This window comes from Methylocella sp., from assembly GCF_044226135.1.
Classification (GTDB): Bacteria; Pseudomonadota; Alphaproteobacteria; order Rhizobiales; family Beijerinckiaceae; genus Methylocapsa.
Map to the genome: position 1 here is coordinate 1 of NZ_JBGAHM010000004.1, position 55774 is coordinate 55774.

Below are 55774 nucleotides of genomic sequence, written 5' to 3' on the forward strand. Positions count from 1 at the left end.
CGACGGGCGTGCGTCACGAAGGCGTCGTCTACCGGGAGGTCTTGCACGACGACGGTCCGACCCAAGTCAAATTCATGGCCTGTTGGCGAGAGGCGAACAGCAATCCCGCGCTGGGATCGTTCCTGGCGATGTTGCGCGAACACTACCCCGATTTCTCGGCCGAACCGCCAGCGGCCTGAGCGGCCCGATCGCGACGCGCTTTGGCGAAGGCGCGATCGGTCGCCATGAATCGCTCGATCATCGGCACGATGAGCTTCGACGGATCGGGCGCCGTTTGGCCGGTCGTCCGGCCGAGCACCTGAGCACAGGCGACGAGATCGCGATGCACGGCGGCCGGTAGTTCGACGCTGATCCTGACTGGCTTGTCGTCGGTCATAGGCGGTGCTCTTCAACTCGTCGTCGAGGCCTCGATCGACCAGCCGGCCGATGACGGGCACGTCGAGACTCTCGCCGGCGAGCACATAGCTCCCGGCCGCGCGCTCGATACCGTGCTCTCGCAAGCCCCGATGAATCCGCTTGATGATGTCTCGCCGGTGCGTTTCCAGCCCGCGCCGATTTCCGGGCCGTCGGCATCGCCAAGGTGGACGCGAAAGTCGGGCGCATTCTCGGCATCGGAAGATTCGGCCGGAACGAGGGAGAGGTCGTGGGTGAAGAAGAGCGTCTGAATGCGTCCGGTGAAGCCGGATTTGTCGCGGGTGAAGTGACCGATCTGCGCCATGGGAACCTCCTGGGTTGGCGGGTTGGGAAGCGGGTCAATCGGTGGCGGCGCGCCAGACGAAGCGGCCGTGGCCGGCTTCGTCGGTCCACAACGGGACCGCACGCGCGACGATCGAAGCGACGGGGAGCGGGCCGAAATAGCGGCCATCCAGGCTGTCCGGGACGGTCGGGTTCATGAGGAAGACCTCGCCCGACTGAAGCACCCGACAGCCGCTCCAGCGCGGCAGTGGACGGCCCAGGTGATCGCGGTCATGAGCGGTGCCGACCTCGACCTGATCGACGGTGACGAGGTCGCCGGCCCGACACACGATCTGTCCGGGTAGCGCCATGACGTGTTTGAGCAGCGGGACGCCCTTGGGCAGAAAGCCGGCGTCGGCGAGGTAGCTCGCAATCGGCTCGGGTGGACGGCCGAGACATAGACCACGCGCGCGTCCGGCAGCGCATGCTGCAAGCGCAAGCCCGCGCGGCCCTGCTGGGAGGGCGCGACATCGCCGCGTTCGCCCTTGCCGCCACCGGCGTTCTGCATGGCATGGCTCTCGTCGAAAATGATCACTCCGTCGAAGTCGGAGCCCAACCATTCAACGATCTGGCGGACGCGCGAAAGCTTCTCGCCGCGGTCGTCGGACCGCAGCGTAGCGTAGGTTAAAAATAGGATGCCTTCGGCGAGCCGGATCGGTTTGCCCTGGGGGAAGCGTGAGAGCGGCGTGATGAGCAGGCGCTCCATGCCGAGGGCCGACCAGTCGCGTTGCGCGTCCTCGAGCAGCTTGTCGGATTTGGATATCCAGACCGCCTTGCGCCGGCCCTTCAGCCAGTTGTCCAGGATGATGCCGGCCGACTGGCGGCCTTTGCCGGCGCCAGTGCCGTCACCCAGCATGAAACCCCGGCGAAAACGGACGGCGTTCGGCGCGTCATCGCGGGCGGCGGTGACAAGATCGAAGGTTTCGTCCACCGTCCAGGCGCCGGCGAGATAGTCGCCATGCGCTTCACCAGCATAGATCACGGTCTCGAGCTGGGCGTCAGACAGGACGGCCTCGCTGACGAGACTGATCGGCAGGCGCGGCCGGTAGCTGGGCTTCGGCGGTGCGACCGAGGACATGGCGGCGGATTGCACCAGCTTGGTGGGATGGGCGTGGGCGCCGCGAATCCGGATCGATTGGAGCCGGTATTCCTCATAGATCGCATCGCTGAGACGCGCGCCCTCGGGCGGCGTCCAGTCGATGGTCTCGTAGGCGAGATCGACCGCCTCCGGATCGGCGACCGAAGGCTTTCGATGGCTGCGCCCGGCATGGTGACGGCATCGTCGCCGGCCTGAGCTTCCACATTCTCGATCTGGCCGGAGTCGCCATAGCCGTCGAAGCTGACGACGACGCGGGTGACGCCGGCGAGCGCCAGTGCATTGAGCAGCGCTGCCTTGTTGAGGGTGAAAAGCTCGGCCTCGAGTTTGGCTTGGGCAGCCGCCTTGATCTCCCAATCGGAAAGCTGCGGAGCGGACTCGGACGTGGTGTCGGATGTGCTGGCCATGGTGGTCTCCTGAAACAAAAGCGCCCGGCGCGGTGGCCGGGCTGTCGGATTGGTTGAGGGGAAAGGATGCGCGGGACGGCCAAAACCCCCCCGCGCGATCGGGTTACTCAGCCGCGATCGTCTGCGGCTCGTCTTCTGCTTGCTCGGAAGGCTCGTCCTCGTCTCCGGCGAGGAATTCCGGCAGCGCCTCGCCCTCGCCTTCGTCGCCGACCTGATCGGCCGACGGCGCGTCGTCATCGACGGTGCGCAGCGGCTCAGGCAGCCAGAAGCTGTCGGCGAGAAGCCGCTCGGCTTCTTTGGCCATGTCGCCCTTTTTCAGATGGTCGATGAGCTGGGCGGCGCGCTCGCCTGCGCCTTCGCGAACCGCTTCGAGGATGCGGCGCTTCGGCACGCGGCCGAGATAGTTCTCGACGGTCGGACGCCATCCGGCCTCCACCATGTCGAGACCGACGGCCCGGGCGATGCGGTTGTCCTCGGCCAGCTCCTCTATTGAGACGCCGGCCTTCACGCGCCGGACGTTGGACTGGCTCAGCACCAGCTTGTTGAAGGGGATGTCGCGCGAGGACGACAGGGTGATCTTCTGAACGGCAGTAGCCATGGGAGTAGTCTCCGCGGCGGGCGGCCGAGAGACTCTCTCTCGACCTTCAACCCGCCACGAAGACCGGCGCAGCCCTCTTCCTCTCGGGTCGCTCGGCCGCCGCCATCGCGGTGGCGGCTGTGCTACGATCCGGCTAAAGGGGGACAGACGTCAGAGCATGCGCGGTAACGAGACACGCAATCAGCACTTCGTGCCGCAGTCATCGACCAGGCATGACAGGGCATCACGCAGCGTCCGCGGCTCCAATTCCGCAAGGCGGCTCATGTCTAGCCAACCTTCGTCGACCATCCGGCGCATCGCCGGGCGATCGCCGGGGTCGAGGCCCGGCGTCTCCGTCACGGCGATCTCGTAGCGCGGAATGATCTCCGTGCGGACCCGCCAAGCCTTCCCGGAATCTTCCAGCATCGTGTCCGCGTGAACCGACACGCCGTGGCCGACGGCGAACTCCAGCCGATTGCGATAGATCAGCGCTAGGCGATCGCGTTCCGGATCGTCGACGACGATTTCATTGGATGGGCGTCGCCTGAAGATCGCCTTGTCCACAGCGCCTTCGAGCGCGGCCACGGAAATCTCCGGCTGGAAAAGCCAGGCGCGGTCCTTGTTGTCATCGGGCTCCAACTGGCCGTTCACCAGGAACAGGGTGATGAGGCGCTCGCCCTGGTCGTTCGTCCGGACGGTGCCTTGTAGCCTGACGTCAGGCTGGTCTCGGTCCGGCGTCGAGGGCCTGATCGGTCCGTCGCTCAGTGTCAGGGGAACGACCCCACCGCACGGGATGCGCCGCCACACCTTGACCTTTGTCTCTTCCTCCCTGCCGGTCGCCCGGTTCTTCCGGGTCTTGACGACTTCGTGCTCGTCGCTCGGGACACGCTCGTAGCGTCCCCAGCGAACATCGACGGCAAGCGACTCGACGCCCGGCGCGGCGCAGAAGGTGAACCCCATGCTGGACGGCACGAGCGATTGATTGTTCGTCGTGTCGATCTCGTCGAGAGCGTCATCCTCGGGCTCCACGCGGCCGGAAGCACTCGCGAATTCGGCGCCGGGCTCGTGGATGGGCGCCGCTCGCTCATCCTCGATGTCGCCGACCTCGTCAGCGGCCGCCGCTGGCTCGACCGGCGTCGTCTCGCCGTCGCCTAGTCGGCGTGGCGCGAGCTTCCCGACCAGATAGCGGTCGCGGACGCTCATGTCCTTGATCAGCTCGTGTGGGCCACCAGCAGGACCGAGGAGATCGTCGCGGACCGCCAATTCGAGCAGATCGCGCACGTAGGCGACGTCTTGGGTGAACTGCACGTCAGCCGCTGAAATACCGTCAAAGGCGAAGACGGCGGCCAGGTCCTCCGGGCGGAGCCGCTCGATGGGACCAGGAGGCAACGTCAGCCCGACGTCGGACACTGAGCCCGATACGCCGAAGGTGTGCATGCGGTCGAAATAGATCGTCGTGCTCGCGAGATCGGAGCGCAGCCGCAGAATCCGACCAATACATTTCAGCACTCCTCCGGCACCCGCGGCGGCAACCCAGTGCCCTTCATCGACCGCTGCGATCTTCGAACGCTCCCCTTCAAGCCGTGCGACGTAGGGGCCGAGCCATGTCAGCTCTCTTGCGAGCCATCCTTGTGCTTCTGAATCTACAGTCGTGTTCATGCGTCCCCCTGAGTCTCTACAGTTCGACGCGAGAGAAGTGCGGGTATATGCGGTAGAACTTCTTGAAGACCGTGATGGGGTCTTCGCCCATATCGGACTTGGGAAGGCGAAGGCCACACGTTCGAATCGTGTCGGGTGCGCCATTTTGTTCAAGAACAACATCTTTGGGTTCCGGGCCCTGTCCTTGTCATAAGCGCAAGGGTTTAAGGCGTGCGCCGTCCGTTCGCCGGCCTGCTTGCCTGGGGCCGCCGCATCCTCATTTCGTTGCGTCCTTTGTTGGGGAAGGCTTCCTACCAGCGGAACGTGATCGGCGTCCCTTGGATCATCGGCGTGTTAAGCGGCCGGTTCGCCGGCAGGGGCGCGATCGCCTTCCACTCGCAATCCGTCAGGTCGAAGCGCCCCAGCGCAACCTCTGCGCGCCCAGGTCGAACCGCGCCGACGCCAACCCGGGACTCTCGTGACGGATTTATGGGCTGGACCTGGGTCAATATGTCGATTAGTCTCGATATATGGAATCAAGCGCCGCCATTCTTGCTTTCGCCGCGCTCGCGCAACCAACCCGGCTCGACGTGTTCCGTCTTCTGATGGAGCACGAGCCGGACGGATTGCCGGCGGGCGAGATCGCCCGCCGGCTGGATGTCCCGCACAACACCATGTCCACGCATCTGGCGACGCTGACGCGCGCCGGTCTGATCGACGCCGAGCGTCAAAGCCGGTCGATCGTCTATCGGTCGAGGCTTGAGGCCGTGCGCGCGCTCATGAGCTTCCTCGTCAAGGATTGCTGCGGCGGCCGCCCCGAAATCTGCGCGCCGCTGATCGCCGATCTTTCCCCCTGCTGCCCGCCGCAAATCCTCGTCGCCAGGGAAGCCGCCCGTGACTGACCGCATCTACAATGTCCTGTTTCTCTGCACGGGAAATTCAGCTCGCTCGATCCTCGCCGAGAGCATCCTGACCAAGGACGGCGCCGGCCGCTTCCGCGCCTTCTCGGCCGGGAGCCAGCCGAAGGGCGCGATCAACCCGTTCGCCCTGAAGGCGCTCGGGAGCTTCGAATATCCGACCGACGGATTCCGTTCGAAGAGCTGGGAAGAGTTCGCCCTGCCCGGCGCACCCGTCATGGATTTCGTCTTCACCGTCTGCGACAACGCCGCCGGCGAAGCCTGCCCGGTCTGGCTAGGCCAACCGATGACGGCGCATTGGGGCATCGAAGACCCCGCCTCGGTCGAGGGGCCGGATATCGAAAAGGAAAAGGCGTTCATCGCCGCCTTCCGTTATCTGCGAAACCGGATTTCCGTCTTTGCGGCCCTGCCGATGGCAAGCCTCGACAAGGCCGCCTTCGGCGCCAAGCTGCGTGAGATCGGCCGCAGCGAAGGCGCCACGTCGCCACGTCCTGACGTCGCGTGAGGCCGGTCATGGACGTCGTCATCTATCACAACCCCGATTGCGGCACGTCGCGCAACACCCTGGGCCTTATCCGCAACGCCGGCGTCGAGCCGCACGTCATCGAATATCTCAAGACGCCGCCGAGCCGGACGATGCTTGAACAGCTCATTACGAGGATGGGTATCTCCGTTCGCGCGCTGCTGCGCGAGAAGGGAACGCCCTATGCCGAGCTTGGCCTGGACGATCCGACGCTGAGCGACGAGCAGCTTCTCGACGCCATGCTGGCGCATCCGATCCTTATCAACCGGCCGATCGTCGTAAGCCCCAAGGGCATGAGGCTCTGTCGCCCCTCCGAAGACGTGCTCGACCTGCTGCCGCCGCAGCGCGGAGCCTTCGTCAAGGAAGACGGCGAACGGGTGATCGACGACCAGGGCCGCCGCGTCGCGACGGCCTGAGGAGCATCCATGTCCATCTTCGAACGCTACCTCACGCTCTGGGTCGCCCTGTGCATCGTCGCGGGCGTCGCGCTGGGCCACCTCATGCCCGGCGTCTTCCACGCCATCGGCAACGCCGAGATCGCCAAAGTCAATCTGCCGGTCGCGGCGCTGATCTGGCTGATGATCGTGCCCATGCTGGTCAAGATCGACTTCGCCGCCCTCGGCCAGGTCAAGGAGCATTGGCGCGGCATCGGCGTCACCCTCTTCGTCAACTGGGCGGTCAAGCCTTTCTCGATGGCGGCGCTCGGCTGGCTGTTCATCGGCTATCTATTCCGGCCCTATCTGCCGGCCGGCCAGATCGACTCCTATATCGCCGGCCTCATCATCCTCGCCGCCGCGCCTTGCACCGCCATGGTCTTCGTCTGGTCGAATCTCACCAAGGGCGAGCCGCATTTCACGCTGAGCCAGGTCGCGCTCAACGACACGATCATGGTGTTCGCCTTCGCGCCCGTCGTCGGCTTGCTGCTGGGCCTGTCGGCCATCACCGTGCCGTGGGACACGCTGGTCCTGTCCGTCGCGCTCTACATCGTCGTGCCGGTGATCGCCGCGCAGATGCTGCGCCGCCGGATACTCGCCAATGGCGGCGAACCGGCGCTGAAGCGCGTCCTCGACCGGCTTCAGCCATCGTCGCTGGTCGCGTTACTCGCCACGCTCGTCCTGCTCTTCGGCTTCCAGGGCGAACAGATCCTCGCCCAGCCTCTGGTGATCGCGCTGCTCGCCGTGCCGATCCTGATCCAGGTCTATTTCAACTCGGGGCTCGCCTATCTCCTCAACCGCCTGGCCGGCGAACAGCATTGCGTCGCCGGGCCTTCGGCGCTGATCGGGGCTTCGAACTTCTTCGAACTGGCCGTCGCCGCCGCCATCAGCCTGTTCGGCTTTCAGTCGGGCGCGGCGCTCGCCACCGTGGTCGGCGTGCTGATCGAGGTTCCCGTGATGCTCTCCGTCGTCTGGATCGTGAACCGCTCGAAAGGCTGGTATGAGCGTGGCGAGAAGCCCCAGGTCGTGGCCGAGGCGAAGCGCTGATGCCGCATGATCTTCCCAATGTCGAGGGCGCATGCCTGGACGCGCCGACAATCGACCGGCTTCGGGCGCCGCCTTCGACCCATCCGCCGCGCATCCTGCTGCTTTACGGTTCGTTGCGCGAGCGTTCCTACAGCCGTTTCCTCACGCAGGAAGCCGAACGCCTGCTCAATCACTTCGGCGCGGAAACGCGCGTCTTCGATCCGCATGGCCTGCCTTTGCCGGACGGCGCCGAGGCCAGCCATCCGAAAGTGCAGGAACTGCGCGAGCTCTCGCTCTGGTCGGAAGGTCAGGTCTGGACCAGCCCGGAGCGGCACGGCGCGATGAGCGGAGTGATGAAGGCGCAGATCGACTGGATTCCGCTTTCGGTCGGCGCGGTTCGGCCGACGCAGGGCCGCACGCTCGCCGTCATGCAGGTGTCGGGCGGCTCGCAGAGCTTCAACGCCGTCAACCAGATGCGCATCCTTGGCCGCTGGATGCGCATGGTGACGATCCCCAACCAGTCCTCCGTGGCCAAAGCCTTTCAGGAGTTCGACGAGGCGGGCCGGATGAGGCCGTCCGCCTTTTACGACCGGGTGGTCGACGTGATGGAGGAGCTGGTGAAGTTCACGCTGCTGACGCGCGACGTCTCTTCCTACCTGACTGACCGCTATTCCGAACGCAGGGAGAGCGGCGAGGCCCTGACGCGGCGGGTCAATCTGACGGCGGCGACCTGAATGTTCTGAACCGCGCCGATCATGCCGCGCCGCCGCCGATCCCGAAGGTTCGCGGGAAAAGCGGAACGGCTGGGAGAAGACAGGCCTTGCGCGCGTGTGGCCGGCGCGATCCTGCACGGCCTCGACGCCGAAGCGGACCGGCGCTGATCGCCGGCGCCGCCGTGACCGTCAAGCCCGCGCCAAAGACCCGCCGCGCACGTCGACGCTCGGCGAACTGGCTGCGGACATCTTCCCGCGCGGCGTCGTTCAGGCGCCGGTCGACCGGAATGGCCCCGGATCCTTTCCGACGAGCCGCGCGGACGTCGCGCATGTGAACGCCTTACATGCGAAAGGCCAGGGAGGCGAAGACGGAGTCGCCGCGCACGCGGTTTTGCGTGGCGAATTCGTGGAACCAGCGCGCGCTCAGGTTGAGCTCCTGCGCGCCGGCCTTGATCGTCCAGGCGAGCTGCGGACCGACGGCGGCGACGCGGCCCTCGAAGCCGCCGAGGTTCAGGTCGCCGCCGCTGTCCGGCGTGACCTGCTGGTAGAAATAACCGCCGACGCCGACGGCGAGGCCAAACGGCAGGTGCTGGTTGAGCGCCGCCTCGACGTGAAGCTCCTCGCCGGTCTGGTAGCCGGTCGCGGCGTTGACCGTGTTGAAGGTCATGCCGACGGCCGCCGAGGCCTCGATTCCGGTCGTCATGCTGAGATAGGTATAGGCCCCCTTGAGGTCGACGCCCGGCCGGTTGAGGCCCGTGAAGGCCAGCGCGTCCGCGTTGTAATAGCCGGTCGGCGCGAAGCCGGTGAGCGTCGCGGACCAGTGGTGGTCGCCCTCCTCCCAGCCGACGAAGACGGCGTAGGCGGTGTCGCCAAGGGCCGTCGCCTGCGCCGACACATTGGGGTCACGCGCCACGCCGAGCGGCCCCACGAAGTTGGCCCCGACGGCGTTGCGGTCGGAGCCGAAGGGCACGACAGCGGCGAATCCGATCGAGCCGCCGAGCGCCTTGAGGTCGGTGACCCAGGAGATCTGCGTGATGTTCATGGCGAACTGCTCGCGCAGGCCGACCGCCGCGGCGTTGCCGAACGGCAGCCGGAGGTTCTTTCCCGCGCTGCCGTCGTAGAGATAGAAGGTGTTCTGAAAATAGAAGCCCGGCGGCGGCGTGAAGCCGGTCAGCGAAACCTGGTAGCCGAGAAGATAATTGCCAAGGCCATATTCGGCGGCGTTCGCAGAGCCTGCGAGCGCCATGGCTCCGATGACGGCGCAACCTAGCCTTTTGCCCAAAACCACCGTGCTTCTCCTGTGTGCCGTTCGCGGCTTCCGGCGCTCCCGCGCCGACCGGCGAGCCTTTGGCCGTCTTCAGATCTTCGCGCCGAAAGCTCTCAAGAAAGGCCGGCGGCTGGGCGGTTCCTTGTCGTAAGGTCCGAGGGCCGGCCGTGACGATCTTGAGGCGAGTCGCCGTCTCGCGCGATAAAGCCGGCGTCAAGACATGAAAAGGAAAGAAAAGGCCCTCGGAAACCGTCAAGGCCCGGATGATAGGTCGGGCGACGCCGTGCGCAAGCCTGTCAGGGGGCCGCGCGCGGCGAAACGGCGGGCTTTCGCGCCGGCGAGGCGGAGATGTGGCGTTTGAGCCACAGGCGGGCGCCCGGTCCGGCGGCGCGGGGGCGGCGCCCGAACCGGCCCCGCGCGTCGCGCCCGGCTGGCGGGCCTTTCAAGCGCCGCCGCGGCGGGCGCCTCAAGATCGGATGCGCCGGCCATGCCTCGAAGCGCCGTCGCCGTCGCGGCATGGCGGGGCTGGCGGCGGCGGAGAGGTCAGGCGCTGAAGGCGGGCGAAGATTTTCGCGGGGGCATGGCCCCGCGGCCGTGCGCGGCCCGACGGCGGCGCGCGCGGGGGAAAGTTCGCATGCGCGTCAAGGGCCGCGCGGGCGCTTCAGACAGCTTCGTTCGATCACGGCGATCAAATTGCGAATGCGCCGGCTCGACGGGCCGCGCGCCGGATTGCGCTACTGCGGCGAACGTCAATCGACAATCTGGCGCAGGACGCGTTCAAGGGCGGCGTCGAGGCCGCGTGCGACGCCCGTGACCTCCGCGTCGCCGAATTGCCCGAAGAGCGAGGACGGCTTGTCGTACTCGAAGACCGCGCGGCCCTGCGCGTCCTCGTAGAGCGCCACCCGGAACGGGGCGTAGAGGGCGGCGGGCAGCTGACGCGTCGTCATCTTTGACGCCGTGAGCGGATTGCCGACCTCATACTGGAGCGCCTTTCGCGTGAGGCCGGCCATCTGCGACACGTCGCCAAAATTCCGGCTCAGCAGGATCGAGAGTTCGGCGCCGCCTTCGAGCAGCTCCCGCGCGCGATCCGCCTCGCCGTCGTTCAACAGTCCGAGAGCCTCCATGTTCAGCCGCGGCAGGAGGGACTCGAAGGCGTCGCGCGCGCTTTCGAATGAGCGCGCGAGCACGAGCTTCACGTGCTGGACCGCTATCGTCGTCTCGGTAAAGATTTCGTCCGTCATCGTGACCGCCTGATCATGTTGTCGCGTGGATCCCTTCATAGCGCCTCCAGGGCGAGCGCTATGCCCTGGCCGCCGCCGATGCAGAGCGTGACGACGCCGCGCCGCAGGCCGTCGCGCCGCATGGAATGCAGCAGGCGGGTGGTCAGCACAGCTCCGGTCGCCCCGATCGGATGCCCATGCGCGATCGCTCCGCCTTCGACGTTGACGATGTCGGCGGCAAGGCCAAGCTCCTTGATGATCGCCAGCGGGACCGCGGCGAAGGCCTCGTTGATCTCAATCCGGTCGACGTCGGACAGCGCCCATCCGGCACGCTCCAGGCACTGGCGGACGGCCGGCGCGGGTCCGAGCCCGAACAGGCCGGGCTCGACGGCCGCCACGCCATAGGCCACGAGGCGGCCCATCGGCGCGATCTCCTGCGCCTCCGCAAAAGCGCGATCGGCCACGATCATCGCCGACGCGCCGCTGTTCAGGCCGGGCGCGTTGCCGGCGGTGATGGAGCCGTCCTTGCGGAACGCCGGCTTCAGCCGGGCGAGACCCTCGAGCGTCGTGTCCGGCCGGGGCGCTTCGTCGACGGCGAAGCTCTCCTCGCCTTTCCGGCCCTTGATCGTCACGGGGACGATCTCGGCGGCGAACGTCCCGGCGGCCGCGGCTTCGGAAAAGCGTCGCTGGGACCGCTCGGCCCATTCGTCCTGCGCCTGCCGGCTGATCTGGCTGCGGGTCGCCATGTCTTCGGTGTGCCAGCCGGAATGCTCGCCGGAAAAGGCGTCGTTCAGCCCGTCGCGCAGCATGCTGTCGACGATCGCGCCATCGCCCATGCGGTAGCCCCAGCGCCCGCCTTCGACGAGATAGGGCGCGCGGTCCATGTTCTCCATGCCGCCGGCGACCGCGGCGTCGTAAAGTCCGAGCTGAACCTCCTGCGCGGCGGTGACGATCGCCTGCGCGCCGGACCCGCAGACGCGGTTCACGGTCATGGCGGGAACGGAGACGGGCAGGCCTGCGCCTATGCCGGCCTGGCGCGCCGGGTTCATGCGGTTGCCGGCCTGGACGACGTTGCCCATCACCACCGCGCCGACCCGGTCGGGCGCGATCCTGGCGCGGCCGAGGGTTTCGCGGATGGCGGCCGCGCCAAGCTCGGGCGCGGGAACGCCCTTGAGCGCGCCGTTGTAGGCGCCGACCGCGGTCCGCACGGGCTGCGCCAGAACGATGTCGCGTGTCATGTAAAGCTCCAATGTGCAGGGTTGCGGCCGCCGGGCTCACGCGAACGCGCCGCGTCGCGCTGAAGACGCGACCAGGGCGGCATGCGCCGACTGTTGGATCCGCTCTTCCTGGGCCGCGTCATTAGATTTCGATCTACATATAATTATGGGCGCCGGTCAAGTGGGGGTCAAGGACGGGCGCGCCGGCTTGTCGGCCGGCCCGGGGGCGCGGGCTGCGGCGAGGCCCGCCCGCCGTCCGCGTCGGACCGCATGACGACCGCGTTGGCGGAGGCGTCCAGAAAGCGCTTCGAAAGGGCGGGACTGGTCGCCACGCGGGAGAGCAGGAGAGCGCCGACCATCGTCGACAGCGCGGCGATGGACTGATCGCGCGTCGCGGCGTCCGGCGTGTCCGAAATCAGATGGTCGAGAAAATCGAGTTGCGCCTCGATCTCCTTTTCGAAGACCTGCCGGAGCCCGGCGTTATGACGGGCCACGTCGGAGCCGAGCGCCGCGAAGGCGCAGCCGTCTCCGACATCGTCGCGATGGCGCGCCGAGAGATAGGCCCGCACAAGCGCCGCGAAGGGTTTTTCCCTCGCGCGCGCGACGATGCGCGCCCATCTGACCCGGCTCCTGTCGAGCGCGCTGGCGCAGGCCTTGGTCGCAAGGTCCTCCTTCGATTCGAACTTCTTGTAGAAGCCGCCCTGCGTCAGGCCCGCCGCGCCCATCAGGTCGCTCAGGCCGATGCCGTCAAAGCCGCGCTCACGAAACAGGCGGCTCGCGGCGGCGATCACTTTCTGCCGGTTTTCCTCGGATTGAGCGCGTGTGACCTTCATTGAAAGCTCCGTTGCGATGGGCCTGAGCCGGGCGTCTTATATGGTAATTAACAGTTAAGAAGCGCTCCTGTCTGCTCGAAACGGCCGCCGATCGAGAGGCCGGCGAAGCTTCAGGCGATGCGGACGTCAGGAAGCTGATCGCCGCGCAGGACGGTCGCTGTCGCCCGCCTGCTCATGAAATCTTGGACAGGCGAGGCCCATGGCGCCCGACAAGCCGTCATGTGGCGCCCAAAAATCTGCGGCGGCCTTCCGCCCGACGCGTCGGCGCGTTCGGGCGTCCCGATCGTCACACGACGATTCCGGCGACCGTCATGGGCGGCGCCCGGGAGTCGTGCGCGGGACGCCACGGCTCCGTCGCGCAATGGCCGGCGCCAAGCCCGACGCGCACCTCGTCGTGATGACGCTGATCTCGTGTCCACTTGACAGTTAGAAGATAAATGCACTCATTACAGGAGGATTGCGACCCGCGCCGGACAGGGTCGTCTCGACGGGCGGAGGCTTCCGGGCGGGTCAGGCAAGATCGCGCGGCGCCGGTTCCCGGTCGCGTGCCCGGGGCGTTGTCATCACCAACGGCCCCCGACTGGCGTCGGCGCAAGGGCGAGGATTTCCAGCGACGAATCGTCGACGTCCGGCATGCCCCGACAGCGGCGGCCGCGACGCCGGCGAGACAGTTCAAACTGGGACGGAGGACGAGATGAAAGTGGAAGGTTCGGTCGCGCTGGTCACGGGCGCCAATCGTGGGATCGGGACGGCGTTTGTCCAGGGGCTGCTGCAGCGAGGGGCAAAGAAAGTCTACGCCGCGGCGCGTGACGTCGGCGCGCTCAAGGAGCTTGCGGCGTCGGATCCGCGCGTGATCGCATTGCCGCTTGACGTCACGAACGACGCGCAGGCGCGGGCGGCGGCCGAGCGGGCGCAGGATCTGACGCTGCTCATAAACAATGCCGGCGTCGCGGGAATGCAGGGCGCTCTGTCGGCCCCCGACCTTTCGGTCGCCCGGGAAGAGATGGAGGTCAATTATTTCGGCGTGCTCCGCATGTCGCGCATGTTCGCGCCGATCCTGGCGCGCGCTGGCGGCGGCGCGATCGTCAACGTCCTGTCGATGTTGTCGCTTGTCACCTTGCCCGCCGCCGGCACCTATTCCGCCTCGAAAGCGGCCGCTCTGGCCTTGACGCGCAGCCTCCGGGCGGAGCTGAAGCGTCAGGGAACGGCGGTGATCGCGGTCCTGCCCGTCCAGGTCGACACCGCCATGGGCCAGGGGCTCCCGGAGCCGCGTCTGAAGCCTGAAGACGTGGCGCTCGACACGCTCGACGGCGTGGAGCGGGGGACGGAAGAAGTCTTTCCCGGCGCCCTCACGCGCAACGTCGTCGACGCGTTCGCCGCGGACCCAAAAGCCGTTCAGGCGCATTTGTCGGCGATGCTGCCCGCGGTGAACTGAGGGCCGATCGTCGAGGCCGCGGCGTGGACGAGCGCTCCGCGGCCTTTCGCGCGCCCCTGAACCGGAGCTGTCCTGCTTCGCGACGCCAATTTGTCGACAGGGCCCCGGACTCGGACCCTGTCGTCAGGCCGCCCGCGAGACACGAGCGTGTCGAGATACGCGATCTCCTGCGTGGAGTCAGGACGGCGCCTCGAACAGACCCGGAGCATGCGGCGATCGCGGCGACGCCAACGCCGTCGATTCCACGTCCCCGAAAGTTCGTTGACGCCACGAAAATGAGCGTGGAACGGGTTCTGGCCGCCGTCTCCCCAATGGCCTTCGACGGCCGCCCTCCTCGAGTGGGCTTGACTCCAACAAGAGCGAACGCCGCCAAAAAATAGATTGTGATCGTGATGTTAAAAACAGTCGCCGGCGCGGTCCGCGCATGAGCGCCGCCTGCGATCATGAACTATCAGGAGGAATGCTTGAGCGCCAGGATCCCTTTCGCCACGCCTTTCGGCCATGCCGCGGGCGCCGCCGCCATCGCCCTGCTGACGGCGCAGATCGCCCATGCGGCTCCGGCGCTGATCGCGCTCCCGGCCGAGGCGCCGTTCCCGGAAAGCCTTGCGGCGACGTCTGATGGAACGCTCTACGCGGGAAGCCTGACGAAAGGCGGAATTGTCCGGGCGAGGCCCGGGTCGAGCGAAGCTGAAGTCTGGATCCCGTCGGGCGCGTTCGGCACGCGGTCCACGTTCGGCGTGCTCGCCGACGAGACGCGCGGAACGCTCTGGGCATGCTCGAACGACGCGACGCCGATCGGCGTCAAGGGGCCGAACGCAGTCGAAGGCTCGTTCGTAAAGGGTTTCGACCTGAAAAGCGGCGAAGGAAAAATCAGCGTCCAGTTGCCGACCGCGCAGTCGATCTGCAACGATCTCGCCGTCGGACCCGATGGATCCCTGTACGTCACCAACACGCTCCAGCCGCAGATCCTGCGGTTGAAGCCGGGCGCGTCGAAGCTCGAGGTGTGGGCGCAGGACGACAGGCTGAAAGGGGGGCTCGACGGCGTTGCTTTCGGCGCCGACGGCAATCTTTACGCCAACACGTTCATGAGCGGCGAATTGTTCCGCTTTGAACGCAATGGCGACGCCGTCGGCGCGATCACCAGGCTCGAGACGTCGCGGCCAATCAAATTTCCCGACGGATTGAAGGCTGACGGCGCGGGCTTTGTGATGGTCGAAGGCGCGGGTCCGCTTTCTCGCGTGACGATTTCAGGCGACAAGGCGAACATCGAAACGATCAAGGATTTCGCCGGGCCGACCGGCGTCGCCCGCGTCGGCGACATGCTGTGGGTGTCGGAAGGGCAGATCGGCTATCTCATGGATCCGGCCAAGAAAGGTCAGCTCCCCAGCTTCCAGTTGCGCGCGGTCAGGGCGCCCGCGCCGCTTCGGCCTTGACGAAAAGGAGGGATCGACGGGCGGCGCGGGGGGCGCGCGTTCTAAAGGAGAGCCGTCCTCGCCGATGGTTTGGCCGGCGCCGCCAGGGAGCAGGGCCGTGCGGCTCGCCGACCGGTCTTGCCGCAGGTCCAGACCGGCGGGCTCTATGTATTTGACATCTATCCGGCGCGCAGAACGGCCGTGTTTGGCGAATCGCCTCTTCCGGCGACCGGAGGGCGACCGTCATCGCCGCCTTGCCGTCCATGAAGGTTTCGTCCGACCGGCGTCCGCCTGCGGGGATGAAATTGGTAGCGGAGGTCCGAATCAGCCAGACACCCACTACGAATCCAGTTCGATTCCTGCTCGGGTCGCCGCGCATCCTCGCGGCTTAAATTTTGCGCCTGTGGAGCGGCGTGGCGATGGAGCTCCTCGGCCGCTTCTCGAGCATTGACCGCTCGATCCGGGCGCCGCGAACGCAGGGGAACGCGTACGAGCGCCGACATAGCGGGGCGCGGACGATCATGATCTCGCGGGCAAGGGCGCGGAACCGCCGATCATTGCCTGGAAAAAGCGGGAAGGCGTCAGCCGTCGGCCTCGTCATGCGCCGCCTGTTTTCCAAGCAGCATCGCCCGCAAACGGCCGGGGCGCATCGCCAGAGCGAGATTTCTGAGCACGAAGAGCGGCAGAAGCGCGACGAACATGACGACCGAGGCGCTGATCAATCCCGCGAGGCCGCCGCCTCCGACGCGCGGAAGGCTGTCCATGATCGTCCTGCCGTGGAACAGTCCTTCGATCACCTTCTCAATGACATGCACGACTAGAAGAAGCGCCGTGACGAGGAGCGTTTAGTAGAGGATCGGATAGATCAGCGGGCGTTTGCGCAGCCACCGGCCCGGATCGAACATCTCGAAGACGAGCGCCACTTTGGCGAAGATCAGGGCGTTGACGAGCGCGAAGCCCTGCATGGTGAAATTGACGCCCTTCTCGCGCATGACGATGCCCTGATTCAGCACGAAGACGCCGAACAGGACCCACAGGTAAAGGAACAGCGTCACGAAGCGGCGAAATTCTTCGGCCGCCTTTTCTTTCAGCTCCCTCGGCTGCGTCGATCCAGCCACGCCGGGGCCGTTCGTCTGGCTCGTCACTGAACTCTCCTCATTCATCCCGCCTGATCGCGGCGAGCCCGGGCGGCGAGTTCTTCCTCAAGGATTGGAACGCCAAGATTGCAGGCCTCGACGCCCTGGGCGACGCAAATCTTGAGAACCTCGAAGATTTCCGCGATCGAAGCGCCGGCCTTCAGCGCGTTCTGGACATGCCTTCGCACGCCCGGCGCATACATATGCGTAAAGGAGGCGTCGAAGGCGATGCTGATGAGCTCGATCTCCTTCGCCGGCAGGACGCCGCTTCCGTAAATGCCCGCGCCCGTCGCCATGAAGGCGTCGGTCCAGCCGGGGGCGAGCGCCAGAAACGGATCCCAGGCGGCGTTCCACTGGCCGATCGCCTTCATCTTGTCGACCGCCGGCGTGGCTGCGTCGGACGCAGCCGCCGGCGCGATCCCGGCGGCCTTGGCCTCCTCAAGCAGGATCGGCGCGCCGAGGCTGCACGAATGGACCGCCATCACGCTCGCGCATTTGAAGATGAACAGGATCTCCTCGCGGCTCGCGCCGGCGTCGAGGGCGCCGCGCACATGCCGCCGCGTTCCATCGGCGTTGAGGTTGGTGCAGGCGACGTTGACCGCGAGGCTGACGAGCTCGACGAGCTTCGCCGGCAGGACGCCGCCTCGCCATGGATCTGTCGACATCGCCTCGCAGGCGCCTGTCCACGCCGGGTCCTGCTGTTGAAGCTGACGCAGGGCGGCGGCGCTCCACGGCCCGGTTTCGTGATCGTGGATCGGGATGTCGTCCATGCGTCTTTCCCTCATTGACCCGGCGCCGGATCGGCGGCGGGCAAGCGCCACAAATGAGCCATCAGCCAGCTGATGGCGACGCCGGCGAGACAGCCCAGAAACACCTCGGCGACCTTGGCGAGGCCCTGTTCCGCGGCTGTCCGCTGCGAATGTTCCGTCAAGCCAGACGCAATGATGATGGCGGCGGTGATGGGCGCCTGCCGCCACATGTTGGGAATGTGTACGAAATAGGATGAGACGAGAACGGCGATCGAAATCGCCGCCGGCAGCCGCCATTCGCTCGATCCGCCCATGAGCAGGACGGCGAGGCCCACCGCGCAGCCGACTGTCGTGTTGATCAGCGACGCGCGCGCCATGCGCAATGCGTCCTTCATGACCGGCTCGCTGGCCGCGATGAGCGAAGCGATGGCCCAGATCGGGCTGACGCCGGCGAGATGGCGCAGAAGCAGCCAGAGCGCGGTCGAGCCGATGAAAACATTCAGAGCGAAGCGCACGCCACGCAGATCGTCCGCGCTGAAGCGTCTGAACAGGCTCGCGCGCATCGGCGTCCTATTCGTGCGCTTGCGGGGCGTTCCCGCGCAAGCGATACACCATGCCCGTCTTGGTCGTGCCGAGCGACAGCCAGTCGCGCCCGGCCTGCTGAAGCGTGATAAAGAAGCCGCGCATCCGCTCCATCGCCTTCTCGTGCAGATCGTCGCGGCGTTTGAACTTCGCCTGGAACGCAAATTCTCCGCATAATGGCTGATACATCCCGCGTTCGCGCCAGAGCGCGATATTGGCCTTCGCGGTCACGCCCTTGCCGAAATCGAGAACGCCAAGGTCCTGCAACACCTCTTCGACGATGGTCTGGTTCACGAGCTCGACATGATCCGTCGCGGATTTTCCCATCCCGGCGAGGCAGGGAAAGATCTCGCTCAGCGTCGCCATCGAGGTCCGGTCGCCTTCCGGCAACTGACTGAGGCCGATCTCGACATTATGCGAGAACAGAAGCCGGTATCCGCCGACCTCGTCTTTCAGGGGCAGGACTTCGGCCTTGAACTTGATCCGGTATTTTCCAGCGATGTTAGGCCGCACGTCGAGATTGGCCGCGGTCTGCGCGTCGGAATGGCGGAACTTGAAGACAATCTCCGGATCGCCGGCCAGAAAGCCTTGCTTGTAGCAAATTCGCCGGCGCAGGATGAACGCATGATTGTAGAGGCTGTTGTCGCCGGTGTCGAGAAACAGAACTTCTCTCAGCTCAGGCGCGAGAACCACGTCGCGATCGTCGAGGGAAATGCCGAACTCCCGCGCCGTCTGGCTCACCAGCGCGCCATATTCGAGGAATGTCTCGGCGCTTGTGAAGCGGTCGGGCTTCAGGATCAGCTTGCATTCGAGATATTGGACATCGTCAAGCGGATGCCCGTCGCTATAGGCGCCGGCCGCGAGCTCGACCCTGGCCGGCTTGGCCTGCGCCGCCGCGTCGGACGATGATTTGGCGCTCATGCTTGCTCTTCCCGAATTATCGACATCATTCTCAGTCCGGTTCAGGCGTCGGAAAGGCGAGGGGATCGGCCTGCCAGACCAGAAAGGCGTTGCCCGCGGGGTCGCCGATCACGGCGTGCCAGGCGACGCGCGGCGTTGCGGTTTTTTCCTTGAGGATCGACCCGCCGAGCCGCACGGCCGCCTCGAGAGCGTCGGCAAGCGACGGGACCTCGACGAAATTCAGCCACCCCGCCTGCGCGAAGGACGGTCGGCGCGCAATGCCGCCGGCGGCGGGCGAGCTCCCTTCGGCGTCGGCGGAGATCCGCCAGTAGTCGACGCCGGCGGCGCGCTCGACGCGCCAGCCCAGCAGCTCGCGGTAGAATGTCGCGAGCTGCTCGGGATGATCGCCATAGATCTCGAAATTGGTGATCCGTCCCGCCATGTTGGCTTCCACCCGGCCGGTCTGCGCGCAGCGATGAAGCGCGGCGAGCTTTCGCCGCGCTCGTCAGAAATCAGGCCGGGGCCTTGGCCTGCGCCGCCTTCACAGCCTCCATCGCGACTTTGACAGTCTCCGGCGGCGCCATGCAGTAGGACATCGGGTGCGAATCGCCGCCGGTCCTGGCGGTGGTCTTCTTCCCGTCCGTGTCGTAGACGAGGAAGCCCTTCTCGCCGTCGCGGCGGTTCGGCGGCAGGCCGAGCTCGCGCAGGGTCTCCTCGACGCTATCGTACCACACGCCGACCTTCATGATCTCGCGCGCCTCGTCGGTGGTCGCGACCTTGCGGCCGAACTCCTCGCAGATGCGCACCGCGCCCTCGACCTGCTGCACGGAGGTTTTGCGCTTCCTGTCGGCGCCCCAGAGATTGTCCTCATTGCCGACGCGCACATGCTGGCCGAGCACAATGGCCATCGCCGAGAGCGAGATCAGGCCTCGCATGCTCGACCAGAAGGTCGTCACCGCGCCCTGCGGCGCCTGACGCAGGAAGTCCATCCAGTGGTAGGGGTTGCGTCCGAGCGTGCCGCCGCCATAGCCGGCGATGGCCATGTTCATCGGGCCCATATAGGCGCCGGCGCGGATCAGGCGCTCGATGATCTCCATCTGGTGGATGTGGCCGGGCACGAAATAGGGCTGGATGCCATGCGCGCGCAGGCGCTTCAGATGCTCGAGATAGAACGCCGGACCGGCGTCGACGTACATCCCCGCCCAGGCGGCCTGGACCTGCGGATTGTTCTCAAGATGCGTCCCGACGATGTCCTCGGGGATCATCATCGACATGATGTCCCATTGCGTCGTGCCGGTGGCGATCGTGACGAATTCGGGCTTGGGGTCGAGCTCGGCGAGCATGTGCCGCGTGTCGTAGCTGAGCCACTTCGCCTTCGCCTCCGGCGTGTGCGGCGAGAAGGAGATCGACCCGCCGACCTGCAGAATCATCTTCGGCACCGCCTGCCGCAGGCGGCCGAGGAAGTAATTGTACTGGTCGAAATCGACCGAGCCCTGTCCCGTCGCAGGATCGCGCACATGAACGTGCAGCATGGTCGCGCCGGCGTTGTAGCAGTCGACCGCCTGTTGAACCTGCTCGTCCCAGGTGAGGGGAATGTCGGCGTCGCCGGGCAGCCACTCCGGTCCAAAGGGCGCGGCCGTGATGATCAGCGGCGCCATGTTTTCCGGCAGAATGGAGTCGTCAGTATAATACATAGGAGTTTCCTCGCTTCCGCTTCCGGCGTCTCCCCTGGGCGGTTGGCGCGGAAGCTAGCGGCGTCCGCCGCCCCGATCTTGACATTTTTCGACAAAGCCCGCTCGATGTCCGCCGGCCTCACAGCGACGGCGCGCGGCATGAACGATCCGTCAAATATTCTACAAGCCGCCCGTGAGCCGGGAGTTTCGGACCGCGCGAGCCCGCCGGCCGGCGCGGCCCAACCCTTGCAACGCGTCGGCGCGCTTGTCGAAGTTCCCTTCGTGCTGCGTAAGATGAATGTCGAACCCGGCCCGCTTTTCGCGGCTCTCGGCCTCGATCCGGCCGCGCTGTGCGATATCGACGGCAGGCTTCCGTTTCCGGTCGTGTGCGACCTGTTGCTCAAATGCGTGGAGGCGACGGGGCGCGCCGACTTTCCTCTCGTCCTCGGCGCCTGCGCGCGCCTCGATCATCTCGGTGTGGTCGGCAAGCTGCTCGGCTCCGCTCCGGACTTCGGCTCGGCCCTGTTGGATTTCGTCGCCAACCATCCGCGCTACGTGCGCGGCGCGAGCATCTATCTGATCGACTGGAAAGACGACGAGTTCCTGATTGGACACCGGGTGCATCATCCGGGCTTGCGTGGGTCGGCCCTTTTCAGCGCCGCCGCGACGGCGTTCGGACGCCCGGTCTTCGCCGAGCTGTGCGGCGTCGAGCCGACGCGCGCGCTGTTGTCTTTGCCGCGGCCCAACGACCCAACACCCTACAAGCGGGCGTTCGGCCGTGCGAAAGTGGTTTTCGAGGCGGAGCATTTCGGGTTGGTTTTCCCGCGCGCCGCGCGAATGAAAGCGATTCCGGGCGCGGACCCGGAGCGTCGCCGCGAGATCCGCAAGTTCATTGCGGACCGCTGGAACGTCCTTCAGCCCGACGCGCTGGACCGCGTGATGCGCGTCCTCGTCCCCTCGGTGCTGGCGGGGACGCCGTCGCTGAAGGCGACCGCCGAACTGCTCGTGACGCACCCGCGGGCGCTCGACCGCGCGTTGAAGGCCCGCGGCGTCTCGTTCCGGCAGGCTGTCAACGAAGCGCGCTTCGAGATGGCGAGCCAGCTGCTCCGCGACACCGGCATGAGCGTCGGCGGCGTCGCGCAGGTTCTCGGCTATTCCGAGGTCAGCGCCTTCACCAGATTTTTCACGAGCATGTCAGGACATTCGCCATCAGCCTGGAAGCGGCGGGAACTCTTGTGAACTGTCACGACGGCTATGTGGGGATGAAGAAATATTTATCGATCGCGGCGCGCGCGGCCGATTCCGGCAAGGACTGGGCGCGGGCGGCGCTGTGGCGGCTGCAGCATGTGTCGTCGCGACAGGTAAGACGCCGCCGTTCAACGAGTTCGCTGCACGCTTGTTAAGCGGTGATCGCGAAGACATAGAGCGTCGCCAGCGTATCGAGCGCAGCTTCGGCCCTGAGGGCGGCGCGCGCGGCTTGGTCCGAAGCGCTTTCCGATCCGCGAGCTCTATGGGCCTGCGCTCCTGACGGAGATCGTTCGAAGCGGTGCGGCCGCAGCGTTTGAGACGTCGACGGCGGCCTCGAGCTTCGGCGGCGATCAAACAGCTTGAGCGGGAGCTGGCGTGACCAAGCATGGTCGCGGGTCCTTCCCCGGCCCTCCCTCCTCTGCGGGCAAGCCTGCACCCGGAATAACGCTAGCCGGACTTTGAGAAAACAGCCGGACATCCCTGACACGCGCCTGCGATCTTCCTGACACAGGTGGGCTATCCGATGTTTAGATGGGCTTCGGCGGGGCGACGACGCGCTCGCCGGCGCGTCGAAGATCGACCGCTCGTGCGTCGCCGCGCTCGAACTGGCGTCGCGCGCAGGGCTGGGCGCTTCCTCGAGCTCGCCGAGCCGCTCGCCGCCAAGGCGGCGCCCTTCGACCCTCTGCACATCGACGAGAGCCGAAAGAAGCATACGTCCGACAGCGCCCTTCTTGCATCGGCGTTGGCGCGCGCCGCGAACTTCGCGCAGAAGGCGTTTCAGCCGAGGGTCGAAGGCCTCCGCACGGAGCTGACGCGGGCTCGCAGCGAAGCGCTTGAGGAGCTTTGCACGCAAACCCCGCGGCAAGGCGAGCATCGGGACTCGAGGCCGCCGATCCAGCGACCGATCGTGCCGAAAAAGTCGAGCGGGCGGCGCTCTCCAGGCTGTGCGTCCTCCCTGGCGGGCGCAGATGACGGCCGGCTAGCGAAGCGCGGACAGCGCGATGTTTTTCTTCAACGACGCCGCCTGGAGGGAAGCGCTGGGCGGGATCGATCCGCGCTCGGCGGCCGACTCGCTCGCGCGCGGGCTGCCTCATGCGCGACCGTGACGGTCGTCATTCAAGATCAAGCTTCGCGTCAAGGATCAACAGCGTCGGCTCGTCGACGCCGGCGTCGCCTTGATGCAGAACCTCGACATCGAGACGCACAAGCTCGATCGGGCGTTCGACATCATGGCCAAGGGCGGCAAGCTTGGCTCGTTCGAACTGCGCAACATGGCGCGCGAACTGCCCGCCGTCGCCTCGCGCGCCAAGGCGCTTGGCCTCGTCGGCGAGGAGGGGCTGACCATGATCGTCGCCATGCTCGAGACGACGCGTCGAACCGCGGCGACGGGCGAGGAAGCCGCCAACAACCTGCTCAACTATTTCGACAAGATCACCTCCGCCGACACGACGAAGCGCTTCAAGGACCAGGGCGTCGACATCGAGAGGGCGCTGAAGGACGGCGCAAGGAATGGCGTCGACTACGTCACGACGATGACCGATCTCGTCGAGAAGATGACCCACGGCGACCCGTTCAAGATCGCCAAGCTTTTCCCCGACCGCCAGGCGCGCGAGGGGATTATGGCGCTCATAAAATTCAAGGAGTTCTATAAGTCCGCCGCACGCGAGATCAACGAAACCGCGTTCGGAGCCAACCAGCGCGATCTTCAGCGCCAGCTCGACACGACGAAATCGAAGGTCGACCGGATGAGCTCCGCCTGGGACGTGTTCGTCGGCAAGGTCGGCGAGACGATCGCGCCCGTCGTGACTCCTGTTCTTGAAGGCGCGACACAGGCGCTGACGGCGCTTGGCGCGCCTTCGCAGGCGCCCGCGCCGCCAAGCCGCGGCGAGGTCGAAAGGCTGCGCGTTACATCGGCCGATCTCGACCGTCGGCGGCAGGAGGAGGAGCGGGCGCAGACCGCGTTCACGAAGGGCGGAGGCGGTTCATGGTATGGCACGTTCGGTCTCTGGGGAACTGACAAGCTTGGCGACGATCTCGACCAGACCGGCCGGGCGTTGCGGGAGGCCGAAGCGGCGAAGAAGAAGCTCGACGAGATCGAGCGCGCGGCCGCCGCGCGCGCCTCGATGGGCCTCGAGCTCGGCATGGGGCCTTCATTAGGCGGCCTGCCGCTGCCGCCGTCGATGCGCCAGGACGTCGTAGGCGCGCCGGGCGTCGTCGCCGGCGAGCTTCACGACCGACCGGAGCTTTCGCGGCTACGACGCCACGAGCGGCTGCCGAAAGCTCTGGCGCCGGGAGCGCCGCAGCCGGTCAGGATCGAGGGCGCGGCCGACATCGGCTTCACGATCAAGGTCGAGGCCCCTGAGCTTCTCAAGGTCTACGAGGCGAGCCGCACCATCGTCGCCCGCGGCGCGCTCAGGGCCGACACGGGAGTCTCCATGAGCGAGGCCGCGCCGCGAGGCGCGGCGAGATGAGCGCACGCTGCGAGACGCTCCATGCGATGGCGGGGGCCTGATGACGATTCGAAGGCGCGCGCCCGCCAAACCTCCCGACCCCGCGCTCGTCGCTTTCGTGCGGGCGCTTGCGCGCCTGCGCGCCGTGCATGAGGGGCTGGCCGATACGGTCACGGTCGGCTTGCGCGGGCTCGTCGCCCAGCTCTATCGCGAAGACGGCGCGAAGAAGGTCCGGCGCGGCATGGACGCCGTCGTGCGCTCCGGGCGCCACGCCGGCGGACGGGCCTATGGCTATCGCCCCATGGCCGGCAAGCGTGGCGAGCTCGAGATCGTCGCGGCCGAGGCGGCCGTGGTGCGGCGCATTTTTTCGGCCTATGCCGACGGCGCGACGCCGCGGGCGATCGCCGGTGAGCTCAATCGCGAGGGCATGCCGCCGCGTGGCGAGCGCTGGAACGCCTCGACGATCAATGGCTCGGCGCACCGGCGTAATGGGCTGCTGCACAATGAGATCTATGTTGGTCGGATCGTCTGGAATCGCGTCGGCATGGTGGGCGATCCGTCGACCGGCGGGCGCGTCTCGCGGCCCAAGCCGCCGGAGGAGTGGCGCATCGCCGAAGCGCCGCATCTGCGGATCGTCGACGAGGATGTTTTCGAGATGGTGAATCGCCGCCGCCAGAGCCGCACGGGCGATCCCCGCAGCCATCGCACGCCCAAGCGGCTGCTGTCTGGCCTGCTCAAATGCGGCGCCTGCGGCGGTGGAATGTCGGTCCACGACAAGGACAAGACCGGCAAGACGCGCATCCGGTGCTGGCCAACGTCGTGGCGCTGCATCCGGCGGCCGTCGCACGCTATCTCGATGCGATCGAACGCCTGGGGAAGTCAGGGCCGGGCGCGCTCGACGCGGCGGGCCGCGATGCGCTGCGGGAGCTGGTCGAGGCTGTCGTCGTCGCGCCAACTGAGCCTCGACATCAGGTTCAGGTCACGCTGGTCGGAAGGCTGGCCAATCTGACGCAGGCTCCGTCCTTGCCGCCAACTGGCGCGCATAGTGGGTTTGCGGTGGTAGCGGAGGAGGGACTCGAACCCCCGACACAAGGATTATGATTCCTCTGCTCTAGCCGGCTGAGCTACTCCGCCCCGTCGCCGCCTGGCGGCGCGAGGGCTTCGACATAGGCGCAGGGGCGGGGGCTGTCAAGCGACGGCCTCGCTCCCGGCGCGGTTCGCGGCCCACGCCCGCGGGCGCGGCCGCCCCGCCGGCGCTCCGGCGGGGCGCGCGAGAATTCAGGCCGGGCCCACGACCTGGGCGATGCGGCGGGTCGAGCGGTCGACGAGCACGATCTGGCCGTTCACCACCGTGAACAGGAGGCGCGGATGGACGTGGAACTCGGCCGGCACGACATAGAGCGGCACGCCCTTCGGAATGCGGGCGCTGGCGGCCACGGGCTTGCTCGAGGTCGAGGACGGGATGTGATACTGGCGCACATAGCTCTGCAGCGAGGGCCACTGCGCCGGAGCGACGCCGGCGATCACCTGCGCGCCCTGGCCGACGGCGTTCGCGCCCGACCCGACGACCTGGGCCCCGGCGCCGACGCCCGCGCCCAGCACCTGCGCGCCGCCCTCGATGCCGCCGACGAGAGCGCCGCCCGCGCCGCCGATCAGCCCGCCGATCGGGCCGCCCGAAGCCTGTCCCGCGGCATAGCCCTGCGACATGCCGGAGAACGGATCATTGGCGAAAGCCGAGGCCGGGACGGCGAGCGCGAGCGCCGCGCCGAGGGCGAAAATTCTGGTGTTCATTTTGGCGGTCCCCTGAACTTTTAGAAGAATCATGAAGCGGAGGCGAACGCCGCCGCGGAAGGAAGCTGATGTTCGGCCCTGACCGGCCGCCCTGTCCGCAAGGTCGCGCGACAGGGCCGCCGCCGGCGACGCGCACGGGGGCTCTCCCTGCTCAAGCATGAATCCCCCTCTGCTTCAAGCGCTGCGACGCAAACGCGGGTCACGGCTGATTGAGGGCTGCAAAAAGCCGGGCGTTGATGGTAGGAAGCGGCGGGGCCGCGGCGGTCCCGCCGCGGACGGCCGGCGGGGCGCGCAGGATGCGGGCGGCCGGATGGAGCGCGGATGGCGGCCAGGGACCCCTATGAGACGCTCGGCGTCGCCCGCGACGCGGATCAGGACGCGATCCGCAAGGCCTATCGCAAGCTCGCCAAGGCGCATCACCCGGACCTCAACCCGGGCGACAAGGCCGCCGAGGAGCGTTTCAAGGAAGCCGCCGCCGCCCATGACCTTCTGGGCGATCCCGAGAAGCGGCGCCGTTTCGACGCCGGCGAGATCGACGCCTCCGGCGCCGAGCGCCCGCCGCGCCAGTATTACCGCAATTACGCCGACGCTTCGGGGGCGGACGATCCTTACGCCAGCGAATCCGGCTACGCCGATTTCCTCGACGACGAGACGCTCGCCAGCATCCTGCGCGGGGCGCGCCGGCGCGCCGGCCCCATGCGCGGGCGCGACGTCCGCTACCGGCTGCCGGTCGAATTCCTCGTCGCCGTCAACGGCGGCGCCGCGCGCGTGACCCTGCCCGAGGGCGAGACGCTCGACGTGACCATTCCGCCAGGCGCCGAGGACGGCCAGACGCTGCGCCTCAGGGGCCGGGGGGAGCCTGGCTTCGACGGCGGCCCCGCGGGCGACGCGCTGGTCGAAATCGAGGTCAGGCCGCATAAAATCTTCACGCGCGAGGGCGACGACATCCATCTGACCCTGCCGGTCAGCCTCGCCGAGGCGGTCCTCGGCAGGGAGGTCGCCGTGCCGACCCCCACGGGCGCCGTCAGCATGAAGCTGCCGAAGGGCGCGAGCTCCGGCGCGAAGCTCCGCCTCAAGGGCAAGGGCGCGGCGCGGCCGGACGGCGGGCGCGGCGACGAATATGTGACGCTGAAGCTCGTCCTGCCCGAAAAGCCCGACGCGGATCTTGAGGCTTTCGTATCGAACTGGGCCGGCGCGGGCTATGATCCGCGCGCCAAATTCGGCTTGTCGACCGGCGCGAATTCATGCTGCGCGCGCGCATCGAGCGCGAGGCGCTCGAGGTGTTCATCGCCGAGCGCTGGCTGGTCCCGCGCCGGTCGGGCGAGGCCGAGGAGTTCTCCGACGCCGACGTCGCGCGCGCCTGCCTCATCCGCGAGCTGCGCGCCGACATGGGCGTCAACGACGCCGGCGTCGACGTGATCCTGCATCTTGTCGACCAGCTGCACGGCCTGCGTCGGGCGCTGTCGGGCGCGCTCCGCCGGGACGCGCCCGACGCAACGCCCTGAGCGCCGCCATGCCGCCGTTTCATGTCGCCGTCGTCGGCGCCGGCCCCGCCGGGCTCGCCGCGGCCGAAACGCTCGCCCTGGCCGGGCTCAGGGTCTCGGTCCATGACCGCATGGCGGCGCCGGGGCGCAAGTTCCTGCTCGCCGGGCGCGGCGGGCTGAACCTGACGCATGGCGAGGATTTCGAGATTCTTCTCTCGCGCTACGGCGCGGCGCGCGAGCGGCTGCGCGCGGCGCTCGAGGCGTTTTCGCCCGCTGCGCTGCGCGCCTGGAGCGAGGGGCTTGGCGTTGCGACCTTCGTCGGGTCGAGCGGGCGGGTCTTTCCCGCCTCCTTCAAGGCCTCGCCGCTGCTGCGCGCCTGGCTCAGGCGGCTCGGCGCGCTCGGCGTGACGCTCGAGGCCCGCCGCGACTGGCGCGGCTTCGACGGCGCGGCGCTCGTGTTCGACACGCCGCAGGGCGAGACGAAGGTGACGGCCGACGCCGTGGTGCTGGCGCTTGGCGGGGCGAGCTGGCCGAAGCTTGGCTCCGACGGCGCATGGACGGAGCTGATGCGGCGCGAGGCGGTCGCCGTCACCCCGCTGCGCCCGGCCAATTGCGGCTTCCTGACGGAATGGTCCGAGCATTTCCGCGACGTCTTCGAGGGCGAGCCGCTGAAGGGGATCGCGCTGTCTTTTGAGGGCGCGCGCGTGCGCGGCGAGGCGGTGGCGACGCGGGCGGGGCTCGAGGGCGGGGCGCTCTATGCGCTCTCGGCGCCGCTGCGCGAGGCGATCGCGCGGGACGGCGCGGCGACGCTCGAGATCGCGCTGAAGCCCGACCTCACCCTCGACGAGCTTTCGCGCCGGCTTGCGGCGCGCGATCCAAAGCAGTCCTTCGCGACCTTCGCGCGCAAGACGCTCAGGCTCGCGCCGGTCGCGGTCGGGCTTCTGCACGAGGGCGCGCGGGCCATGGGGCGGCCGCTCGGCGAGTTCGCGGCGCCGGCGCTCGCCCGCCTCGTCAACGCCGTCCCCGTCAGGCTGACCGGCGTCGCGCCGATCGCCCGGGCGATCTCGACCGCGGGCGGCGTGGCGTTCGACGAGATCGACGAGAATTTCATGCTGCGGCGGCGCCCCGGCGTGTTCGTCGCCGGCGAAATGCTCGACTGGGAGGCGCCGACCGGCGGCTATCTGCTGCAGGCCTGCTTCGCCACCGGCCGCGCGGCCGGCGCCGGGGCCGCCGCCTGGCTGGCGCGCGGCCTCTGACGCGGCGCCTCAGCCCCGCCCGCTGGCGCGGCTCTCGATCCTGAACGGATGCGCCGGATAGACCCCGAGGATCTTGAGTTCGCGGCAGAAGAAGGCGAGCTCCTCGAGCGCGCGGGCGAGGCCCGGCTCGTCGGGGTGGCCGTCGACGTCGGCGAGAAACTGCGTCGCCGTGAACTGCCCCTCGACCATATAGCTTTCGAGCTTGGTCATGTTGACGCCGTTGGTGGCGAAGCCGCCGAGCGCCTTGTAGAGCGCCGCCGGCACGTTACGCACCCGGAACACGAAGCTCGTCACCGTCGGCGATTCGGGCGACGGATCGGCCCAGTCGGGCGCTTTCGACAGCACCACGAAGCGCGTCGTGTTGTGCGGCTCGTCGTTGACGTCGCGCGCAAGGACGTCGAGCCCGTAGATCTCGGCCGCCCGCGCCGTGGCGAGCGAGGCCCTGGCCGGGTCGCCCCATTCGGCGACCTCGCGCGCGGAGCCCGCCGTGTCGGCCGCGACATGCGCGCTGAGGCCGAGCCTGCGGATGATCTTGCGGCACTGGCCGAGCGCATGGACGTGGCTGAACACCTGCCTCAGCCCTTCAAGCGTCGCGCCCCGGACGCCGAGAAGCTGGAAATTGATGGGCAGGAAATATTCGCCCACGATATGGAGGTTCGCGCGCGGCAGCAGGTGATGGATGTCGGCGACGCGGCCGGCGATCGAATTTTCGATCGGGATCATGCCGAGCCCGGCCGCGCCTTCGGCGATGGCGACGAGGGCGTCCTCGAAGGTGTCGCAGGGCAGCGGCGTCCATCCGGGATAGGCGTCGAGGCAGGCCATTTCTGAATTGGCCCCGGGTTCGCCCTGATAGGCGATGAACTTTTCGGTCATGGTCCTTGGCGGGGAAGTTGCGAAGGCTCGCTATCGCACGCCGCGCCCTTGCGGAAAAGCCCGAGAAATCCGGTTGATCGAGACAGGGGAGCGGCTAATCTGGACCAAGTCCAAGCCGGCGGCCGGGGGCGCGCGCCTCCCGGACACAAGACCGGCCCGCCCATTCGGAGAAGACGCCCTTGTTTTCCTTTGAAGTCAATAAGATCGCCGGAGCCGTTCTCGGCGCGCTGCTGCTCGCCATGGGCCTGAGCGTGATCGGCGACATGATCTTCTCGCATCCGCATCTCGAAACGCCGGGCTTCGCCGTCGCCGTCGCGCCCGAGGCCCATCAGGCGGCGCCGGCCGCCGCCGCCGTCGCCCCGCTGCCGGAGCGGCTCGCCAAGGCCGACGTCGCCAAGGGCCAGGCCGCCGCCAAGGCCTGCGCGGCCTGCCACAGCTTCGACAAGGGCGGCGCGGCCAAGGCCGGCCCGCCGCTTTATGGCGTCGTCGACCGGCCGAAGGGCTCGGTCGCGGGCTTCAGCTATTCCGACGGCATGAAAGCCAAGGGCGGAGAATGGACCTTCGACGACCTCGACCATTTCATCACTTCGCCCAAGAGCTTCGTCTCGGGCACCAAGATGTCCTTCGCCGGCGAGGCCGACCCGCAGAAGCGCGCCGACATCATCGACTATCTGCATACGCTGTCCGACGCGCCGGCGGCGCTGCCGGGCAAATAGGCGCGTGACGCCGGCGCGGCCGCGCGCCGCGCTGCGGCCTTATTGTTAACTCTTTGTCATGACACATGGTTTTTACTCGCCCGGGCGCTCCGGGCGGGCATTCTCGGCCGCGTCCGCGCGCGCCGGCCTCTCGCGGCGCGCGGCTGTTTCCTTTCGCGCGCGTCCTCTATAGGCTCTGCGCTCCGTTCGACGAAGGATGCGTCTTGCCCTGGTCTTCCGCCTTTCCGCAGGCCCTCCCGCACGCCCTGACGCGCCGCGCCATGCTGCGCTCCGCCGCGCTCGGCCTCGCGACGCCGCAGCTTCTCGCGCTCGCCTCCGTCGCCGAAGCCGCGGGCGAACCCGCCGCGGCCCCGACGGCCGCGCCCGCCGCCGGGGCGGAGAGCCACGGCCTGTCGATCTTCGGCGACCTCGCCCTTCCCGCCGATTTTCCCCATTTCGCCTATGTGAACCCGGAGGCGCCCAAGGGCGGCGAGATCGCGCTGCAGGTGAGCGCGACGTCGGGCAACCAGAACTTCACCACCTTCAACACGCTGAACGTCTATATCCTGAAAGGCGACGGCGCCGCCGGCATGGGGCTGATCTTCGACAGCCTGATGGCCGGCAACGCCGACGAGCCGGATTCGCTCTACGGCCTCGTCGCGCGCGCGGTGCGCGTCTCGCCCGACCGCAACGTCTTCCGCTTCCTGCTGCGCCCCGAGGCGCGCTTCCACGACGGCTCGGCCCTGACCGCGCAGGACGTCGCCTTCTCGCTGAACATCCTGCGCGAGAAGGGCCACCCCTCGATCCGCCAGGCGCTGCGCGACCTCGACGCCGCCGAGGCGGAGGCGCAGGACGTCGTCATGGTCAGGCTGAAGCCGCAGCGAAGCCGCGACGCGCCGCTGATCGTCGCGGGCCAGCCGATCTTCTCCAAAGCCTATTATGCGACGCATGACTTCGACCAGACGACGCTCGAGCCGCCGCTGGGCTCAGGCCCCTACAGGGTCGGGCGCTTCGATCAGGGACGCTTCATCACCTTCGACCGCGTCCCGGACTATTGGGGGCGCGACCTGCCGGTGAACGTCGGCCAGTCGAATTTCGACCGCGTGCGCTTCGAATATTTCGCCGACCGCAAAGTCGCCTTCGAGGCGTTCAAGGCCGGCGTCTTCACCTTCCGCGAGGAGTTCACCTCGGCGACATGGGCGACGGGCTACGACTTCGCGGCCGTGAAGGACGGGCGCGTGCTGCGCGAGACGCTGCCCGACGAGTCGCCGATGGGGACGCAGGGCTGGTTCCTCAACATGCGGCGCGACAAGTTCAGGGACAAGCGCGTGCGCGAGGCGATCGGCCTCGCCTTCGACTTCGAGTGGACCAACCGCAACATCATGTACGGGGTCTATGCGCGCACGACCTCGTTCTTCCAGAACTCGCCTTTCGCCGCCTCGGGGCTTCCCTCGCCGCAGGAAGTCGCGCTGCTCGACCCCTATCGCGCCGAGCTCGACCCGGCGGTCTTCGGCGAGGCCTATGTCCCGCCCGCGTCGGACGGTTCGGGGCAGGACCGCGCGCTGCTGCGCAGGGCCAACGACATGCTGCTCGCGGCCGGCTGCGCGCGCAGCGGCTCAAGCCTGCTGACGCCCGAGGGAAAGCCCTTCGAGATCGAGTTCCTCGACTATGACGGCGCGCTCCAGCCGCACACGGCGCCCTTCATCAAGAACCTGCGCCTGCTCGGGATCGAGGCCCGCTACCGCATCGTCGACGCCGCCCAATACAAGCGCCGCACCGACGATTTCGACTATGACGTGGTGACCTCCCGCTTCGGCCTCGGCCTCGCGCCGGGCGAGGGAATGCGCGCGACCTTCGGCTCGGAGGCGGCCGACATGCCCGGCTCGCGCAACGTCTCGGGCGTGAAGAGCAGGATCGTCGACGCGCTGATCGACAAGGCGCTCGTCGTCGAGACGCGAGAGGAGCTCGTCGTCGTCTGCCGCGCCATCGACCGCATCCTGCGCGCCATGCACCCCTGGGTTCCGATGTGGAACAAGCCGAACCATCTCGTCGCCTTCTGGGACGTGTTCGGCCGTCCCGGGCGCGGGCCGCGCTACGACATGGGCGTGCTGAACAGCTGGTGGATCGACGAGGAGAAATACGCCCGCATGAAATTCCCCGGCCGCTGACCCGATGCTCGCCTACATCGCCCGCCGCATCCTGCTCATGATCCCGACCGTCTTCGGGATTCTGCTGATCTCCTTCGTCATCGTGCAGTTCGCGCCGGGCGGCCCGGTCGAGCGCATCCTGGCGCAGCTTCAGGGCCTCGACGCCGGCGCCACGGCCAATTTCGGCGGCGGCGGCGGCGCGGCGGAGAGCGCGGCCGGCGCCGGCGATTTCTCGGCCAAATATCGCGGCGCGCAGGGGCTCGACCCGAAATTCATCGCCGAGCTCGAAAAACAGTTCGGCTTCGACAAGCCGGCCCATGAGCGCTTCTTCCTGATGCTGAAGAACTACGCCCTGCTCGACTTCGGCCGCTCCTATTTCCGCGACACGCCGGTCCTTGAGCTCATCAAGGAGAAGCTGCCGGTCTCGATCTCGCTCGGCCTGTGGATGACGCTGCTCTCCTACGCCATCTCGATTCCGCTCGGCATCAAGAAGGCGGTCGCCGACGGCTCGCGCTTCGACGTCTGGACCTCGGGCGTGGTGATCGTCGGCTACGCCATCCCGAGCTTCCTGTTCGCGATCCTGCTCATCGTGCTCTTCGCCGGCGGCTCGTTCTGGCAGGTGTTTCCGCTGCGCGGGCTGACGTCGGAAAATTTCGACCAGCTCTCGCTCCTGGGAAAAGTGAAGGACTATCTCTGGCACGTGACCCTGCCGGTCGCGGCGCTGACGCTCGGGGCCTTCGCCACCTCGACCTTCCTCACCAAGAATTCCTTCCTCGACGAGATCCGCAAGCAATATGTGCTGACGGCGCGCATGAAGGGCCTTTCCGAGCGGCGCGTGCTCTATGGTCATGTGTTCCGCAACGCCATGATGATCGTGGTCGCGGGCTTTCCGGGCGCCTTCATCGGCGCCTTCCTCGGCGGCTCGCTGCTGATCGAGACCATCTTCTCGCTCGACGGGCTCGGGCTTTTGTCCTTCGAATCGATCGTCAACCGCGACTATCCGGTGGTGTTCGCGACGCTCTACATCATGTCGCTGCTCGGCCTGTTCGTGAACCTCGTCTCGGACCTCACCTACATGTGGATCGATCCGCGCATCGATTTCTCGACGCGGGAGGCCTGATGCGCGCGCCTTTGGCCGGAACCGACGGGCGCGCCGCCGCCGCGCCCGAAACCGCGACGCTCCCGGCCGCCGGGCCCGGCGCGCCAAAGTCCGAAGCGCCCGAGGCGGCGAGCCCCGGCGCGCCGGTCTGGAAGAAGGGGCTGAGCCCCATCAACCGGCGCAGGCTCGCGCTGTTCAAGGCGCACAAGCGCGGCTACTGGTCGTTCTGGATCTTCATGGTCCTGTTCGTCGGGTCGCTGTTTTCGGAGTTCATCGCCAACGACCGGCCGATCTTCGCGATGTACAAGGGCGAGGCGCTGTTCCCGATCTTCCGCGACTATCCGGAGGAAAAATTCGGCGGCTTCCTCGCCCGCACCGACTATCGCGACGCGGCGATCTCCGACGAGATCGAAAAGCACGGCTTCATGGTCTGGCCGCCGGTGCGCTTCTCCTACCGCACGATCAACCGACAGCTGCCGACGCCGGCTCCCTCGCCGCCGACCTGGATGCTGTCGCATGAGCAATGCGCGGCGGCGGCGGCGCGCTTCGGCAGGCCCGACGCGCCAAAAGACTGCTCGGCGATCGAATGGAACTGGCTCGGCACCGACGACCAGGGGCGCGACGTGCTGGCGCGGCTTCTCTACGGCTTCCGCCTGTCGCTGCTGTTCGGGCTGATCCTGTGCGCAGTCTCCTCCGTCATCGGCGTCGCCGCCGGCGCGCTGCAGGGCTATTACGGCGGCTGGACGGACCTTCTGTTCCAGCGCTTCATCGAGATCTGGTCGTCGCTGCCCTATCTCTATCTCCTGATCATCATCTCCTCGATCATCACGCCGAGCTTCTTCGTGCTGCTCGGCATCCTTTTGCTGTTCTCGTGGGTCTCGCTCGTCCATGTGGTGCGGGCCGAATGCCTGCGCACGCGCAATTTCGAATATGTCAACGCGGCCCGCGCGCTCGGCCTCGGCAATGGCGCGATCATCTTGCGCCATGTCCTGCCGAACGCCACCGTGGCGACGCTGACGTTCCTGCCCTTCGTGCTGAACTCCTCCATCACCACGCTGACGGCGCTCGACTTTCTCGGCTTCGGCCTGCCGCCGGGCTCGCCCTCGCTGGGCGAGCTTCTGCTGCAGGGCAAGTCGAACCTCCAGGCGCCCTGGCTCGGCCTCACGGGCTTCATCGTCATCGCGCTGATGCTCTCGCTGCTGGTGTTCATCGGCGAGGCGGTGCGCGACGCCTTCGACCCGAGGAAGACGCTGCGGTGAGCCGGTTCGACGCGCCGACGGGCTTTGCCGAAACCGACGCCGGACGGACGCGCCCGCGCCGGTCCGGCGCGCCCTTTCGCAGAAGCGGCATTCGCAGGAGCGGCAGATGAATGCGACGCCCGAACGTCCGGCCTCCGGCGTCCCCCTCCTCGACGTCAGGAGCCTCGCCGTCTCGTTCCGCTCCGGCGAGAGCGAGACGCAGGCCGTGCGCGAAATCTCCTTCACGCTCGAACGCGGGCGCACGCTGGCGCTCGTGGGGGAGTCCGGCTCCGGCAAGTCGGTGACCGCGCTCTCGCTGCTGCGGCTGCTGCCGCAGGGCGCGCAGACGCGGGGCGCGGCGCTGTTTGACGGCGAGGACCTGCTGTCCGCGTCCGAAGCGCGGCTGCGCGCCATTCGCGGGGCGCGGATCACCATGGTGTTCCAGGAGCCGATGACCTCGCTCAACCCGCTCCATGTGATCGAGCGGCAGATCGGCGAGATTCTCGAACTGCACGGCATGCGCGGGGCGCAGGCGGTGCGCGCCCGCGTCGTCGAGCTTCTGACCGAGGTCGGCATCCCCGATCCGCAGACGCGGCTCGGCGCCTATCCGCACCAGCTCTCAGGGGGCCAGCGCCAGCGCGTCATGATCGCCATGGCGCTCGCCAACCGGCCGGACCTGTTCATCGCCGACGAGCCGACGACCGCCCTCGACGTGACGGTGCAGGCGCAGATCCTCGAACTTCTGAAGAGCCTGCAGACGCGCCATGGCATGGCCATGCTGTTCATCACCCATGACCTCAACATCGTGCGCAGGATCGCCGACGACGTCTGCGTGATGCGAAAAGGCCGCGTCGTCGAGGCGGGGCCCGTCGAGGCCGTGTTCGCCGACCCAGAGCACGCCTATACGCAGGCGCTGCTCGCCGCCGAGCCGAAGGGGGAGGCCGCGCCCGCAAACCCCGACGCGAAGCCGATCATGAGCGCCGAGGGCCTGCGCGTCTGGTTTCCGATCAAGCGCGGCTTCTTCCGCCGCACGGTCGGCCATGTGAAGGCGGTCGACGGCGTGAGCGTCATGGTGCGCGAGGGCGAGACCGTCGGCGTCGTCGGCGAATCGGGCTCGGGCAAGACCACGCTCGGCCTTGCGCTGCTGCGGCTCATCGCCTCGCGGGGGCCGGTCGTGTTCATGGGCCGGCGCATCGACGGGCTGAAGTTCGCCGCCCTGCGGCCGCTGCGCCGCGACATGCAGATCGTGTTTCAGGACCCCTATGGCTCGCTGTCGCCGCGCCTGCCGGTCGTCGACATCGTGGCGGAAGGCCTCGCCGCGCAGCGCCACGGGCTCGACTACGGAGAAAAACGGCGGATCGTGGCGCGCGCGCTCCAGGCGGCGGGGCTCGACCCGGCGATGATGGACCGCTATCCGCATGAGTTCTCGGGCGGGCAGCGCCAGCGCGTCGCCATCGCCCGGGCCATGGCGCTCGAACCGAAGTTCGTCGTGCTCGACGAGCCGACCTCGGCGCTCGACATGTCGGTGCAGGCGCAGATCGTCGAGCTGCTGCGCGACCTGCAGCGCAGCCATGGCCTCGCCTATCTGTTCATCAGCCATGATCTTCGCGTCGTGCGCGCGCTCGCCAACCGCATCATGGTGATGCGCGGCGGCCGGCTCGTCGAGGAGGGGCCGGCGGCCGAACTGCTCGCCCGTCCCAAAAGCGACTATACGCGCGCCCTGTTCGCCGCGGCCTTCGACATGAAGGTCGAAGCCGGCGCGGACCTCGCCGGCTGACGCGGCCAGGCGCCGCGCCGCGATCCGCCCATTTTCGCGGCGCGATCTTCACATCGTCGCGAGCGCGCCGCCGCATCGCCTTCGACAAGCCAAAGCTTCGCCATGATCTCCGCCAAGTCTGAGCCTTGACGAAAAGCGCAACCCGTTAGCCATGAAACGATTGGCGGCGGGCGGCGTTGTCGAGGCAAGGATAGGGCCAGAAGAGGAGAAGCTCCCGCTCATGGTTAACCTCGACCTTCTTTACAAGCCGGTTTCGAAAACGGCCGGCGGTTCTGTCGGCAGGTTGATCGTCGCGTCAAACCGTGTTCCCGTTCCTTCGAATTCGGGCGCGCCGGCGGCGGGCGGCCTCGCCGTCGCGCTCCAGGCGGCGCTGCGCGTCCGCGGCGGCGTATGGTTCGGCTGGTCCGGCAAGACCGCCGCCGAGGCCGAAAGCCGGGATCTCGCCAAGAAGACGGTCGGCCCGATCACCTTCGCCGTGGCCGATCTCACGCGTCGCGACGTGGAGGAATATTACCACGGCTTCGCCAATCGCGTGCTATGGCCGATCTGCCATTACCGGCTCGACCTCGCCCATATGTCGGAGCGCTGCGCGGAAGGCTATTTCCGCGTCAATGAATTCTTCGCCCGGCGGCTTGCGCGGCTCGTCGCGCCCGACGACGTCATCTGGATTCATGACTACCACATGATCCCGCTGGCCGAGGCGCTGCGCCGGCAGGGGGTGAAGAACCGGATCGGCTATTTCCACCATATTCCGTGGCCCGCGCCGGCGACGGCCCAGGCCCTGCCGCATTACGAGCGCCTGCTGCGCGCGTTCTCGGCCTATGACGTCGTCGGCTTCCAGACCCAGCCCGACGCCGACAATTTCCGCGACTGCCTGATCGAGGCGGCGGGCGCGAAGCCGCGCGCCGGCGGGCGCGTCGAGGCCTATGGCCGCAGCTTCGAGGTCGAAGCCTTCCCGATCTCGATCGACCCCGAGTCCTTCGCGCTCGAGGCGCGGCTCGCCGAGCGCAATTCGCTCGTCAAGCGCCTGCGCGCGAGCCTTGAGGGCCGCGACATGATCATCGGCGTCGACAGGCTCGACTACTCCAAGGGGATCAAGCATCGCATCGAGGCGTTCGGGGCCTATCTCGAGGCCAGTCCCGAAGCCGCGAAGGCGCGCGTGACCATGCTCCAGATCACGCCGAAGTCGCGGTCGGAGGTGCCGGAATACGCCCGCATCCAGCGCGAGGTGGCCGAGGAGGTCGGCCAACTCAACGGAAAATTCGGCGACGTCGACTGGACGCCGCTGCGCTACATCAACAAGCCGCTCAGCCAGTCGGCGCTCGCCGGCCTCTACCGGCTGGCGAAGGTCGGCCTCGTGACGCCGCTGCGCGACGGCATGAATCTCGTCGCCAAGGAGTTCGTCGCGGCGCAGCCGCCAGAAGATCCGGGCGTGCTCGTGCTGTCGCAGTTCGCCGGCGCGGCGCAGGAGCTTGAGGCCGCGCTGCTCGTCAACCCCTATGACATCGGCGCGACGGCGGCGGCGATCGCGCGGGCGGTGGCCATGCCGCTCGGCGAGCGTCAGGAGCGCTGGGGCGACCTCATGCGCGTGCTGCGCGACAACAGCATCGACCACTGGACGCGCCGCTGCCTGCAGGCGATCGCCGGCGTGGCCGAGGACGAGGCCGGAAGCTCGCTGCATCCGGCCGGCGAAGTCGTGCGCTCCGGCGTCATCAGCGGCGCCGAGCCCTGGTTCTGCGCGCAGAGCCTGCCGCATCTGCGCAACTAGCGTCCGCCCGGCCGCGCGCGCCCCCGCGCCTCTCGGGCGCGCCATGGGCGCCTGCTCGTGAACGCCGGGCGCTTGATCTCGCGTTTTCCCCGTTCCATCCTCGCGCCTGCGTGTCCCCTTCGGGGCGCGCCTGCGCGTCGCCGCGACGCGCAGGCGTCCGCGCAGATCGGTTTCTTCCGCGCAGATCCGTTTCTTGCAAAGAGCAGCCCATGATCGACCGCAGCGACGTGCACTGGTACCGCGACGCCATCATCTACCAGCTTCACGTCAAATCCTTCTTCGACAGCGACAATGACGGCGTCGGCGATTTCAAGGGGCTGACCCAGAAGCTCGATTATGTGAAGGACCTCGGCGCGACCGCCATCTGGCTGATGCCGTTCTACCCGTCGCCGCTGCGCGACGACGGCTACGACATCGCGAACTATCGCGACATCAACCCGGCCTATGGCGCGCTGCGCGACTTCAAGGCCTTCGTGCGCGAGGCGCATGAGCGCGGCCTGCGGGTGATCATCGAACTCGTCGTCAACCACACCTCCGACCAGCACCCGTGGTTCCAGAAAGCGCGCGCCGCAAAGCCCGGCTCGGCGGCGCGCAATTTCTATGTCTGGTCCGACGACGACCAGAAATATAAAGACGTCCCGATCATCTTCTGCGACATCGAGAAGTCGAACTGGAGCTATGACGAGGTCGCGGGCGCCTATTACTGGCACCGTTTCTACGCGCACCAGCCGGACCTCAATTTCGACAATCCGCGCGTGATCGAGGCGGTGCTCGACGTCATGCGCTTCTGGCTCGACATGGGCGTCGACGGGCTCAGGCTCGACGCCGTGCCCTATCTCGTCGAGCGCGACGGCACCGCCTGCGAGAACCTGCCCGAAACCCACGCGATCATCAGGAAGATCCGCGCGGCGATCGACGCCGACTATCCTGACCGCATGCTGCTCGCCGAGGCCAATGTCTGGCCCGAGGAGGCGCGCGAATATTTCGGCGACGGCGACGAATGCCACATGGCGTTCCATTTCCCGCTGATGCCGCGCATCTACATGGCGTTGGCGCAGGAGGACCGGCATCCGGTCACCGACATTTTGCGCCAGACGCCGGAGCTGCCGGAGGGCGGCCAGTGGGCGATCTTCCTGCGCAACCACGACGAGATGACCCTCGCCATGGTGACCGACAAGGAGCGCGACTATCTCTGGTCGTTCTACGCCGCCGACAGGCGCGCGCGCATCAACCTCGGCATCAGGCGCCGCCTCGCGCCGCTGCTCGAAAAGGACCGCCGCAAGATCGAGCTCCTGAACTCGCTGCTGTTCTCGATGCCCGGCACGCCGGTCGTCTATTATGGCGACGAGATCGGCATGGGCGACAACATCTACCTCGGCGACCGCGACGGGGTTCGCACGCCGATGCAATGGTCGGTCGACCGCAACGGCGGCTTCAGCCGGGCCGACCCCGCGAAGCTGTTCCTGCCGGCGATCCAGGACCCGGTCTACGGCTTCTTCGCCGTCAACGTCGAGGCGCAGCTTTCGAGCCCGTCGAGCCTGCTCACCTGGACGCGGCGCATGATCGCCGTGCGCCGCTCGACCTCGGCCTTCGGCCGCGGCGCGCTGCGCTTTCTCTATCCGTCGAACCGCAAGGTGCTCGCCTATCTGCGCGAGACCGAAAACGAGCGCATCCTGTGCGTCGTCAACGTCTCGCGCGCGCCCCAGGCGGTCGAGCTCGACCTGTCCGAGTTCCGCGGCGCCGAGCCCGTCGAGATGACGGCCGGAAGCGAATTTCCGCCGATCGGCGACCTGCCCTACATGCTGACCCTGCCGGCCTATGGCTTCTACTGGTTCAGGCTCGAACCCATGTCGCAGGAGCGCCGGCGGCTCGAAACGCCGCCCGAGCTTTTCACCCTCGTCGCCGTGGGCCGGCTCGAGACCATTTTCGAGGGCCGCGAGCTCTCGGCCTTCGAACGCGGCGTCGCGCCGCAGTTCCTCGCCTCGCGGCGCTGGTTTCCGCCGGGCCGCGGGCCGTTCACGGCGACGCTGCAGGACAGCGCGATTCTCGTCGGCGACGGCGACGGCGACCTGCGCCGCCATCTTCTCGCGCTTCTCGACGTCAAGCGCGCCGACGGGGCGCGCGCCTGCTATTTCACGCCGCTGACGGCCGAGCGCGACAGCGAGACGCCGCCGCCGCCGACGGCCGCCGTCGCCAAGCTGCGCCGCGGCGCCGAGATGGGCCTGCTCTATGACGCCGAGGCCTCGCCGCCCTTTGCGCGCGCGATGCTCGAAGCGTTTCGGCGCGGGGCCGAGCTGGCGACGGCGGGGCGGGGGCGCGTCGTCTTCAGGCTCGCCGATCCGCAATGCCCCGAGATCGAGGTCGAGGCGGCGGAGGTCGAGACGCTCGCCGCCGCGCGCGGGCACAGCGTCCTGGTGCTCGACAAGCAGCTCTCGCTCAAGCTGTTCCGCGAGCTCAAGGAGGGCGAGCGGCCCGACCTGCGAATCCGCCGTTTCCTGACCGAGGCCGCCTGTTTTCCCAACACGCCGCGCCTCATCGGCGTCGTCGACCATGTCGCGGCCGACGGCACGCGCCGGACGCTCGCCTCGCTCGAAAGCTTCGTGCGCTGCCAGGGCGACGCCTGGACCTGGACGCTCGAGGCGCTGAAGCGGATTCTCGAGGCGCTGGCCTTCGCCCCCGCCGCGCTCCAGACCGAGGCCGCGCCCGCGCCGCCGAGCTTTGCGGCCTATATGCCGCACATGCAGCGCCTCGGCCTGCGCACGGCGCAGATGCATCTCGCGCTCGCCACGCCGACCGACGACGCGGCTGTCGCCGCCGAGCCCCTGACCCAGGCCGATCTGCGCGCCGAGGCCGCCTGGCTGCGGCAGGCGGCCGAGCGCGGCTTCGAGCGTTTCGGCGCGCGGGACGAAGACGGCGCGACGCCCGAGATCGACCGCCTGGTCGACCGGCGCGGCGAGTTCGACGCGCTTCTCGCCCTGATCGAGGAGACGGTCCCGCGCGAGGCGGCCAAGCTTTGCGTCCATGGCGACTACCGGCTCGGCCACGCCCTGGTGGTCAAGGACGACGTCATCATCGTCGGCTTCAGGGGCGGCGCCCGCGCGCCCGGCGGCGGGCGCGTCAAATCCTCGCCGCTGCGCGACGTGGCCTCGATGATCGTCTCCTTCGCCAAGGTGACCGCGACGGCCGAGCACGCCATCGCCGCGCTGACGCCAGATCCGCTCGCGGCGGCGGCGCGCCTGTCCGAGGAGCTCGTCGAATTCTCGGAGATCTTCGTCGACGCCTACATGGCCGCGACGCGCGACGGGCCGGTCGGCGTCGCCGACCGGACGACGCGCCGCCGGCTCCTTATTTTCTATATGCTTCTGTCTGTGTTCGAGGAGGTCGCGGCGGGCGGGCCGCTCGCCGGGACGCTCGAGGTGGCGGCGAAATCGGCCAACGCCATCCTCGACCGCGCCGCGCTGCTCGCCTGAGACGGGGCCGCGAGCGTTGACGCGGGACGAGGCCTTGTCTATAAGCGCCTTTCCCAATGACCAGCGCCCCGTCGCGCGGCGCCAAGAGACAGCTTCGGCCAGGACAGTTACACGATGGCGAATACTCCTTCGGCCAAGAAGGCCGTCCGCAAGATCCAGCGTCGCACCGCGGTCAACAAGTCGCGTCGCAGCCAGATGCGGACCTATGTGCGCAAGGTCGAGGAAGCCCTGTCCTCCGGCGACAAGGACGCGGCCTTCGCCGCGCTGCGCGCCGCCGAGCCGCTGATGATGCGCGCCGCCCAGAAAGGCATCATCCACAAGAACGCCGCCTCGCGGAAGGTTTCCCGCCTCAGCGCGCGCGTGAAGGCGTTGAGCGCTTAAGTTTTCGTTACGAAAAGTCTTCGTTCTGAACGATGAAAGCCTGGCGAAAGCCGGGCTTTTCTTTTGCGCGCGGCGCGATCTCGGCAAAAATGCGCAGCGTAAGCGGCGCAATCTCCCGCGCGCCCATTCTTTTTGATTCACAGAGACTTGTAGACAAAGCGCGGCGGAAGGCCGGATCGCGCGCCGCGACGACCGGTTTTCCCCGTCATTCAAGACAGATTTTTGAATCTTTTAAGATGCCTGCGGCAACTTCGCCGCACCCCGCGGCGAGAGCGCAGAATCAGGCGTTTAGTCACAGCTTTTGCGCGGCTGCGGGCCTGTGGACAGCGTTTGGGACGGGGCCGCTGGAAAAATCGCCGACTCCCGCCTTGCGGCGGCTTTCGCCTATGTTAGAGTCGAATGGCTGTGAGGGCGGCCGGGCTTAAGTGCTCTTCCGAATCTCTCGCCGCCTTTCCTGCAGATTTATCGGCGATTCCGTGTAAAGGCTTCCGCATGTCTTTATTTCGTCGTCGAAGGAACCCTTTCTTTATAAAGAGGAACTCTTTCTTTATAAAGACTGTGCTTGAATTTATTGAGGGCGACTTGAAAAGTGGAAGATGGAGGTCCGTTTTTCCTTAGGTCCGTGCTTGACAGGTTCGAATCGAACGTTCTGCTCCGCAGCCGGGGCCAATAAGGGGAGAGGGCCGCCACATGTCGACGCAAGCTCATTCAGCCGCAGGGCGCCTTTCTCCGTTAGCCGCGCCGCGTCCGTCCCTCCCAAGCGCGCGACGCCTTTCCCGTTCGGGCGCGCGGTCCCTTTCGCAGGTCCCCGACGCCGCGCCGCAGCTCCTTCCACAGCCTGCGGCGGCGCCGGCTGTGGAAGGAGCTGGGCGGGCGGGCCGCCGCGCGCGGCCCTGGCGCCGGCGGCTGCGGCTGTCGCGCAAGAAACCGCCGGTCGCGCGCCTCTAGCCGCGTCGACGCCTTCGCCCCCTTTCCCCCCATTCCTGTCGGCGGATGGCGCCGTCCCGTTCCGGGACGGACGTCCGCCCTCCGTTCCGATCAGAAGAAGGCCGATGCTCACTTTGCGCAGCTCTCACGATCAGCCGGGCGATCGCGGCGACGGCGAAGCCTGGATGCGCGTCTGCCGCCGGCTGCGCGCCGACGTCGGCGACGACGTGTTCTCCTCATGGTTCGGCCGGCTCGAACTCGACGCGCTTGCGGACGACTCCGCCGCCGTGTCGGTGCCGACCAAATTTCTGAAAAGCTGGATCCAGTCGCATTATGCGGAAAAGCTGCTCGCCGCCGTCGCCGCCGAATTCCCGTCCGTGAAGCGGCTCGCCGTGACGATCCGCTCGTCGAACCGGCCGGCCGGCGCGCCCGCCGTCGCGGCCGACCCTGAAGAAGCCGCGCCGCGCCGCGCCGCGCCCGCCGCCGCGCCGGAGCCGCGCGCCAAACCTCTCGCGCCCGAGGCCGAAGGCGACATTCTCTCCGGCTCGCCGCTCGACCCGCGTCTCACTTTCGCAAGCTTCGCCGCCGGCCGCTCGAACCAGCTCGCGCTGGCCGCGGCCCAGCGCGTCGCCGCGGCGACGCCCGAGGAGCGGCTGACCTATAATCCGCTCTATCTCCACGCCGCCGTCGGCCTCGGCAAGACGCATCTGTTGCAGGCCGCGGCGCATGACGCGCAGGCGATGGGCCGGCGCGTCGTCTACCTCACCGCCGAGCGTTTCATGTATGGCTTCGTCGCGGCGCTCAAGGCGCAGACGGCGATCGCCTTCAAGGAGAAACTGCGCGGCATCGACATTCTGGTCATCGACGACATCCAGTTTTTGCAGGGCAAGTCGATCCAGCAGGAGTTCTGCCACACGCTGAACGCGCTGATCGACGCGCACCGGCAGATCGTCATCGCCGCCGACCGGCCGCCCTCCGAGCTCGAAAGCCTCGACGAGCGCGTGCGCTCGCGCCTCGCCGGCGGCCTGTGCGTCGAACTCGGGGCGCTCGACGAGCCGCTGCGCCTGCGCATCCTTGAAGGGCGCATCGCCGCCGCGCGCCAGATCCACCCGGGCTTCGAGGTGCCAAACGAGGTCACGGCCTTCGTCGCGCGGGCGATCCAGACCAATGGCCGCGACCTCGACGGCGCGGTGAACCGGCTGCTCGCCCACGCCTCGCTGACCGGCGCGCCGCTCGAAGTGGCGACCGCCGAGCTCGCCATCCGCGACCTCGTGCGCGCCCATGAGCCAAAGCGCGTCAAGATCGAGGACATCCAGAAGCTCGTCGCCACCCATTTCAACGTCAGCCGGGCCGACATCCTGTCGTCGCGCCGTACGGCCAATGTCGTGCGGCCGCGCCAGATCGCCATGTATCTGTCGAAGACGCTGACGCTGCGCTCGCTGCCCGAGATCGGCCGCAGGTTCGGCGGGCGCGACCATACGACCGTGCTGCACGCGGTGCGCAAGATCGACGGGCTCGCCGCCAAGGACGCGACGCTCAACGAGGAGCTCGAGCTTCTGAAGCGGATGCTGATGGAGTGAGGCGCTTTCCGCCCCGGGGCGCGATGGGGTAGAACCGCGCATGACCTCCTGCGTGCGCATTCTCGGCGTCGACCCCGGCCTTCGCACCATGGGCTGGGGCGTCGTCGACGTCGTGGGCTCGCGGCTCTCTTTCGTGGCCTGCGGCAGCCTGCGCTCGCGCCCCGCCGACAGCCTCGCCGAGCGGCTGCGCGCGCTGCACGAGGGGCTTGTGGGCGTCATCGCCGACCATGCGCCGGCCGAGGCGGCGGTCGAGGAGACCTTCGTCAACGCCGACCCGCAGTCGGCGCTGAAGCTCGGCCAGGCGCGCGGGATCGCCTTGCTCGCCCCGGCGCTCGCGGGCCTGCCCGTCGCCGAATACGCCGCCAATCTCATCAAGAAGACCGTCACGGGCGCGGGCCACGCCGAGAAGGCGCAGATCGCCCTGATGGTGAAGTTTCTGCTGCCGAAAAGCGACGCCGCGAGCCCCGACGCCGCCGACGCGCTCGCCGTCGCCCTGACCCATGCGCGCCTGCGCGCGAGCCGCAGGCTCGCCGCCGCCGTCGCGGCGCGCGGCCGATGAGGAGCGCCGCGCCATGATCGGCAAGCTGCGCGGCCTCATTGACGCCAAAGCCGAGGACCATGTGATCCTCGACGTCGGCGGCGTCGGCTATGTCGTGTTCTGCGCGCCGCGCGTGCTCCAGGCGCTGCCGGCCGAGGGCGAGCCGGCGGTCCTGACGATCGAGACGCAGATGCGCGAGGACCAGATCAGGCTTTACGGATTTCTGGGCGCGGCCGAGCGCGACTGGTTCCGCCTGCTCCAGTCGGTGCAGGGCGTCGGCGCGCGTCTCGCGCTCGCCATCGGCGGCGCGCTCGGCCCCGACGAGCTCGCCATGGCGATCGCGGCCGGCGACAAGACGGCGCTGTCGCGCGCGCCGGGCGTCGGCCCGCGCCTCGCCGCGCGCGGCGTGGCGGGACGGAAGGACAAGGCGCCGGCGCATGGTCCGCTCGCCGGCCTCGCGCCCCATGCGGCGGGGGCGCCTCAGGGCGCGGCCGCCGACGCCGTGTCGGCGCTGGTCAATCTCGGCTACGCCCGCGCGCAGGCGGCGTTCGCGGTCGCGGCCTCGGTCAAGGCGCTGGGGGAGGGCGCGGCCGCGCCCGAGCTGATCCGGCGCGGCCTCAAGGAGCTTGCCCGGCAGGCGGGCTGAACAGCCTCACGCCTTGCCGTGATGCGCGGCCTCGGCGCTGGCGTCGAGCGGCCAGCGCGGGCGCGCCGCGAAGGTCATGTCGTCGGAGAGGCCGAGCGAAAGGCGCTCGATTCCCGCCCAGGCGATCATCGCCCCATTGTCGGAGCAGAGCGCCGGCGGCGGCAGCACGAGACGCAGGCCGCTCTCGCCGCAAAAGCGCGCCAGCGCGCGGCGGATCGCGCCGTTCGCGCCGGCCCCGCCCGCGACCACCATGGCGCTGGCCTCGCCGACGCGCTCATGGAACAGCCGCAGCCCGGCGCGGCTGCGGTCGATCAGCGAATCGACGACGGCCGCCTGGAACGAGGCGCAGAGGTCGGCGACGTCGGTCTTGCTCGGATGGGAGATCCTGCCGGCCTCGACGCGCACGGCGGTCTTGAGGCCCGACAGCGAGAAATCAGGCTTCGGCCGCCCGAGCATCGGCCTTGGAAAGGAAAAGCGCGTCGGGTCGCCCTCTTCGGCGCGCCGCTCGACCTCCGGGCCGCCGGGATAGGGCAGGCCGAGCAGCTTCGCCACCTTGTCGAAGGCCTCGCCGACCGCGTCGTCGACGGTCGAGCCGAGGCGCAGATAGTCGCCGACGCCCTTGACCGCGACGAGCTGGGTGTGGCCGCCCGAGACGAGCAGCAGCAGATAGGGGAACTCGACGCCGTCGGTGAGCCGGGCGGTCAGCGCATGGGCTTCGAGGTGGTTCACGGCGATGAACGGCTTGCGGCTCGCGAGCGCCAGCGCCTTGCCGGTGGTGAGGCCGACGATGACCCCGCCGACGAGCCCGGGGCCGGCCGCGGCGGCGATTCCGTCGAGGTCCTTCAGCCCGACCTCGGCGCGTTCGAGCGCGCGGGCGACGAGCCGGTCGAGCACGTCGACATGGGCGCGCGCGGCGATCTCGGGCACCACGCCGCCATAAGCGGCGTGCTCGGCGATCTGGCTCATCACCTCGTTTGAAAGAATCTCGCCGGCGCCGCCGGGTTCGAGCCGCACGACCGCGGCGGCGGTCTCGTCGCAGGTGGTTTCGATGCCAAGAACGCGCATGGCGGCCGGAATCCGCTTTCGAGAGGCGCCCCGGCCGCACGGCGGGGCGGGACGCCGCGCCGCGCTTGGCGGATCGCGGCGAAGACGCTATGGTCGCGCAGCTATAGAACCAAAAGTTCCCTCAAGGAAATCCGCGATTCTCAGTTCGAGCCGCCCCAGGGTCGAGGACCTCAAACTCAGAATCGGGACGCGGGGCAGTCCTCTTGCGCTCGCGCAGGCGCGCGAGCTGAAAGGCCGCCTCGCGGCCGCCCACGGGTCTTCGGGCGAGGCGATCGAAACGGTCGTCATCCGCACGACCGGAGACGCCATCACCGACCGCGCGCTGAGCGAGGCCGGCGGCAAGGGCCTGTTCACCAAGGAGCTCGACCTCGCCCTGATTCGCGGCGACGTCGACGCCGCGGTCCATTCGGCCAAGGACCTGCCGACCTTTCTGCCCGACGAGATCGTGATCCTCGGCTTCCTCCCGCGCGAGGACGTGCGCGACGCCTGGCTCTCGCCCGTCGCCGCCCATCCGTCGGCGCTGCCCGAAGGGGCGCTCGTCGGCACCGCCTCGCTCCGGCGCGGGGCCATGGTCCGCCGGCTGCGCCCGGACCTCAGGGTCACGCTGCTGCGCGGCAATGTCGAGACGCGCCTCGCCAAGCTCGCGGCGGGCGAGGTCGACGCCACGCTGCTCGCCGTCGCCGGCCTCAGGCGGCTCGGCCTCATCGACCGCGCCACCGCCCTGCTCGACCTCGAAGAATTCGTGCCGGCGGCGGGGCAGGGCGCGATCGCGGTCACGGCGCGGCGCGGCGACGTGGCGGCGGCGGCGGTTTTCGCGCCCGTGCTCGACCGCGACACGGGCCGCGCGCTCGACGCCGAGCGCGCCTTCCTCGGCGTGCTCGACGGCTCCTGCCGCACCCCCATCGGCGCCCATGCGCGGCTCGAAGGCGAGACGCTGCTGTTCCATGCGCTGGTGCTGAAGCCCGACGGCTCGGCCTGCTACGAGGCGCGCGTGAGCGGCGACGCGAAGCTCGCCGCCTCGCTCGGCGAGGGCGCGGGCCGCGACCTTCTCGCCCGCATTCCTCCCGACCTGTTCGAGGACTGAAGCCGCATGCTGGTGCTGTTGACCCGCGCCCTCGACGAAGCCCTGCGCACGGCGGCCAAGCTCACCGCCATCCGCCAGCACGCGATTCTCTCGCCCGTGCTCGAAATGACGCCGACCGGCGCGCCCTGGCCCGAAGGCACGGTCGACGGCGTGATCGCCACCTCGACCCAGGCCTTCGAGCTTCTGTCCGACGGCGAAGACCGGCTCACGCCCGAGGCGCGCCGGCTCATTCCCCTTTATGTCGTCGGGGAGCGCACGAAGGCCGCGGCCCGCGAGCGCGGCTTCGCCGGCCGCGCCGTCGTGGAGCAGGACGCGCGCGACCTCGCCGCGCATCTGGTGACGGCGCTGTCCGAAGGCCCGCCGGCGCGGCTCGTCTATCTCGCCGGCCGCGACCGCAAGCCGGATCTCGAACAGGCGCTCGCCGCGGCGGGCCATGAAATGACGACGGTCGAGATCTACGCCGCGCAGGCCGCCCCCGCCCTTGACGAGGAGGCCGTCGCCCTGCTCGAGGCCGGGCGCATCGGCGCGGTCATGCATTATTCGCGGCGCAGCGCCGAGATCGTCCTGAGGCTCGCCGCCGAGGCCGAACTCGATCTCGCCGGCCCGCGCCATATCGCGATTTCGGCCGACGCGGCCGCGCCCCTGCGCGCCGCGGGCCTGCCTTTCGTGCATGTGGCGCAGACGCCGAAGGAGCAGGCGATGCTCGACCTGCTCGAATCGCTCGAGCCTCGCGAAAGCGTCAGCGGCGCGTCGCCGCCCGCGTCTTGATGCCGCGGGGCGGCGACCCCATCATCGTCGCATGAGTCTGGCGCGCGGGCGCCAGCCGAAAAACGGGCGCGCGAACGCCGGGCCAGGGCTTGAGGGAGGACGTAACATGCGAGGATTCGTCGCCGGCGCGCTCCGCGCCGGCCTCGCGCTCGCCGCGCCGGTCCTCGCCGCGCCGTCCCATGCCGCGCCGGTCCTCGCCGCGCCGTCCGTCGCGGCCGCGCCTGCGGCGCAGAAGGCGCCGCTCGAGGTCAGGATCGGCTTCATCCGCCAGCGGCATTCGCGCGACGTCATCTCGATCCTCGACATTCCGGCCGCCGACGACGGCGTCGCCGGGGCGCGCCTCGCCGTCGAGGACAATAATACGACCGGCCGCTTCCTCGGCCAGAGCTTCAGCGTCGAGGACGTCGCGCTCGACGACGGCGAGGATCCCGTCAAGGCGCTCGACGGCCTGCTCGCGAAAGGCGTCGGCCTGATCCTCGTCGACCTGCCGGCCGACCAGGTGCTCGCCGTCGCCGACGCCGCGAAGGACAAGGACGCGCTGATCTTCAACGTGTTCGCGCCCGACGATTCGCTGCGCGAAGAAAACTGCCGCGCCAATGTCGTGCATGTCGCGCCGACGCGCGCGATGCTCGCCGACGGGCTCGCGCAATATTTCGTCTGGAAGCGCTGGCCGCGCTGGCTCATGATCAAGGGCTCCCACCCCGAAGACGAGCTGTGGGCGCAGGCGCTGCGCCGCGCGGCCAGAAAATTCGGCGCGAAGATCGTCGAGGAGCGCGTCTACGAGGACACGGGCGGCGGGCGGCGCTCCGATTCCGGCAGCGTCCAGACGCAGCGTCTGATCCCGGCGACGACCCAGAACGCGCCGGCCTATGACGTGCTCGTCGCCGCCGACGAATCGGACGTTTTCGCCGGCTATCTGCCCTACCGCGGCTATGATCCGCGCCCCGTCGCGGGCTCGGCCGGCCTCAAGCCGACGAGCTGGGACCCGACGCATGAGCAATGGGGCGCGGCGCAGCTTCAGAACCGTTTCCACAAGCTCGCCGCGCGCGGCATGAACGCGCGCGACAACCAGGCCTGGGTCGCGGTCCGCATGATCGGCGAGGCGGCGACGCGCACGGGCTCGGCCGACCCGAAGACGCTGCGCGCCTATGTCGTCGGCAAGGATTTCTCGATCGCCGCCTTCAAGGGCCAGAAGCTGACGCTGCGGCCCTGGAATCAGCAGCTGCGCCAGCCGGTCCTTCTCGGCGACGGGCGCATGATCGTCTCGGTCTCGCCGCAGGAAGGCTTTCTGCACCAAGTCTCGGAGCTCGACACGCTGGGCTTCGACCAACCCGAAACGAAATGCAGGCTGCAATGATTCTTTCGCGGACTCTTTGGCGGACCCCTGCGCGGACCTTCTGGCGCGCCGCGGCCGTCGCGCTCGGCGCGCTCGCCGCGGCGGCGCCCGCCGCCGCCGCCACCGCCTATGTCTCGAACGAGAAGGGCAATTCGATCAGCGTGATCGACGCCGACAAGCTCGCCGTGGTCGAGACGGTGAAGGTCGGCCGGCGCCCCCGCGGCATCGTCCTCAACGGCGACAAGACGCAGCTCTTCATCTGCGCCGGAGACGACGACACGATCCAGATCCTCGACCTCAAGACGCTGAAGATCGTCGGCGACCTGCCGTCCGGCCCTGACCCCGAGCTGCTCGTGCTCGACCCCGGCGGCGCGCTGCTCTACGTGGCCAATGAGAACGACAATCTCGTCACCGTGATCGACGTCGCGAAGCGCAAGGTCGTCGAGCAGATTCCGGTCGGCGTCGAGCCCGAGGGCATGACGCTGAGCCCTGACGGCAAGCTGCTCGTGAACACCTCCGAAACCACCAATATGGCGCATGTCATCGACACGGCGACGCACAAGATCGTGGCCAACGTGCTCGTCGACGCCAGGCCGCGCGCGGCGGCTTTCTCGCCCGACGGCAAGGAGCTCTGGGTCAGCGCCGAGGTCGGCGGCACGGTCAGCGTCATCGACATCTCGGACGTCGCCGGCGCCAAGGTGACGCAGAAGATCTCCTTCGAGATTCCGGGCCTGACGCGCGAGGCGGTCCAGCCCGTCGGCCTCCGTTTCTCGCAGGACGGATCGAAGGTGTTCGTCGCGCTCGGCCCCGCGAACCGCGTCGCCGTGATCGACGCGAAGAGCCGCAAGGTCGAGAAATATCTGCTCGTCGGCCAGCGCGTGTGGCAGCTCGCCTTCACGCCCGACTACAAGCGGCTCTACGCCACCAACGGCGTCTCGAACGACGTCTCGGTGATCGACGTCGGCGCGCTCAAGGTGATCAAGTCGATCCCCGTCGGCTCGTTCCCGTGGGGCGTCGCGATCGCCCCATGACCGACGCGGGAGAACCTTTTCGCATGGAGGGCGCAGCTTCGGGGCGCCAGCCAGGGAGCGCCGGGGCGCCCGCCCTTTCGGTCGCGGGCGTCAGCCATTCCTATGGCCGGCGCAAGGCGCTCGACGACGTCTCCTTCGACGTGCCGCAGGGCCGCTTCGCCGTGCTGCTCGGCCTCAACGGGGCCGGCAAGAGCACGCTGTTCTCGCTCATCACCCGTCTGTTCGCCGTGACGCGCGGCTCGATCTCGATCTTCGGCTTCGACGTGTCGCGCGATCCCGGCGAGGCGCTGCGCCGCCTCGGCGTGGTGTTCCAGGCGCGAACCCTCGACCTTGACCTTTCGGTCGCGCAGAATCTCGCCTATCACGCCGCGCTGCATGGCGTCGGCGCGCGCGAGGCGAAGGCGCGCGCGCGCGACGTGCTCGCCAGGGTCGACATGCTCGACCGGATCGAGGACAAGGCGCGGGCGCTTTCGGGCGGGCAGATGCGCCGCGTCGAGATCGCCCGCGCGCTGCTGCACCGCCCGCGCCTGCTGCTGCTCGACGAGCCGACCGTCGGGCTCGACGTCAAGGCCCGCGCCGACATTCTCGCGCATGTGCGCGGCCTCGTCACGCGCGAGGGGCTCGGCGTGCTGTGGGCGACCCATCTGATCGACGAGATCGAGCCTGGCGACCAGGTCGTCGTGCTGCATCGCGGAAAGCTGCTCGACTGCGGGACGGCCGAAGCGGTGCGCCTGCGCGCCGGCGCGCCCGACCTCACCGCCGCCTTTCGCCGCCTGACCGGCGAAGGAGAGCCGACATGAGCCTTGCGTCCGCACAGCCGCGCCGCGGCTTTTCCCTGCGCCAGTATGCGGCGTGCCTTGCGGGAATCGTGTGGCGCGAGGCGCTGCGCTTCCTGCACCAGCGCGAGCGCTTCGTCTCGGCGCTGGTGCGCCCGCTGGTGTGGCTGTTCATTTTCGCGGCGGGGTTCCGGTCGGTGCTCGGCGTGTCGATCATTCCGCCCTACGACACCTATGTGCTCTACGACGTGTACATCACGCCGGGGCTCGTCGCGATGATCCAGCTTTTCAACGGCATGCAGTCGTCGCTGTCGATGGTCTATGACCGCGAGATGGGCAACATGCGCACGCTGCTGGTGAGCCCGCTGCCGCGCTGGTTCCTGCTGAGCTCGAAGCTCGTCGCCGGCGCCTCGGTGTCGATCCTGCAGGTCTACGCGTTTCTGCTGATCGCCTGGTTCTGGGAGATCGAGCCGCCGAGCCTGTGGGGCTATCTGACCATCCTGCCGGCGCTCGTGCTGTCGGGGCTGATGTTCGGCGCGCTCGGCATGCTGCTGTCGTCGCTGATCCGCCAGCTCGAGAATTTCGCCGGCGTCATGAACTTCGTCATATTTCCGATGTTCTTCGCCTCTTCGGCGCTCTACCCGCTGTGGCGCGTGCGCGAGGCCAATCCGACGCTGGCCTTCATTTGCGAGCTTAACCCCTTCACCCATGCGACGGAGCTGATCCGCTTCGCCTTCTGGGGCCAGGTCAATCCCGTTTCGCTCGGCGTGGTCGCGGGCTGCGCGGCGGCTTTTCTCGCCGCCGCGATCGTCGCCTATGATCCCTCGCGCGGCATGCTGACGCGGCGCGAGGGGTGAGCGCCAGAAGCTTACTTCTTCTTGCCGTCGGCGTCGAAGGACTCGACATAGGCGAGGACATTGTCGCGGTCTTCCGCCTTCGGCAGGCCGGGGAAGATCATCTTGGTGCCGGGGACGAGGGCCTTCGGCTCGGTCAGCCAGGCGTGCAGCTTCTCGTCTTCCCAGGTGATCCCGGAATCCTTCAGCGCCTGCGAATAGTTGAAGCCCGGAACGGAGGCCGACTTGCGGCCGACGATGCCGTTGAGCTCGGGGCCGACCATGTTCTTGGCGCCTTCGCCGATCTTGTGGCAGACGCCGCATTTCTGCTTGAAGAGGGTTTCGCCGGCCGCGGCGTCTCCGGCGGCGGAAGCGCCGGCGGTCTGCCCGATGAAGGCGAGCGCCGCGATAAGCGGAACATATTTCAAAGTCATGTTTCGGTTCCCTTCCCCTTGAGCGATGCGCTTCGCTCCGGTGTGGCGGCCGACCGCGTCGCGGAGCGCCCGCGATTCTTGAGCAATGTCGCCCGTCCGCAAAAGCATGTATCCTCATGACGCGAAAAAACACAACCGGCCACATGAGAGCGGGTATAACTTTGACGGAGCGCAAACGCCGGGGCGCGGAAGCCCTTGCAGGGCAGCGGTTTGGCGGGCTTTTTCGGGCGTGCGGACGCCGTCTCGCCGGCGCCCTGCGCGCCGCGGCGCTCTTTTGTCTCACCCTGGCGCTCGGCCTTCTTCCGGTCGCGGCCGCAGCCGCCGGCTTGACGATCCGCGTCGGCGCGCAAAGAACCGGGACGCTGGCCTGGGAGCTCGCCGCGGCCAAGGCGCGGGGCTTCGCCGAGGCTGAAGGGCTCGACATTTCGGTCTCCTGGTTCGCCTCGCCCGACGCCGGCCGCATCGCGCTTCTTGGCGGCGCGGTGGACGTCATCCTCGGCGACTGGCTCTGGGCCGCGCGCGAGCGCGCGCTCGGCGAGCCGCTTCAGTTCTATCCGACGTCGGCGGCGCTCGGCGGCGTGATGGTGCGCGAGGAGTCGGGCTTCAGGAGCCTCGCGGACCTCTCCGGCAAGACGCTCGGCGTCGCCGGCGGGCCGATCGACAAGAGCTGGCTGCTGCTGCAGGCCTATGCGCGGCGCGAAGGGCTCGACCTCAAGCGCACGGTCCGCCCCGTTTTCGGCGCGCCGGCGCTGCTCTATGAAAAGACGCTCGCCGGCGAGCTCGACGCCTCGCTCGCGTTCTGGACCTACGCCGCCCGGCTCGAAGCCAAAGGGTTCCGCACGCTGGTCGGGCTCGAGGCGGCGGAGCGCCGGCTCGGCGCGCAGGGGCCGGTCGCGCTGATCGGCTTTCTGTTCAGGGAAAGTTTCGCGCGCACGCAAGGGGAGACGCTGGCGCGCTTCCTGACGGTCATCGCCCGCGCGCGTGAGGCGCTCGCCGGGGAGGCGCCGCAGGATTGGGCGGCGATCGGCCGCGAGCTCGGCATTTCCGACCCGCAGGAGCTCGCCCTGTTCCGCCGGCGCTATATCGAGGGCTTCGCCCGCCGCCCGGTCGCCGAGGAGGAGGCCGACGCGCGAAATTTCTACGCCATCCTGCGCGAGGTCGGCGGGGCCGAACTCGTCGGGCCGGCGACGGCGCTCGAACCCGGCCTGTTCTACAGGGGCGCGCCGGCGTCCGGCGGACGCTGACCGTCCATGACGACGCGGCTTCTTTCGTTCGCGCTGCTTCTCGCCCTGTGGGAGGCCGCGGCGCTTCTGGCGCAGTCGCGCCTCCTGCCGGCGCCGCAGGAGGTCGCCGGCGTGATCATGGCCGAGGCGCGCTCGGGCGCGCTGTTCGCCAATCTCGCGGCGACGCTCGCGCGCGTCGCCGCGGCCTTCGTCATCGCCATGGCGGCGGGCGCGGCGCTCGGCGTCGCCATGGGCCGCAACCGGACGGTCGACCGCGTCTGCGACCCCTGGCTCATCGTGCTTTTGAACCTGCCGGCGCTGGTCGTGATCGTGCTCGCCTACATATGGATCGGGCTCAACGAGGTCGCGGCGGTCGGCGCCGTCGCGCTGAACAAGCTGCCGACCACGGCCGCCACCCTGCGTGAGGGGGCGCGCGCGCTCGACCGCAGCCTCGACGAGGTGGCGCTGATCTATCACATGCCGCTGAAGGTCCGCGTCTTCGACATCCTGCTGCCCCAGCTCGGGCCCTATCTCGCCGCCGCCACGCGCTCCGGCCTGTCGCTCGTGTGGAAGATCGTGCTGGTCGTCGAGCTGCTCGGGCGCTCGAACGGCGTGGGCTTCGAGATCGGCGTCGCGTTCCAGCTGTTCGACGTCGCGCGGCTGCTTGGCTATGCGCTGCCTTTCGTGATGATCATGCTGGCGATCGAGACGTTCGTGGTGCAGCCGCTCGAACGGCGCGCGACGCGCTGGCGCAAGGCCGATGCTTGAGATCGACGTGCGGCGCAAGACGCTGCGGATGGCCTCCGGCGACGAGCGGCTGGCGCTGCGCGACGTCGCCTTCAGCCTCGGCGAGGGCGAGGTCGCGGCGGTGATCGGGCCTTCGGGCTGCGGCAAGACCACGCTGCTGCGCATCGTCGCCGGCCTCGACCGCGACTTCGAGGGCGAGACGAAGCTGCCGGAGCCGCTCAAAATCGGCATGGTGTTCCAGGAGCCGCGCCTTCTGCCCTGGCGCAGCGTGCGGCGCAATCTGACGCTCGCGGGCGCAAGGCCCGGCGCGGCGCTCGACGCCATCGTCGCGGCCCTTGGGCTTTCGGGCCATCTCGACCATTATCCGGGCGAATTGTCGCTCGGCCTCGCCCGGCGCGTCTCGATCGCCAGGGCGTTCGCCGTCCAGCCGACGCTGCTGCTGCTCGACGAGCCGTTCGTCTCGCTCGACGCCGCCCTCGCGCTGCGGCTGCGCGAAGAACTCGCGTCGCTCGTCGAGACATGGCGGACGACGACGCTGCTCGTCACCCATGACCTCGACGAGGCCGTCGCGCTCGCCGACAAGATCCTGATTCTGTCGCCGGGGCCCGGCCGCAAGATC

The 55774-nt window shown here is 68.3% G+C and carries 50 protein-coding genes, 1 tRNA gene and 5 pseudogenes (1 of these 56 cut by a window edge); 33 read left to right on the forward strand and 23 right to left on the reverse strand.

The window, feature by feature from the left end; all coding sequences use genetic code 11:
• Positions 1-142 precede the first annotated feature (142 nt).
• The 7 genes and pseudogenes from ACILRB_RS03030 to ACILRB_RS03060 all read right to left on the reverse strand — a co-directional run bounded on the left by ACILRB_RS03030 (position 143) and on the right by ACILRB_RS03060 (position 4474).
• Complete coding sequence (locus tag ACILRB_RS03030) at positions 143-376, reverse strand: DUF2274 domain-containing protein (RefSeq protein ID WP_395664822.1); 234 nt, start codon at positions 374-376, stop codon at positions 143-145.
• A gap of 12 nt (positions 377-388) precedes the next feature.
• Positions 389-718, reverse strand: coding sequence for a DUF736 domain-containing protein (locus ACILRB_RS03035; protein WP_395664823.1), 330 nt, complete (start codon positions 716-718; stop codon positions 389-391).
• Between the two features lie 34 nt (positions 719-752).
• Positions 753-1124, reverse strand: a pseudogene (locus tag ACILRB_RS03040) (S26 family signal peptidase); the annotation flags it as partial.
• Positions 1124-1966: pseudogene (locus ACILRB_RS03045) on the reverse strand (strawberry notch family protein); the annotation flags it as partial. The pseudogenes ACILRB_RS03040 and ACILRB_RS03045, both read right to left, overlap by 1 nt.
• Positions 1967-2013: 47 nt before the next feature.
• Positions 2014-2238, reverse strand: a pseudogene (locus ACILRB_RS03050) (DUF6878 family protein); the annotation flags it as partial.
• 103 nt (positions 2239-2341) lie between these two features.
• A pseudogene (locus tag ACILRB_RS03055) lies at positions 2342-2725 on the reverse strand (DNA-binding protein); the annotation flags it as partial.
• A gap of 291 nt (positions 2726-3016) precedes the next feature.
• Positions 3017-4474 (reverse strand): hypothetical protein, encoded by a 1458-nt coding sequence (locus tag ACILRB_RS03060; RefSeq protein WP_395664824.1) that lies wholly within the window; start codon positions 4472-4474, stop codon positions 3017-3019.
• 509 nt (positions 4475-4983) lie between these two features.
• Between ACILRB_RS03060 and ACILRB_RS03065 the strand changes: the two genes are divergently transcribed.
• From ACILRB_RS03065 to arsH, 5 genes are read left to right on the forward strand one after another with little or no spacing between them, the layout of a single operon-like run.
• Positions 4984-5355 (forward strand): ArsR/SmtB family transcription factor, encoded by a 372-nt coding sequence (locus ACILRB_RS03065; protein ID WP_395664825.1) that lies wholly within the window; start codon positions 4984-4986, stop codon positions 5353-5355.
• Positions 5348-5875 carry an arsenate reductase ArsC gene (locus ACILRB_RS03070; protein WP_395664826.1) on the forward strand — a complete coding sequence of 176 codons (528 nt, stop codon included), beginning with the start codon at positions 5348-5350 and terminating at the stop codon, positions 5873-5875. The genes ACILRB_RS03065 and ACILRB_RS03070 overlap by 8 nt, the downstream gene beginning before the upstream one ends.
• A gap of 8 nt (positions 5876-5883) precedes the next feature.
• On the forward strand, positions 5884-6309 hold the full coding sequence (arsC, locus tag ACILRB_RS03075; protein ID WP_395664827.1) for an arsenate reductase (glutaredoxin): 426 nt from the start codon (positions 5884-5886) through the stop codon (positions 6307-6309).
• Positions 6310-6318: 9 nt separating this feature from the next.
• Positions 6319-7374, forward strand: coding sequence for an ACR3 family arsenite efflux transporter (arsB, locus tag ACILRB_RS03080; protein ID WP_395664828.1), 1056 nt, complete (start codon positions 6319-6321; stop codon positions 7372-7374).
• Positions 7374-8087, forward strand: a complete 714-nt coding sequence (arsH, locus tag ACILRB_RS03085) for an arsenical resistance protein ArsH (protein ID WP_395664829.1) — start codon at positions 7374-7376, stop codon at positions 8085-8087. Before arsB ends, arsH begins: the two co-directional genes overlap by 1 nt.
• 319 nt (positions 8088-8406) lie before the next feature.
• Here arsH and ACILRB_RS03090 read toward each other — a convergent pair whose 3' ends face one another.
• From ACILRB_RS03090 to ACILRB_RS03105, 4 genes are all read right to left on the reverse strand, one after another.
• Positions 8407-9312 carry a transporter gene (locus ACILRB_RS03090; RefSeq protein WP_395664830.1) on the reverse strand — a complete coding sequence of 302 codons (906 nt, stop codon included), beginning with the start codon at positions 9310-9312 and terminating at the stop codon, positions 8407-8409.
• Positions 9313-10082: 770 nt separating this feature from the next.
• On the reverse strand, positions 10083-10574 hold the full coding sequence (locus ACILRB_RS03095; protein ID WP_395664831.1) for a DUF302 domain-containing protein: 492 nt from the start codon (positions 10572-10574) through the stop codon (positions 10083-10085).
• 35 nt (positions 10575-10609) lie between these two features.
• The gene (locus ACILRB_RS03100) at positions 10610-11791 is read right to left on the reverse strand and encodes a thiolase family protein (protein WP_395664832.1); all 1182 of its coding nucleotides are present in this window, start codon (positions 11789-11791) and stop codon (positions 10610-10612) included.
• 167 nt (positions 11792-11958) lie between these two features.
• Complete coding sequence (locus ACILRB_RS03105) at positions 11959-12603, reverse strand: TetR/AcrR family transcriptional regulator (protein WP_395664833.1); 645 nt, start codon at positions 12601-12603, stop codon at positions 11959-11961.
• A 457-nt stretch (positions 12604-13060) separates the two neighbouring features.
• On the opposite strand from ACILRB_RS03105, the gene ACILRB_RS03110 reads away from it, so the two are divergent.
• Positions 13061-14038: an SDR family oxidoreductase gene (locus tag ACILRB_RS03110; protein WP_395664834.1), complete on the forward strand. Its 978-nt coding sequence runs from the start codon at positions 13061-13063 to the stop codon at positions 14036-14038.
• 464 nt (positions 14039-14502) lie between these two features.
• Positions 14503-15471 (forward strand): hypothetical protein, encoded by a 969-nt coding sequence (locus ACILRB_RS03115; RefSeq protein WP_395664835.1) that lies wholly within the window; start codon positions 14503-14505, stop codon positions 15469-15471.
• 560 nt (positions 15472-16031) lie between these two features.
• On the opposite strand, the gene ACILRB_RS03120 is transcribed toward ACILRB_RS03115, so the two are convergent.
• The 7 genes from ACILRB_RS03120 to ACILRB_RS03150 all read right to left on the reverse strand — a co-directional run bounded on the left by ACILRB_RS03120 (position 16032) and on the right by ACILRB_RS03150 (position 20511).
• On the reverse strand, positions 16032-16265 hold the full coding sequence (locus ACILRB_RS03120) for a hypothetical protein (RefSeq protein WP_395664836.1): 234 nt from the start codon (positions 16263-16265) through the stop codon (positions 16032-16034).
• Between the two features lie 30 nt (positions 16266-16295).
• Positions 16296-16595: a hypothetical protein gene (locus tag ACILRB_RS03125; protein ID WP_395664837.1), complete on the reverse strand. Its 300-nt coding sequence runs from the start codon at positions 16593-16595 to the stop codon at positions 16296-16298.
• Positions 16596-16609: 14 nt separating this feature from the next.
• Entirely contained in the window at positions 16610-17356 is a 747-nt protein-coding gene (locus tag ACILRB_RS03130; RefSeq protein ID WP_395664838.1) for a carboxymuconolactone decarboxylase family protein, read from the reverse strand.
• An 11-nt stretch (positions 17357-17367) separates the two neighbouring features.
• Positions 17368-17850, reverse strand: coding sequence for an FUSC family protein (locus ACILRB_RS03135; protein ID WP_395664839.1), 483 nt, complete (start codon positions 17848-17850; stop codon positions 17368-17370).
• A 55-nt stretch (positions 17851-17905) separates the two neighbouring features.
• Positions 17906-18838 carry a hypothetical protein gene (locus ACILRB_RS03140; protein ID WP_395664840.1) on the reverse strand — a complete coding sequence of 311 codons (933 nt, stop codon included), beginning with the start codon at positions 18836-18838 and terminating at the stop codon, positions 17906-17908.
• A gap of 31 nt (positions 18839-18869) precedes the next feature.
• The gene (locus ACILRB_RS03145) at positions 18870-19259 is read right to left on the reverse strand and encodes a VOC family protein (RefSeq protein WP_395664841.1); all 390 of its coding nucleotides are present in this window, start codon (positions 19257-19259) and stop codon (positions 18870-18872) included.
• A gap of 70 nt (positions 19260-19329) precedes the next feature.
• The gene (locus ACILRB_RS03150) at positions 19330-20511 is read right to left on the reverse strand and encodes a 3-keto-5-aminohexanoate cleavage protein (protein WP_395664842.1); all 1182 of its coding nucleotides are present in this window, start codon (positions 20509-20511) and stop codon (positions 19330-19332) included.
• Positions 20512-20649: 138 nt separating this feature from the next.
• On the opposite strand from ACILRB_RS03150, the gene ACILRB_RS03155 reads away from it, so the two are divergent.
• The 3 genes from ACILRB_RS03155 (at position 20650) to ACILRB_RS03165 (ending at position 25197) form a co-directional block, all read left to right on the forward strand.
• Positions 20650-21729 (forward strand): helix-turn-helix domain-containing protein, encoded by a 1080-nt coding sequence (locus ACILRB_RS03155; RefSeq protein ID WP_395664843.1) that lies wholly within the window; start codon positions 20650-20652, stop codon positions 21727-21729.
• Between the two features lie 1130 nt (positions 21730-22859).
• Positions 22860-24209, forward strand: a complete 1350-nt coding sequence (locus ACILRB_RS03160; protein WP_395664967.1) for a phage tail tape measure protein — start codon at positions 22860-22862, stop codon at positions 24207-24209.
• A 40-nt stretch (positions 24210-24249) separates the two neighbouring features.
• On the forward strand, positions 24250-25197 hold the full coding sequence (locus tag ACILRB_RS03165) for a recombinase family protein (protein WP_395664844.1): 948 nt from the start codon (positions 24250-24252) through the stop codon (positions 25195-25197).
• A gap of 48 nt (positions 25198-25245) precedes the next feature.
• Here ACILRB_RS03165 and ACILRB_RS03170 read toward each other — a convergent pair.
• Together ACILRB_RS03170 and ACILRB_RS03175 are read right to left on the reverse strand one after the other, a co-directional pair.
• Positions 25246-25322: transfer RNA gene (locus tag ACILRB_RS03170), tRNA-Met, on the reverse strand.
• 144 nt (positions 25323-25466) lie between these two features.
• Positions 25467-25979, reverse strand: coding sequence for a DUF1236 domain-containing protein (locus ACILRB_RS03175; RefSeq protein WP_395664845.1), 513 nt, complete (start codon positions 25977-25979; stop codon positions 25467-25469).
• A gap of 321 nt (positions 25980-26300) precedes the next feature.
• Between ACILRB_RS03175 and ACILRB_RS03180 the strand changes: the two are divergent.
• The 3 genes and pseudogenes from ACILRB_RS03180 to ACILRB_RS03190 all read left to right on the forward strand — a co-directional run.
• Positions 26301-27113 (forward strand): annotated as a pseudogene (locus ACILRB_RS03180) (DnaJ C-terminal domain-containing protein); the annotation flags it as partial.
• A gap of 110 nt (positions 27114-27223) precedes the next feature.
• The gene (locus ACILRB_RS03185; protein WP_395664846.1) at positions 27224-27484 is read left to right on the forward strand and encodes a chaperone modulator CbpM; all 261 of its coding nucleotides are present in this window, start codon (positions 27224-27226) and stop codon (positions 27482-27484) included.
• An 8-nt stretch (positions 27485-27492) separates the two neighbouring features.
• Positions 27493-28719 carry a TIGR03862 family flavoprotein gene (locus tag ACILRB_RS03190; RefSeq protein WP_395664847.1) on the forward strand — a complete coding sequence of 409 codons (1227 nt, stop codon included), beginning with the start codon at positions 27493-27495 and terminating at the stop codon, positions 28717-28719.
• A 9-nt stretch (positions 28720-28728) separates the two neighbouring features.
• On the opposite strand, the gene ACILRB_RS03195 is transcribed toward ACILRB_RS03190, so the two are convergent.
• Entirely contained in the window at positions 28729-29592 is an 864-nt protein-coding gene (locus ACILRB_RS03195; protein ID WP_395664848.1) for a prephenate dehydratase, read from the reverse strand.
• A gap of 179 nt (positions 29593-29771) precedes the next feature.
• Between ACILRB_RS03195 and ACILRB_RS03200 the strand changes: the two genes are divergently transcribed.
• The 11 genes from ACILRB_RS03200 to ruvA all read left to right on the forward strand — a co-directional run bounded on the left by ACILRB_RS03200 (position 29772) and on the right by ruvA (position 45858).
• Positions 29772-30308 carry a c-type cytochrome gene (locus ACILRB_RS03200; protein ID WP_395664849.1) on the forward strand — a complete coding sequence of 179 codons (537 nt, stop codon included), beginning with the start codon at positions 29772-29774 and terminating at the stop codon, positions 30306-30308.
• Between the two features lie 260 nt (positions 30309-30568).
• The gene (locus ACILRB_RS03205) at positions 30569-32455 is read left to right on the forward strand and encodes an extracellular solute-binding protein (protein WP_395664968.1); all 1887 of its coding nucleotides are present in this window, start codon (positions 30569-30571) and stop codon (positions 32453-32455) included.
• A gap of 4 nt (positions 32456-32459) precedes the next feature.
• Positions 32460-33554, forward strand: coding sequence for a microcin C ABC transporter permease YejB (locus ACILRB_RS03210; RefSeq protein ID WP_395664850.1), 1095 nt, complete (start codon positions 32460-32462; stop codon positions 33552-33554).
• Positions 33554-34792: an ABC transporter permease gene (locus ACILRB_RS03215; RefSeq protein WP_395664851.1), complete on the forward strand. Its 1239-nt coding sequence runs from the start codon at positions 33554-33556 to the stop codon at positions 34790-34792. The genes ACILRB_RS03210 and ACILRB_RS03215 overlap by 1 nt, the downstream gene beginning before the upstream one ends.
• Before the next feature lie 106 nt (positions 34793-34898).
• Positions 34899-36548, forward strand: a complete 1650-nt coding sequence (locus tag ACILRB_RS03220) for an ABC transporter ATP-binding protein (RefSeq protein ID WP_395664852.1) — start codon at positions 34899-34901, stop codon at positions 36546-36548.
• A 220-nt stretch (positions 36549-36768) separates the two neighbouring features.
• Entirely contained in the window at positions 36769-38316 is a 1548-nt protein-coding gene (locus tag ACILRB_RS03225; RefSeq protein ID WP_395664853.1) for a trehalose-6-phosphate synthase, read from the forward strand.
• A 209-nt stretch (positions 38317-38525) separates the two neighbouring features.
• The gene (gene treS / locus ACILRB_RS03230) at positions 38526-41786 is read left to right on the forward strand and encodes a maltose alpha-D-glucosyltransferase (RefSeq protein WP_395664854.1); all 3261 of its coding nucleotides are present in this window, start codon (positions 38526-38528) and stop codon (positions 41784-41786) included.
• Positions 41787-41900: 114 nt separating this feature from the next.
• Positions 41901-42167, forward strand: a complete 267-nt coding sequence (gene rpsT / locus ACILRB_RS03235; RefSeq protein WP_395664855.1) for a 30S ribosomal protein S20 — start codon at positions 41901-41903, stop codon at positions 42165-42167.
• 1052 nt (positions 42168-43219) lie between these two features.
• Positions 43220-44674, forward strand: coding sequence for a chromosomal replication initiator protein DnaA (gene dnaA, locus ACILRB_RS03240; RefSeq protein ID WP_395664856.1), 1455 nt, complete (start codon positions 43220-43222; stop codon positions 44672-44674).
• A gap of 40 nt (positions 44675-44714) precedes the next feature.
• Complete coding sequence (gene ruvC, locus ACILRB_RS03245; RefSeq protein WP_395664857.1) at positions 44715-45233, forward strand: crossover junction endodeoxyribonuclease RuvC; 519 nt, start codon at positions 44715-44717, stop codon at positions 45231-45233.
• 13 nt (positions 45234-45246) lie between these two features.
• On the forward strand, positions 45247-45858 hold the full coding sequence (gene ruvA / locus ACILRB_RS03250; RefSeq protein ID WP_395664858.1) for a Holliday junction branch migration protein RuvA: 612 nt from the start codon (positions 45247-45249) through the stop codon (positions 45856-45858).
• 6 nt (positions 45859-45864) lie between these two features.
• Here the strand turns inward: ruvA and tsaD are convergent, their stop codons facing one another.
• A complete protein-coding gene (gene tsaD, locus ACILRB_RS03255) occupies positions 45865-46923 on the reverse strand; it encodes a tRNA (adenosine(37)-N6)-threonylcarbamoyltransferase complex transferase subunit TsaD (RefSeq protein WP_395664859.1) in 1059 nt (352 codons plus the stop codon).
• Here tsaD and hemC point away from each other — a divergent pair.
• From hemC to ACILRB_RS03285, 6 genes are all read left to right on the forward strand, one after another.
• Complete coding sequence (gene hemC / locus ACILRB_RS03260) at positions 46922-48007, forward strand: hydroxymethylbilane synthase (protein WP_395664860.1); 1086 nt, start codon at positions 46922-46924, stop codon at positions 48005-48007. The two genes, tsaD and hemC, sit on opposite strands and share 2 nt — an antisense overlap.
• 6 nt (positions 48008-48013) lie before the next feature.
• Complete coding sequence (locus ACILRB_RS03265) at positions 48014-48775, forward strand: uroporphyrinogen-III synthase (protein ID WP_395664861.1); 762 nt, start codon at positions 48014-48016, stop codon at positions 48773-48775.
• A gap of 106 nt (positions 48776-48881) precedes the next feature.
• Positions 48882-50132 carry an ABC transporter substrate-binding protein gene (locus tag ACILRB_RS03270; protein ID WP_395664862.1) on the forward strand — a complete coding sequence of 417 codons (1251 nt, stop codon included), beginning with the start codon at positions 48882-48884 and terminating at the stop codon, positions 50130-50132.
• Positions 50129-51142 carry a PQQ-dependent catabolism-associated beta-propeller protein gene (locus tag ACILRB_RS03275; protein WP_395664863.1) on the forward strand — a complete coding sequence of 338 codons (1014 nt, stop codon included), beginning with the start codon at positions 50129-50131 and terminating at the stop codon, positions 51140-51142. The genes ACILRB_RS03270 and ACILRB_RS03275 overlap by 4 nt, the downstream gene beginning before the upstream one ends.
• 23 nt (positions 51143-51165) lie before the next feature.
• Positions 51166-51942, forward strand: a complete 777-nt coding sequence (locus ACILRB_RS03280; protein WP_395664969.1) for an ABC transporter ATP-binding protein — start codon at positions 51166-51168, stop codon at positions 51940-51942.
• Positions 51939-52775, forward strand: a complete 837-nt coding sequence (locus ACILRB_RS03285; protein ID WP_395664864.1) for an ABC transporter permease — start codon at positions 51939-51941, stop codon at positions 52773-52775. Before ACILRB_RS03280 ends, ACILRB_RS03285 begins: the two co-directional genes overlap by 4 nt.
• An 11-nt stretch (positions 52776-52786) precedes the next feature.
• On the opposite strand, the gene ACILRB_RS03290 is transcribed toward ACILRB_RS03285, so the two are convergent.
• Positions 52787-53185, reverse strand: a complete 399-nt coding sequence (locus ACILRB_RS03290; protein WP_395664865.1) for a c-type cytochrome — start codon at positions 53183-53185, stop codon at positions 52787-52789.
• A gap of 326 nt (positions 53186-53511) precedes the next feature.
• On the opposite strand from ACILRB_RS03290, the gene ACILRB_RS03295 reads away from it, so the two are divergent.
• The 3 genes in view from ACILRB_RS03295 to ACILRB_RS03305 are tightly spaced (at most 6 nt apart) and all read left to right on the forward strand, a layout consistent with a single transcriptional unit that may run on beyond the window.
• The gene (locus ACILRB_RS03295) at positions 53512-54429 is read left to right on the forward strand and encodes an ABC transporter substrate-binding protein (RefSeq protein ID WP_395664866.1); all 918 of its coding nucleotides are present in this window, start codon (positions 53512-53514) and stop codon (positions 54427-54429) included.
• 6 nt (positions 54430-54435) lie between these two features.
• Positions 54436-55176 carry an ABC transporter permease gene (locus ACILRB_RS03300; protein ID WP_395664867.1) on the forward strand — a complete coding sequence of 247 codons (741 nt, stop codon included), beginning with the start codon at positions 54436-54438 and terminating at the stop codon, positions 55174-55176.
• Positions 55169-55774 carry the 5' portion of an ABC transporter ATP-binding protein gene (locus ACILRB_RS03305; RefSeq protein ID WP_395664868.1) on the forward strand. Its footprint extends 126 nt past the window's final position, so 606 of the gene's 732 nt are visible here — the first part of the coding sequence; the start codon lies at positions 55169-55171; its stop codon lies beyond the right edge, outside the window. Before ACILRB_RS03300 ends, ACILRB_RS03305 begins: the two co-directional genes overlap by 8 nt.

What these genes read in the sequence shown, in the direction of transcription:
- ACILRB_RS03275 (WP_395664863.1), top strand. Translation starts at nt 50,129, where the DNA reads ATGATTCTTTCGCGGACTCTTTGGCGGACCCCTGCGCGGACCTTCTGG.
- ACILRB_RS03030 (WP_395664822.1), bottom strand. Translation starts at nt 376, where the DNA reads ATGACCGACGACAAGCCAGTCAGGATCAGCGTCGAACTACCGGCCGCC.
- treS (WP_395664854.1), top strand. Translation starts at nt 38,526, where the DNA reads ATGATCGACCGCAGCGACGTGCACTGGTACCGCGACGCCATCATCTAC.
- ACILRB_RS03220 (WP_395664852.1), top strand. Translation starts at nt 34,899, where the DNA reads ATGAATGCGACGCCCGAACGTCCGGCCTCCGGCGTCCCCCTCCTCGAC.
- ACILRB_RS03095 (WP_395664831.1), bottom strand. Translation starts at nt 10,574, where the DNA reads ATGACGGACGAAATCTTTACCGAGACGACGATAGCGGTCCAGCACGTG.
- ACILRB_RS03270 (WP_395664862.1), top strand. Translation starts at nt 48,882, where the DNA reads ATGCGAGGATTCGTCGCCGGCGCGCTCCGCGCCGGCCTCGCGCTCGCC.
- ACILRB_RS03285 (WP_395664864.1), top strand. Translation starts at nt 51,939, where the DNA reads ATGAGCCTTGCGTCCGCACAGCCGCGCCGCGGCTTTTCCCTGCGCCAG.
- ACILRB_RS03140 (WP_395664840.1), bottom strand. Translation starts at nt 18,838, where the DNA reads ATGAGCGCCAAATCATCGTCCGACGCGGCGGCGCAGGCCAAGCCGGCC.
- ACILRB_RS03130 (WP_395664838.1), bottom strand. Translation starts at nt 17,356, where the DNA reads ATGGACGACATCCCGATCCACGATCACGAAACCGGGCCGTGGAGCGCC.
- ACILRB_RS03065 (WP_395664825.1), top strand. Translation starts at nt 4,984, where the DNA reads ATGGAATCAAGCGCCGCCATTCTTGCTTTCGCCGCGCTCGCGCAACCA.
- ACILRB_RS03225 (WP_395664853.1), top strand. Translation starts at nt 36,769, where the DNA reads ATGGTTAACCTCGACCTTCTTTACAAGCCGGTTTCGAAAACGGCCGGC.
- ACILRB_RS03060 (WP_395664824.1), bottom strand. Translation starts at nt 4,474, where the DNA reads ATGAACACGACTGTAGATTCAGAAGCACAAGGATGGCTCGCAAGAGAG.
- rpsT (WP_395664855.1), top strand. Translation starts at nt 41,901, where the DNA reads ATGGCGAATACTCCTTCGGCCAAGAAGGCCGTCCGCAAGATCCAGCGT.
- ACILRB_RS03035 (WP_395664823.1), bottom strand. Translation starts at nt 718, where the DNA reads ATGGCGCAGATCGGTCACTTCACCCGCGACAAATCCGGCTTCACCGGA.
- ACILRB_RS03100 (WP_395664832.1), bottom strand. Translation starts at nt 11,791, where the DNA reads ATGACACGCGACATCGTTCTGGCGCAGCCCGTGCGGACCGCGGTCGGC.
- ACILRB_RS03175 (WP_395664845.1), bottom strand. Translation starts at nt 25,979, where the DNA reads ATGAACACCAGAATTTTCGCCCTCGGCGCGGCGCTCGCGCTCGCCGTC.
- ACILRB_RS03090 (WP_395664830.1), bottom strand. Translation starts at nt 9,312, where the DNA reads ATGGCGCTCGCAGGCTCTGCGAACGCCGCCGAATATGGCCTTGGCAAT.
- arsH (WP_395664829.1), top strand. Translation starts at nt 7,374, where the DNA reads ATGCCGCATGATCTTCCCAATGTCGAGGGCGCATGCCTGGACGCGCCG.
- ruvA (WP_395664858.1), top strand. Translation starts at nt 45,247, where the DNA reads ATGATCGGCAAGCTGCGCGGCCTCATTGACGCCAAAGCCGAGGACCAT.
- ruvC (WP_395664857.1), top strand. Translation starts at nt 44,715, where the DNA reads ATGACCTCCTGCGTGCGCATTCTCGGCGTCGACCCCGGCCTTCGCACC.
- ACILRB_RS03195 (WP_395664848.1), bottom strand. Translation starts at nt 29,592, where the DNA reads ATGACCGAAAAGTTCATCGCCTATCAGGGCGAACCCGGGGCCAATTCA.
- arsC (WP_395664827.1), top strand. Translation starts at nt 5,884, where the DNA reads ATGGACGTCGTCATCTATCACAACCCCGATTGCGGCACGTCGCGCAAC.
- ACILRB_RS03155 (WP_395664843.1), top strand. Translation starts at nt 20,650, where the DNA reads ATGAACGATCCGTCAAATATTCTACAAGCCGCCCGTGAGCCGGGAGTT.
- ACILRB_RS03190 (WP_395664847.1), top strand. Translation starts at nt 27,493, where the DNA reads ATGCCGCCGTTTCATGTCGCCGTCGTCGGCGCCGGCCCCGCCGGGCTC.
- ACILRB_RS03150 (WP_395664842.1), bottom strand. Translation starts at nt 20,511, where the DNA reads ATGTATTATACTGACGACTCCATTCTGCCGGAAAACATGGCGCCGCTG.
- ACILRB_RS03165 (WP_395664844.1), top strand. Translation starts at nt 24,250, where the DNA reads ATGACGATTCGAAGGCGCGCGCCCGCCAAACCTCCCGACCCCGCGCTC.
- ACILRB_RS03290 (WP_395664865.1), bottom strand. Translation starts at nt 53,185, where the DNA reads ATGACTTTGAAATATGTTCCGCTTATCGCGGCGCTCGCCTTCATCGGG.
- ACILRB_RS03280 (WP_395664969.1), top strand. Translation starts at nt 51,166, where the DNA reads ATGGAGGGCGCAGCTTCGGGGCGCCAGCCAGGGAGCGCCGGGGCGCCC.
- ACILRB_RS03265 (WP_395664861.1), top strand. Translation starts at nt 48,014, where the DNA reads ATGCTGGTGCTGTTGACCCGCGCCCTCGACGAAGCCCTGCGCACGGCG.
- arsB (WP_395664828.1), top strand. Translation starts at nt 6,319, where the DNA reads ATGTCCATCTTCGAACGCTACCTCACGCTCTGGGTCGCCCTGTGCATC.
- ACILRB_RS03185 (WP_395664846.1), top strand. Translation starts at nt 27,224, where the DNA reads ATGCTGCGCGCGCGCATCGAGCGCGAGGCGCTCGAGGTGTTCATCGCC.
- ACILRB_RS03205 (WP_395664968.1), top strand. Translation starts at nt 30,569, where the DNA reads ATGCTGCGCTCCGCCGCGCTCGGCCTCGCGACGCCGCAGCTTCTCGCG.
- tsaD (WP_395664859.1), bottom strand. Translation starts at nt 46,923, where the DNA reads ATGCGCGTTCTTGGCATCGAAACCACCTGCGACGAGACCGCCGCCGCG.
- ACILRB_RS03210 (WP_395664850.1), top strand. Translation starts at nt 32,460, where the DNA reads ATGCTCGCCTACATCGCCCGCCGCATCCTGCTCATGATCCCGACCGTC.
- dnaA (WP_395664856.1), top strand. Translation starts at nt 43,220, where the DNA reads ATGCTCACTTTGCGCAGCTCTCACGATCAGCCGGGCGATCGCGGCGAC.
- ACILRB_RS03145 (WP_395664841.1), bottom strand. Translation starts at nt 19,259, where the DNA reads ATGGCGGGACGGATCACCAATTTCGAGATCTATGGCGATCATCCCGAG.
- ACILRB_RS03300 (WP_395664867.1), top strand. Translation starts at nt 54,436, where the DNA reads ATGACGACGCGGCTTCTTTCGTTCGCGCTGCTTCTCGCCCTGTGGGAG.
- ACILRB_RS03105 (WP_395664833.1), bottom strand. Translation starts at nt 12,603, where the DNA reads ATGAAGGTCACACGCGCTCAATCCGAGGAAAACCGGCAGAAAGTGATC.
- hemC (WP_395664860.1), top strand. Translation starts at nt 46,922, where the DNA reads ATGGCGGCCGGAATCCGCTTTCGAGAGGCGCCCCGGCCGCACGGCGGG.
- ACILRB_RS03215 (WP_395664851.1), top strand. Translation starts at nt 33,554, where the DNA reads ATGCGCGCGCCTTTGGCCGGAACCGACGGGCGCGCCGCCGCCGCGCCC.